At 62.3% G+C, this 47,967-nt stretch carries 49 protein-coding genes and 1 pseudogene; 35 read left to right on the top strand and 15 right to left on the bottom strand.

All coding sequences use genetic code 11. The annotated features are described in order from the left end of the window. The coding region (locus QZ329_RS05590; protein ID WP_295749367.1) for an OB-fold nucleic acid binding domain-containing protein at positions 1-1,568 on the top strand (1,568 nt) is incomplete at its 5' end. A gap of 82 nt (positions 1,569-1,650) precedes the next feature. On the opposite strand, the gene QZ329_RS05595 is transcribed toward QZ329_RS05590, so the two are convergent. The 3 genes from QZ329_RS05595 to QZ329_RS05605 all read right to left on the bottom strand — a co-directional run bounded on the left by QZ329_RS05595 (position 1,651) and on the right by QZ329_RS05605 (position 5,658). Further along, entirely contained in the window at positions 1,651-3,579 is a 1,929-nt protein-coding gene (locus QZ329_RS05595; RefSeq protein WP_365351515.1) for a methyl-accepting chemotaxis protein, read from the bottom strand. Between the two features lie 249 nt (positions 3,580-3,828). Then, positions 3,829-4,197 (bottom strand): RidA family protein, encoded by a 369-nt coding sequence (locus tag QZ329_RS05600; RefSeq protein ID WP_295749372.1) that lies wholly within the window; start codon positions 4,195-4,197, stop codon positions 3,829-3,831. A 99-nt stretch (positions 4,198-4,296) separates the two neighbouring features. Next, positions 4,297-5,658, bottom strand: coding sequence for a hypothetical protein (locus QZ329_RS05605; protein ID WP_295749374.1), 1,362 nt, complete (start codon positions 5,656-5,658; stop codon positions 4,297-4,299). A gap of 199 nt (positions 5,659-5,857) precedes the next feature. Between QZ329_RS05605 and polA the strand changes: the two genes are divergently transcribed. The 6 genes from polA to tsaD are packed head-to-tail and all read left to right on the top strand — an operon-like array spanning position 5,858 to position 12,689. Continuing rightward, the gene (gene polA, locus QZ329_RS05610) at positions 5,858-8,527 is read left to right on the top strand and encodes a DNA polymerase I (protein WP_295749377.1); all 2,670 of its coding nucleotides are present in this window, start codon (positions 5,858-5,860) and stop codon (positions 8,525-8,527) included. Continuing rightward, on the top strand, positions 8,524-9,372 hold the full coding sequence (locus tag QZ329_RS05615; protein WP_295749380.1) for a DMT family transporter: 849 nt from the start codon (positions 8,524-8,526) through the stop codon (positions 9,370-9,372). The genes polA and QZ329_RS05615 overlap by 4 nt, the downstream gene beginning before the upstream one ends. Positions 9,373-9,384: 12 nt before the next feature. Next, entirely contained in the window at positions 9,385-10,560 is a 1,176-nt protein-coding gene (locus QZ329_RS05620; protein ID WP_295749383.1) for an Imm51 family immunity protein, read from the top strand. A 24-nt stretch (positions 10,561-10,584) separates the two neighbouring features. After that, positions 10,585-11,064 carry a ribosomal protein S18-alanine N-acetyltransferase gene (rimI, locus tag QZ329_RS05625; protein WP_295749386.1) on the top strand — a complete coding sequence of 160 codons (480 nt, stop codon included), beginning with the start codon at positions 10,585-10,587 and terminating at the stop codon, positions 11,062-11,064. Beyond that, entirely contained in the window at positions 11,061-11,657 is a 597-nt protein-coding gene (locus tag QZ329_RS05630; RefSeq protein WP_295749388.1) for a hypothetical protein, read from the top strand. Before rimI ends, QZ329_RS05630 begins: the two co-directional genes overlap by 4 nt. A gap of 12 nt (positions 11,658-11,669) precedes the next feature. After that, a complete protein-coding gene (tsaD, locus tag QZ329_RS05635) occupies positions 11,670-12,689 on the top strand; it encodes a tRNA (adenosine(37)-N6)-threonylcarbamoyltransferase complex transferase subunit TsaD (protein ID WP_295749391.1) in 1,020 nt (339 codons plus the stop codon). A 23-nt stretch (positions 12,690-12,712) separates the two neighbouring features. On the opposite strand, the gene QZ329_RS05640 is transcribed toward tsaD, so the two are convergent. Both QZ329_RS05640 and QZ329_RS05645 read right to left on the bottom strand, forming a co-directional pair. Then, on the bottom strand, positions 12,713-13,030 hold the full coding sequence (locus QZ329_RS05640) for an MGMT family protein (RefSeq protein WP_295749394.1): 318 nt from the start codon (positions 13,028-13,030) through the stop codon (positions 12,713-12,715). Beyond that, entirely contained in the window at positions 13,027-13,842 is an 816-nt protein-coding gene (locus QZ329_RS05645; protein ID WP_295749397.1) for a carbon-nitrogen hydrolase family protein, read from the bottom strand. Before QZ329_RS05645 ends, QZ329_RS05640 begins: the two co-directional genes overlap by 4 nt. 89 nt (positions 13,843-13,931) lie before the next feature. Between QZ329_RS05645 and QZ329_RS05650 the strand changes: the two genes are divergently transcribed. Both QZ329_RS05650 and QZ329_RS05655 read left to right on the top strand, forming a co-directional pair. Then, entirely contained in the window at positions 13,932-14,384 is a 453-nt protein-coding gene (locus QZ329_RS05650) for a YjbQ family protein (RefSeq protein ID WP_295749399.1), read from the top strand. Between the two features lie 4 nt (positions 14,385-14,388). Beyond that, positions 14,389-14,595, top strand: coding sequence for a hypothetical protein (locus QZ329_RS05655; RefSeq protein WP_295749402.1), 207 nt, complete (start codon positions 14,389-14,391; stop codon positions 14,593-14,595). Between the two features lie 41 nt (positions 14,596-14,636). Here the strand turns inward: QZ329_RS05655 and QZ329_RS05660 are convergent, their stop codons facing one another. Together QZ329_RS05660 and QZ329_RS05665 are read right to left on the bottom strand one after the other, a co-directional pair. After that, positions 14,637-17,603 (bottom strand): M56 family metallopeptidase, encoded by a 2,967-nt coding sequence (locus tag QZ329_RS05660; RefSeq protein WP_295749405.1) that lies wholly within the window; start codon positions 17,601-17,603, stop codon positions 14,637-14,639. Then, positions 17,600-17,977, bottom strand: a complete 378-nt coding sequence (locus QZ329_RS05665; protein ID WP_295749408.1) for a BlaI/MecI/CopY family transcriptional regulator — start codon at positions 17,975-17,977, stop codon at positions 17,600-17,602. Before QZ329_RS05665 ends, QZ329_RS05660 begins: the two co-directional genes overlap by 4 nt. 303 nt (positions 17,978-18,280) lie before the next feature. On the opposite strand from QZ329_RS05665, the gene QZ329_RS05670 reads away from it, so the two are divergent. From QZ329_RS05670 to QZ329_RS05680, 3 genes are read left to right on the top strand one after another with little or no spacing between them, the layout of a single operon-like run. After that, on the top strand, positions 18,281-18,586 hold the full coding sequence (locus QZ329_RS05670; RefSeq protein ID WP_295749412.1) for an STAS domain-containing protein: 306 nt from the start codon (positions 18,281-18,283) through the stop codon (positions 18,584-18,586). A 13-nt stretch (positions 18,587-18,599) separates the two neighbouring features. After that, on the top strand, positions 18,600-19,043 hold the full coding sequence (gene spoIIAB / locus QZ329_RS05675) for an anti-sigma F factor (RefSeq protein WP_295749415.1): 444 nt from the start codon (positions 18,600-18,602) through the stop codon (positions 19,041-19,043). Further along, the gene (locus QZ329_RS05680) at positions 19,040-19,744 is read left to right on the top strand and encodes a sigma-70 family RNA polymerase sigma factor (protein WP_295749417.1); all 705 of its coding nucleotides are present in this window, start codon (positions 19,040-19,042) and stop codon (positions 19,742-19,744) included. The genes spoIIAB and QZ329_RS05680 overlap by 4 nt, the downstream gene beginning before the upstream one ends. Here the strand turns inward: QZ329_RS05680 and QZ329_RS05685 are convergent. From QZ329_RS05685 to QZ329_RS05695, 3 genes are read right to left on the bottom strand one after another with little or no spacing between them, the layout of a single operon-like run. After that, positions 19,632-20,486: a TIGR03915 family putative DNA repair protein gene (locus QZ329_RS05685; RefSeq protein ID WP_295749420.1), complete on the bottom strand. Its 855-nt coding sequence runs from the start codon at positions 20,484-20,486 to the stop codon at positions 19,632-19,634. The genes QZ329_RS05680 and QZ329_RS05685 overlap by 113 nt on opposite strands. Positions 20,487-20,508: 22 nt before the next feature. Further along, complete coding sequence (locus tag QZ329_RS05690) at positions 20,509-21,783, bottom strand: putative DNA modification/repair radical SAM protein (protein WP_295749423.1); 1,275 nt, start codon at positions 21,781-21,783, stop codon at positions 20,509-20,511. After that, complete coding sequence (locus QZ329_RS05695) at positions 21,762-21,965, bottom strand: hypothetical protein (protein ID WP_295749426.1); 204 nt, start codon at positions 21,963-21,965, stop codon at positions 21,762-21,764. The genes QZ329_RS05690 and QZ329_RS05695 overlap by 22 nt, the downstream gene beginning before the upstream one ends. Positions 21,966-22,159: 194 nt before the next feature. On the opposite strand from QZ329_RS05695, the gene QZ329_RS05700 reads away from it, so the two are divergent. Together QZ329_RS05700 and xdh are read left to right on the top strand one after the other, a co-directional pair. Then, on the top strand, positions 22,160-22,789 hold the full coding sequence (locus QZ329_RS05700; RefSeq protein WP_295749429.1) for a thiamine diphosphokinase: 630 nt from the start codon (positions 22,160-22,162) through the stop codon (positions 22,787-22,789). Positions 22,790-22,930: 141 nt separating this feature from the next. Then, positions 22,931-25,480, top strand: a complete 2,550-nt coding sequence (gene xdh, locus QZ329_RS05705; protein ID WP_295749432.1) for a selenium-dependent xanthine dehydrogenase — start codon at positions 22,931-22,933, stop codon at positions 25,478-25,480. A gap of 42 nt (positions 25,481-25,522) precedes the next feature. On the opposite strand, the gene QZ329_RS05710 is transcribed toward xdh, so the two are convergent. Beyond that, positions 25,523-26,095, bottom strand: coding sequence for a nucleotidyltransferase family protein (locus QZ329_RS05710; RefSeq protein WP_295749435.1), 573 nt, complete (start codon positions 26,093-26,095; stop codon positions 25,523-25,525). A gap of 124 nt (positions 26,096-26,219) precedes the next feature. Between QZ329_RS05710 and xdhA the strand changes: the two genes are divergently transcribed. From xdhA to xdhC, 3 genes are read left to right on the top strand one after another with little or no spacing between them, the layout of a single operon-like run. Further along, positions 26,220-28,514: a xanthine dehydrogenase subunit XdhA gene (xdhA, locus tag QZ329_RS05715; protein WP_295749437.1), complete on the top strand. Its 2,295-nt coding sequence runs from the start codon at positions 26,220-26,222 to the stop codon at positions 28,512-28,514. A gap of 14 nt (positions 28,515-28,528) precedes the next feature. Beyond that, on the top strand, positions 28,529-29,410 hold the full coding sequence (gene xdhB / locus QZ329_RS05720; RefSeq protein ID WP_295749440.1) for a xanthine dehydrogenase subunit XdhB: 882 nt from the start codon (positions 28,529-28,531) through the stop codon (positions 29,408-29,410). Then, entirely contained in the window at positions 29,410-29,919 is a 510-nt protein-coding gene (xdhC, locus tag QZ329_RS05725) for a xanthine dehydrogenase subunit XdhC (RefSeq protein WP_295749443.1), read from the top strand. Before xdhB ends, xdhC begins: the two co-directional genes overlap by 1 nt. A 49-nt stretch (positions 29,920-29,968) precedes the next feature. Here the strand turns inward: xdhC and QZ329_RS05730 are convergent, their stop codons facing one another. Beyond that, positions 29,969-30,562 (bottom strand): LysE family transporter, encoded by a 594-nt coding sequence (locus QZ329_RS05730; protein ID WP_295749446.1) that lies wholly within the window; start codon positions 30,560-30,562, stop codon positions 29,969-29,971. A gap of 112 nt (positions 30,563-30,674) precedes the next feature. Here QZ329_RS05730 and QZ329_RS05735 point away from each other — a divergent pair, with 112 nt between their 5' ends. After that, positions 30,675-31,622 (top strand): LysR family transcriptional regulator, encoded by a 948-nt coding sequence (locus tag QZ329_RS05735; protein ID WP_295749449.1) that lies wholly within the window; start codon positions 30,675-30,677, stop codon positions 31,620-31,622. Here QZ329_RS05735 and QZ329_RS05740 read toward each other — a convergent pair. Continuing rightward, positions 31,564-31,842 (bottom strand): YlmC/YmxH family sporulation protein, encoded by a 279-nt coding sequence (locus QZ329_RS05740; protein WP_295749452.1) that lies wholly within the window; start codon positions 31,840-31,842, stop codon positions 31,564-31,566. The two genes, QZ329_RS05735 and QZ329_RS05740, sit on opposite strands and share 59 nt — an antisense overlap. A 166-nt stretch (positions 31,843-32,008) precedes the next feature. Between QZ329_RS05740 and sigG the strand changes: the two genes are divergently transcribed. From sigG to QZ329_RS05825, 17 genes are all read left to right on the top strand, one after another. Continuing rightward, positions 32,009-32,779, top strand: a complete 771-nt coding sequence (gene sigG / locus QZ329_RS05745; RefSeq protein ID WP_295749456.1) for an RNA polymerase sporulation sigma factor SigG — start codon at positions 32,009-32,011, stop codon at positions 32,777-32,779. A 95-nt stretch (positions 32,780-32,874) separates the two neighbouring features. Beyond that, a complete protein-coding gene (locus QZ329_RS05750; RefSeq protein ID WP_295749459.1) occupies positions 32,875-33,534 on the top strand; it encodes a site-2 protease family protein in 660 nt (219 codons plus the stop codon). A gap of 36 nt (positions 33,535-33,570) precedes the next feature. Continuing rightward, positions 33,571-34,371, top strand: coding sequence for a segregation/condensation protein A (locus QZ329_RS05755; RefSeq protein ID WP_295749463.1), 801 nt, complete (start codon positions 33,571-33,573; stop codon positions 34,369-34,371). 10 nt (positions 34,372-34,381) lie between these two features. Beyond that, positions 34,382-35,008 (top strand): SMC-Scp complex subunit ScpB, encoded by a 627-nt coding sequence (scpB, locus tag QZ329_RS05760; RefSeq protein ID WP_295749467.1) that lies wholly within the window; start codon positions 34,382-34,384, stop codon positions 35,006-35,008. 18 nt (positions 35,009-35,026) lie between these two features. Continuing rightward, entirely contained in the window at positions 35,027-35,710 is a 684-nt protein-coding gene (locus QZ329_RS05765; RefSeq protein ID WP_295749470.1) for a hypothetical protein, read from the top strand. Positions 35,711-35,764: 54 nt separating this feature from the next. Next, the gene (locus QZ329_RS05770) at positions 35,765-36,172 is read left to right on the top strand and encodes a spore germination protein GerW family protein (RefSeq protein WP_295749473.1); all 408 of its coding nucleotides are present in this window, start codon (positions 35,765-35,767) and stop codon (positions 36,170-36,172) included. A gap of 45 nt (positions 36,173-36,217) precedes the next feature. Next, positions 36,218-37,303 carry a D-alanyl-D-alanine carboxypeptidase family protein gene (locus tag QZ329_RS05775; protein WP_295749476.1) on the top strand — a complete coding sequence of 362 codons (1,086 nt, stop codon included), beginning with the start codon at positions 36,218-36,220 and terminating at the stop codon, positions 37,301-37,303. A 4-nt stretch (positions 37,304-37,307) separates the two neighbouring features. Beyond that, positions 37,308-38,012, top strand: coding sequence for a pseudouridine synthase (locus tag QZ329_RS05780; protein WP_295749479.1), 705 nt, complete (start codon positions 37,308-37,310; stop codon positions 38,010-38,012). A 771-nt stretch (positions 38,013-38,783) separates the two neighbouring features. Beyond that, positions 38,784-39,332 carry a CNNM domain-containing protein gene (locus QZ329_RS05785; protein ID WP_295749481.1) on the top strand — a complete coding sequence of 183 codons (549 nt, stop codon included), beginning with the start codon at positions 38,784-38,786 and terminating at the stop codon, positions 39,330-39,332. Between the two features lie 19 nt (positions 39,333-39,351). Then, positions 39,352-41,199, top strand: coding sequence for a 1-deoxy-D-xylulose-5-phosphate synthase (gene dxs, locus QZ329_RS05790; RefSeq protein ID WP_295749484.1), 1,848 nt, complete (start codon positions 39,352-39,354; stop codon positions 41,197-41,199). Further along, positions 41,196-42,020 carry a TlyA family RNA methyltransferase gene (locus QZ329_RS05795; protein WP_295749487.1) on the top strand — a complete coding sequence of 275 codons (825 nt, stop codon included), beginning with the start codon at positions 41,196-41,198 and terminating at the stop codon, positions 42,018-42,020. The genes dxs and QZ329_RS05795 overlap by 4 nt, the downstream gene beginning before the upstream one ends. Continuing rightward, positions 42,017-42,895: an NAD(+)/NADH kinase gene (locus QZ329_RS05800; RefSeq protein ID WP_295749490.1), complete on the top strand. Its 879-nt coding sequence runs from the start codon at positions 42,017-42,019 to the stop codon at positions 42,893-42,895. Before QZ329_RS05795 ends, QZ329_RS05800 begins: the two co-directional genes overlap by 4 nt. Continuing rightward, complete coding sequence (argR, locus tag QZ329_RS05805) at positions 42,892-43,341, top strand: arginine repressor (protein WP_295749493.1); 450 nt, start codon at positions 42,892-42,894, stop codon at positions 43,339-43,341. Before QZ329_RS05800 ends, argR begins: the two co-directional genes overlap by 4 nt. Positions 43,342-43,355: 14 nt before the next feature. Next, a complete protein-coding gene (gene recN, locus QZ329_RS05810; protein ID WP_295749496.1) occupies positions 43,356-45,041 on the top strand; it encodes a DNA repair protein RecN in 1,686 nt (561 codons plus the stop codon). Between the two features lie 186 nt (positions 45,042-45,227). Next, a complete protein-coding gene (nth, locus tag QZ329_RS05815) occupies positions 45,228-45,866 on the top strand; it encodes an endonuclease III (protein ID WP_295749498.1) in 639 nt (212 codons plus the stop codon). An 87-nt stretch (positions 45,867-45,953) separates the two neighbouring features. After that, a complete protein-coding gene (locus tag QZ329_RS05820; RefSeq protein ID WP_295749502.1) occupies positions 45,954-46,211 on the top strand; it encodes a hypothetical protein in 258 nt (85 codons plus the stop codon). 21 nt (positions 46,212-46,232) lie between these two features. After that, positions 46,233-46,613, top strand: a complete 381-nt coding sequence (locus QZ329_RS05825) for a hypothetical protein (RefSeq protein WP_295749504.1) — start codon at positions 46,233-46,235, stop codon at positions 46,611-46,613. 124 nt (positions 46,614-46,737) lie between these two features. Here the strand turns inward: QZ329_RS05825 and QZ329_RS15595 are convergent. Next, positions 46,738-46,887: pseudogene (locus QZ329_RS15595) on the bottom strand (pentapeptide repeat-containing protein); the annotation flags it as partial. A gap of 286 nt (positions 46,888-47,173) precedes the next feature. After that, positions 47,174-47,967 (bottom strand): hypothetical protein (locus tag QZ329_RS05835; protein ID WP_295749511.1); only part of this gene is annotated, 794 nt, incomplete at its 5' end.

The raw sequence follows: 47,967 nt of genomic DNA on the forward strand, positions 1-47,967 counted from the left end.
AGCAGGACCCCGCGCTGATTCAATACCGGCACCCCTCGCTGGAGCCGATTCTCACGGTTACCTATGGCTGCATCGTCTATCAGGAGCAGGTCATTAAAATCTTCCAGGACCTGGCGGGCTATTCTCTGGGGCAGGCGGACATGGTCCGCCGGGCCATGAGCAAGAAGAAGGCCAAGGACATCGAAAAGGAGCGGGAGGCCTTTCTCCACGGCGACCCCGCCCGGAACATCTCCGGCTGCGTGGCGAACGGCATACCGGAAGCCACGGCGGAGGCCATTTACCAAGAGATCTACGACTTTGCCAACTACGCGTTCAACAAGGCCCATGCCGTCAGCTATGCCGTCGTGGCCTATCAGACGGCCTATTTCAAGTGCCATTATCCCAGAGAGTATATGGCGGCGCTGCTGACCAGCGTATTGGACAACTCCGACAAGGTGGCGGGCTATATCAACGAGTGCCGGGACTGCGGCATCGCGCTGCTGCCGCCGGACATCAACCGCTCGCTGGACCGTTTCACCGTGGAGGAGGAGGGCATCCGCTTTGGCCTGGTGGCCATCAAGAATATTGGCCGGGGCTTTATTCAAGCCGTCATGCGGGACCGGGAGGAACGCGGCATTTTTACCTCGCTCCATGATTTCTGCCGCCGGATGGCCGGCAGCGAAATGAACAAGCGGGCGCTGGAGAATCTGATTCGCGCCGGAGCTTTCGACTCCACCGGCGCCCGGAGGTCCCAGCTGATTCGGGTTTATGAGAAGGTGCTGGATGCCGCCGCCCAACGGCAGCGGCAGAATCTGGAGGGGCAGCTGGATTTCTTCGGCTTGTCCGCCTCTGCGGGACGCTCCCGGACGGCGGAGGAGATTTACCTGCCGGATATTCCGGAGTTCACCGCCCAGGAGCGGATGACTATGGAGAAGGAGACCACCGGCCTTTACCTCTCCGGACATCCCATGGACCAGTACCGCGACATGGTGCGGCGGCTGCGCCTGCCGAAAATCGGCGCCGTTACGGAGGATTTTACCCAGGAAAATGGGCCTACCCGGTTTGCCGACGGGCAGTATCTGACCCTGGCGGGAGTAGTGACCTCCAGCAAAACCAAGACCACCAAGAACAACAGCCTCATGGCCTATGTGGTGGTGGAGGATGAGACCGGGTCTATAGAGATGCTGTGCTTCAGCCGGACACTGGACCTGTGCGGGTCCTATCTTCGGGAGAATCAGGCCGTGGTGGTGAAGGGAAAGCTGTCCGTTCGGGACGAGAAGGCCCCCCAGCTCATGTGCGACTCCGCTTACCCTCTGGAAACGGCGGAGAGCGGGCTTCCCGACAAGCCTCCCGCCGCCAAAGCGGACAAGCTGGTGAAGGGGGAGACGCTGTATTTGAAATTCCCCTCCCTGGACCACCCGTCCCTCCGGCACATGAAGCTGGTGTTTTCCATGTTTCCCGGCACAGCTCAGGTGAAAATGGTCATGGCGGACACGCGCAAGGTCTACGGGACCCAGGTGCTGCTCCACAAGGCGCTTGTAGAGGAAGCGCAGGAGACCCTGGGCGCGGAAAACGTGGTTGTGAAGTAAAGAGCGCGGGTACGGAATAATCCGTACCCGCGTTTTTTGTGCTAAGAAGTCTGCCGGCCGAACCGACGGCGCTCTCCGCGTGTCAGTCCTTGGCCAAGGTGAAGCGGTCCACCAGCTGTTTCAGGCTGGCCGCCTCGGCGGAGAGCTCCTCGCTGGCGGCGGCGCTCTCCTGCGCGGTGGCGCTGTTGGTCTGCACCACGGAGGAAATTTGGTCAATGCCCTCGGTGACTTGGGCGATGGAAGTGGTCTGGTTTTCCACGGCCGACACCACCACCTCCATTTGGGTGGTCACATGCCCGGCGTAAATGCTGGTCTGCTCCAGGGATTCCGTGACTTTTTCCACGGCCAGACTGCCCTCGGTGACGGCGGCGATGGAACCCTCGATCAGTTCCTTGGTGGCCTTGGCGGCCTCGTCGGACCGCGAGGCCAGGTTCCGCACCTCGTCGGCCACCACGGCGAAGCCTTTGCCGGCGGACCCCGCCCGGGCGGCCTCCACAGCGGCGTTCAGGGCCAGAATGTTGGTCTGGAAAGCGATGTTTTCAATGGCGGCGATGATCTTGCTGATCTCCTCGGAAGATTTGGAAATTTTCTCCATAGCGGCGTTCAGCTCTTTGACGTGCTCCACGCTGATGTTCAGCTGTCCGCCGGCCTGATTGACGAACCGGCCCGCCTCTTCAGCGGCGGAAGAGGTCTTTTTGGCGCTGTCGGAGATATCGTTGATGGTGGCCGCCAGCTGTTCCACAGAGCTGGCCTGCATCATGGAGCCCTGGCTCAGGGTCTGGGCGCCGGTGGAGACCTGGCCGCTGGCGGCGGAGACTTGGGCGGCGGAGGCATTGATCTGGCGCATGGTGCCGCTCAGTTCCACTTTCAGCGTCCGCATGGATTGGAGGATGCTCTGGAAGTCGCCTACGTAGGCATCCCGGTGGGAGGAGCGGATATCCAGATTCTGCTTGGACATTTCGGTGAGCAGATAGCTGATGTCGTTGATAATGGTATTCAGTCCCGTCACCATTTCCGCCGTGGAGCGGGTCAGCTCCGCCGTTTCATCCTGCCCCCTGGTCTGGGGAACGGGGGAGTCCAGGTCGCCTTCCACCAGAAGCTTCATCCGCTCGGCGCAGGCCCGCATGGGCACGCTGATGTTGCTGGAGAGTTTCAGCGCCACCACAATGGAGGCCAGGATGGAAATCACGATGACCAGAATGTTGATGAACATGCCAAAGTATGTATCCGCCAGATAGTCCTTCTTCATGGCGGTGACAGCCACGCTCCACCCGTCGGTGCCGCCAACCGGGGCATAAGCGGCGAACCGGGGACCGTCGTCGTCGTGGAAGCTGCCGAAGCCCACATTGCCCTGGCGCATGTCCGCGTGAATCGCGGCCAGCTGCTTCAAAGAGGAATCGCTCTGCGCTTCCTGCTCGATGTTCTGCGTGGTAATGGTATCCAGAGTGATGTCGGCAATGGTGTCGCCGTTTTTATTAATCATATAGGCGCGGCTGTTTTTGCTGATCTGGATGGAGGACACAATGTCGTTCAAGAAGGTCTCCGGCGGCACGAAATAGACCACGCCGGAGATGAGACCCCGGCTGGAGTAGAGGGGGGCGGCTACCATGATGGACAGCTCTCCGGTAATCTTGCTGACCAGAGGCTGAGAGACATAGACATTTCCCTGCATGGCCTGCTGGACATACTCCCGGTCCGAATAGTCCTTTCCATCAAAAATGCTGATGCCGTCCAAACCGATGATGTTGCCCCGCTGGAACCCGTGAAGGCTGGCGCGCTCGTCAACAATGGCCCGTTTTTCGTCCACGGGCGTGAGATTGCTGGACAGCTGGGAAATGCGGCCCGTGTCCATGGCCACGTTTTTATAGGCGATCAGTTCCTCTTCAATGCGCTCCGCCGCCAGTACGGCGGTCTCGCTCATCATCTGTTCCACCGTGGCGAGGGTGCTCCGGTAGTTCAGGCCGATGCTGGAAACACCCACTGCGATCAGGGCAATCAGGATCGTTGTCATCAAACATACCGTAATTTTCTTGCGGATACTTTTCATCTCTCTGCACCTCAATTTTACATACTGAACCGGCCTCTCTTAGCTCAATGGCCCCTTCTATTATATGGGCAGGGGAGCTGGATTGTCAATCATTTCTCTCTCTTTCTTTGGCGTATTTTCCAGTCCTGCAAAACACCCCATTTGCCGGCAGCATTCCATACTGGCCGGCAAACGGGGTGAATTGAAAGAAGCGGGGCCGCCGGATGCGGGATTTTACTTCGCGGCGATGGCCTCAATCTCGCAGAGGACGCCCTTGGGCAGGTCCTTCACCGCCACGCAGGAGCGGGCGGGCTTGGAGGTGAAATATTTGGCGTAGACCTCGTTGAATGCGGCGAAGTCCCCCATATCGGCCAGGAAGCAGGTGGTCTTGAAGACCTTGTCAAAGCCGGCGCCGGCGCTCTCCAGAATGGCGCCCACGTTTTTGCAGCTCTGCTCCGCCTGGGCGGCGATGCCGGCGGGAACCTCGCCGGTGGCGGGGTCCACGGGAATCTGACCGGAGGTGTAAATGAAGCCGTTGACCTCATAACCCTGAGAGTAGGGGCCGATGGCGCCGGGGGCGTTCTTGGTTTCCAAAACGTTCATAGTGGGTAGTCTCCTTTTATATTTGATGGTTCTACTTTAATACAAAAGAAGAAGAAAAGCAAGGGGCGGCCAGGGAATATTTTGGATAGGTTCAACCTTTTAATTTGTGGGGACGTCCACGATTCCCGGCTGAGAGGCGGAACGAAGCGCGCCGGTATGTTGCTGAATGTAGGACTGCTCCTCTTCGGAGAATGCCTCCATGGCGGCGGAGAACGCGGCGGGGTCCGCCGCAGCCTGGGTTTGCAGGATGCCGTCCAGCGGCGTGCGGAAGTCCGCGAGGGAGTCCTTCGTCGCCAGGAGGCAGGAGAGAATCATGGAATCCCGCCACTGCTGGTCCTCGCCCACGGCGGCGTCCGCGAGGGCTTCCATCAGGGGATTGAACCAGTCGGAGCCATATTGGGCGCGGCCCAGAACGCCCCAGTTGTCCGCCGTAGCTTCCCCTGCGCAGGCCAGCAGGTCCCTGCCGTCCACTTCCTCCGGCCGGAAGTACAGGTCCAGCGTCATCTGCTGAAGCCGCTCGTTCCGTTCCATGTAGCCCTGGTCCACCTCCCGGACCTCCTCAAAGCTGCCCTCGGCGGTCTCGTGTCCGAAATAGTCCTTCACAAAGGCGTCCGCCGCCCCGATGGGGGTCAGCAGCTCGGGATGTTCCCCGGCGTCGCACCGCTCTTGCAGTTCCGCGTAGTGCTCGGCGGCGGGCTTTCCGCTGTCGGGGAAGTAGAGGTATTGACTGCCCCAGGTGTCCAGCCACCGGTCCACGGCCCAGATGCCGCCCTCCCCCTGCCGGGCGGGCTGGCGGAGAAGCAGCTGATCGTAAATACGGGTATCACCGTCCCGGATGGAATAGCGGTAGTACCGCACACAGACGAGACCTTCCGTATCCGCCGTGATTTGACTGGTGACATCCTGGACGCTGAAGGACTGGAGGTTGTTCCGGGTGAGGAAATCCTCCCGTACCAGAGGGCCGGTTTCGTTCAGCTTTTCCCAGAGTTTCCAGTCCTCGCTCTCCATGTCGATTTCTCCGCCGGAGCGGTAAAACTGCACATCGGTGGGATGGGTGTAAGCGTAATATCGCTCGCCGTCGGTGGCGAAGATCTCCATGCCGGAGCCGTCGGAGCTGATGTGCTGCTCGAAGGTCGCCTGGTCCATCACCAGAAAGCCGAAGAGGAAGCCGCCCCCGCCGCCGAAGTCCTGCCGCGCCGCCTCATAGGAGGCTTTTTCATAGACGGAGATCAGGGGCTTCCAGCTCTCCTCCGCATCGGGGAAGTCCGTATCCACATGGAGAACATCCAGGTATTCGTTGGGCAGAGCTGCTTGCAGGCCGCCGCAGTCATAGATGGTTACATCCTCGTCTCCCTCCTCCTGGGGCGGCTGGTCCGGACCGGCGTCCTGGACGTCGCTGCCGCAGGCGGATAAGGCAAGGAGACAGGCCAGCACCAGAGCGAAGGTATAGAATCGGCGCATAAATAGAGCTCCTTCCTTTATATCAAATGCTTATGGTTCAGTATAACAGCTTCCCATAGGGAAGAAACTACAAAATCAGAACAAAAAGTAACAAATCGGGAACGAAAAAATGGCGGGTTTCCGCTGTTGTGAATCAGCGGCGAACGTGGTATAATCAAAAAGCGATTGCAATTTTGCCTGGAACTGGAGGACTTTCCAAATGAAGCTCATGGTCATCGACGGAAACAGCATCATCAACCGGGCCTACTATGGCATCCGCCCCTTGACAACCCGGGACGGGCTCTATACCCACGCCGTTTTTGGTTTTTTGACAACGCTGCTCCGCCTGGAGGGAGAGGAGGCACCGGACGCCCTCTGCGTGACGTTCGACCTCCACGCTCCCACCTTCCGCCACAAGGCGTCGGCGGCCTATAAGGCCACCCGGAAGCCCATGCCGGAGGAGCTGCGGATGCAGGTCCCGGTTTTGAAGGAAGTGCTGGACGCGCTGAACATCCCCCGCTATGAGCTGGAGGGCTGGGAGGCCGACGACCTGTTGGGCACCATCTCCCGAAAGTGCGGCGCGGCGGGCTGGGAGTGCGTTGTCGTCACAGGCGACAAGGACAGCCTCCAGCTCATCAACGAGACAACCCGGGTGAAGCTGGTTTCCACCCGTATGGGCCAGACCACCACCAAGGATATGACGGAGGCGGCCTTCCGGGAAGCGTACGGGTTTGCCCCTATTCACATGATCGACCTCAAGGCTCTGATGGGGGACAGCTCCGACAACATTCCGGGCGTGAAAGGCGTGGGGGAGAAAACCGCCATGGGCTTGGTTCAAATGTACGGTTCCATAGATCATCTCTATGACCACATGCCGGAAATCGTGACCGCGCCGGAGACCCCGGCCAAGCCGGGAATCGTCAAAAAGCTGGCGGAGGGGGAGGCGGCCGCCAGGGAGTCCTATTGGCTGGCCACCATTGTAACCGACGCGCCTTTGAACTTCCGCCCGGAGGAGAACCTGCGCCGGTCCCCTGGGCCGGAAGCGTATCCGCTGTTTCTGAAATTGGAGTTTACCAAGCTTATCGAAAAGTTTGGCCTGAGTCCGAACGGCGCGCCCGCTCCCGAAGTCCGGAGGGAAGCGGCGGTTTCCGTGGAACAGGTGACGGACCCTGTCCGGGGGGCGGAGCTGCTGGCTCTTTGGAAAGTGGCGGATCACGTGTCCCTGCTGGCCCTGCCGGACTGCTCCGCCGTCGGGGTTTTCTGCGAGGCCGGCGAGGGCGGCGCCATCATGGCGGAGCTGTTTTTCGAGCGGTATCAGGGGGACTGGAACGGCCTGCTGGCCGGACTCTTCTCGGAGGAGGTCAAGAAGGTTTCCCACGGCGTCAAGGACCTGACGCGGACGCTGCTGGAAAACGGCCTCCCGGCGGAGGGTTTCGTGTTCGACACCGCGCTTGCCGCCTATCTGCTGGACGCCACGGCGGGGAGTTATGACCTCCAGCGTCTCTTTGTCTCTTACTTCAACGAGGAGCTGCCCAAGCCCCTTTATCTGGAGCCGGACGCTTTCTCCCTTCTGGGAGACGGAGCGTCCGCCGCCGCGTCCCTGGACAGCTATGTCACGGCGGTGGACGCTTTGTACGCCGTCCTGGTCCCCCGGCTTCGGGAGCGGGAGCAGTGGGGTCTGTTCAAGACTGCGGAGCTGCCCCTGTGCCGGGTGCTGGCGGAGATGGAGCGGACAGGCTGCGGAATGGACGCCAGAGCTCTGGTCGACTTTGGCGAGAGCCTGTCCGCCAAAATCGCCGGGCAGGAGGCCGCGATTTACGAGATGGCGGAAGGAGCGTTCAACATCCAGTCCCCCAAACAGCTTGGCGAGGTTCTCTTCGAGCGCCTGGGGCTCCCCCATGGGAAGAAGACGAAAACCGGCTGGTCCACCAACGCCGACGTGCTGGAAAAGCTCCGCTGGCAGCACCCCATTGTGGACGCCGTGCTGGAGTACCGGCAGTTTACCAAGCTGAAATCCACCTACGCCGACGGGCTTTTGAAGGCCATCAACCCCGACGGGCGGGTGCGGACGAACTTCCAGATGACCGTCACCGCCACTGGCCGCCTCAGCTCCACGGAGCCGAATTTACAGAATATTCCCACGAGGACGGACCTGGGCAGCGAGTTCCGCCGGATGTTCACGGCGGCGGAGGGCTGCGTCCTGGTGGACGCGGACTACTCTCAGATTGAGCTTCGCATTCTGGCCCATATCGCCGGGGACGAGGCCATGCGGGCGGCGTTCCTGGCCGGGGGCGATTTTCACGCGGAGACGGCGGCCAAGGTCTTCCATGTGGACCGGGAGCATGTCACCCACGAGATGCGCCGCCGGGCCAAGGCGGTGAACTTCGGCATTGTCTACGGCATCTCCGCCTTTTCCCTGAGCCAGGACCTGGGGGTCACCGTTGCCGAGGCCAAGGCGTATATGGAGGCGTACTTCGCCACCTTCCCCGGCGTGCGGCAGTATATGGACGAGGTGGTCCGCCGGGCCCGGGAGACGGGATTTGTGGAAACGCTATTCCACCGCCGCCGGGACCTGCCGGAGCTGGCCAGCTCCAAGAAGAACATGCAGTCCTTCGGCGAGCGCGTGGCGCTGAACATGCCCATCCAGGGCACGGCGGCGGATGTGATGAAGCTGGCCATGGCGGCGGTTTGGAAGCGCCTCCGGGCGGAGCAGCCAGAGGCCCGGCTGGTTCTCCAGGTCCATGACGAGCTGATTGTGGAGTGCCCCGAGCCGAAGGCGGAGGCTGTGGCCCGTCTGTTGGAGGAGGAGATGGAGAACGTGGTCCGACTCAGCGTTCCCCTGACGGCGGAGGCCCACTGGGGACGAAACTGGCTGGAGGCCAAGGGATGAAGCGCTTCATCGTCCTTCTGGGCGCGGCGGGGGTCTCCCTCTCCGCTATATTTGTCCGCTGGTCCACGGCTCCGTCGCTGGTCCTGGCCGTTTACCGTATGGTTTTTTCGGCGCTGCTGCTGCTTCCGGCGGCTGTGGCCCGGCGGGAGGAGTTTCGGGTTCTCCGGCGGCGGGAGCTGGGGCTGAGCCTCCTCAGCGGGGCCTTTCTGGGAGTTCATTTTGCCTGTTACTTCGAGTCCCTCCGCTGGACTTCCATCGCCGCGGCAGTGGTGCTGGTGGACACGGAGGTGCTGTTTGTGGCCCTGGCCTCGGTATTGGTTCTGCGGAAAAGGCTGGGGGGCCGGGCCTGGCTGGCGGTGCTGCTGGCCTTTGGAGGTAGCGTGACAGTGGCTCTGGCGGATGTGTCCGCCGGGTCTGACGCCCTCCGGGGGAACCTGTTCGCCCTGGCGGGGTCCGTGTGCATGGCGGTCTATACCATGCTGGGGGCGGTGTGCCGCCGGACGCTGTCCACCACGGCGTACACCTCTCTGGTGTATCTCTCGGCGGCGGGGACGGTGCTGGCCGCCGCTCTGGCGGGCGGAGAGACCCTTGTGGGCTGGGGGGCCGTGAATCTGCTGGCGGGCCTGGGCATGGCGGTGTTCTGCACGCTGCTGGGGCACAGCGTGTTCAGCTGGGGCCTCAAATTTCTGCCCCCGGCTTTCATCTCTACGGCAAACCTTCTGGAGCCGGTGCTTGCGTCGGTGTGGGGGCTGCTCCTCTTTGACGAGCGCCCGGGGCCGCTGGTGATCCTGGGCGGCGGAATCATTTTGCTGGGTATCGCCCTGTATGGCCGGGAGAAAGCATAGGAGGGAGGAACCATGGAAAGACGGTTTCCCTGGAAGCGGGCCTGCGTTGCCGCCGGCCTTGGTTTGGCGCTTTGTCTTCTGCTGGCGGAGTTCGGCGCGGCGGTACTGCTGATTGGAGGCGTATTCGGCCTGTCCACCGCCTGGGTATTGGGAAAGGCATGGTGGACGGCCCGCCGGGAACGTCTGGACCAGGAACGGAGGGAGGCTGCCCGGGAGGAGCGGCGGCGTGAGGAGCTGGAGGTCCGCCGGGAAGTCTGCCGGGAGGCCCGGTACCGCCCGGAGGAGCGGAACTGTTTGGAGGATTGCCTCCAACAGGAATTGGGGCCGATTGCGGCCTGGGACCCGGGGGAGGAGGGAGATGTGCTTCGCATTGGCGAAGCGCTGATTCCGCCTACGGAGGACCTGCCTTTTTGGAAGGCCGTCACCGTGGGGGCGGGCGCCTGCGCCGTTAAGACGGAAGGACGGGGCACTCTCCGGGCGGAGCTGATGATGGCGCTGCCGCCGGATTGGGACTCTGGAGACCGCCGGCCCTGCCGGATGCTCCGGGACGCGGCGCGGCGGTTTCTCATTGTGGAGGGATTTTTGCGCTGCGGCTCTATGTACCGGGGCGTGTCCGTCCTTGGCGGAGGCTTTGCCGGCGCCATTGTGGATCGCGCATTTCCGGGCCTGCCGGAAATTGCGCCCGTCTCTTTGCCGGGGGGCGGACAGCCGGTGCGCTTTTACTGGCTGATACCGCTTCTGAAGCCGGAACTGAACTATGTTCTCCGGCGCGGACGGGGAAATCTGCGGCGGCGTTTCCAGGCTTTCCGCCCCTGGGCGGACCCGGGACGGAAGCCCTTGGCGGACGCGCTGGCCTGGTTTCAGGAGGACATTGCCCCGTTTGCCTGGTCTGAGGACGGAGAGCGCGTTTGCCTGGGACTGGAGACGGGGGAGTTTCACCAGGACCTGTTTCTCCAGGCGGGTCTCAGCGGCACGGGCTGGGACTGGGAGCGGCTGGTCCGGGAGTATCTGCGGTGGTATCAGCCCAGCGATGGCCCCTTTGTGGAGTACGCCTGTGAGGAACGGGTGTTTTTCGCCGCCTCGGAGGACCGGGAGATCATGGAGCAGCTGGCTCTGGGGCTTTCGGACCTTCTGCGGGACAACCGGGCCGGGGCTTGGAGCCTTCTGGCCCCGGACAGAGGGCGGTGAGATGGGAGAGGAGTTTTTGCTTTGATGGAACATAAAAGGAAGGTTCGGATTGTCCCCATGACCGGAGACCACCTGGACGAGGTGGCGGCTCTGGAGCGGGTCTGCTTTACGGACCCCTGGTCCCGGAACATGCTGGCAGAGGAGCTGGGAAACGACCTGGCCGCATTCCTGGTGGCCCTGGACGGGCAGGGAGCCGTGGCGGGCTACGCGGGACTTCAGGTTGTGCTGGACGAGGGCTATATCCTGAATGTGGCCGTCCGGCCGGACTGCCGCCGCCAGGGTGTGGCGGGGCAGCTTCTACAGGTTTTCCTGGACTTTGCCAAGGGAAACAAGCTGGCTTTTTTGACTCTGGAGGTGCGGGCCTCCAACTATGCCGCCATCGCGCTTTACGGAAGCCGGGGCTTCCGGGGTGTGGGAAGGCGGAAGAATTATTACGAGCACCCCAAGGAGGACGCGGTTATTATGACCCTGGACCTGGGGGGAGAAGCGGAGGAGATGGAATGAAACTGAAACTGGCTTCGCCGGAGCAGGTGGCCCTGGTGTATGCGCGGGATTTGAAACCCTCCTTTCCCCCGGCGGAACTGAAGCCGCTTGCGAATATTCAGGCCATGTGCCGGGACGGCTGTTACCGGCCCTGGTGCCTTTTTGATGGGGAGGAAATCGCAGGGGAGTGCTTTTTGTGGCTGGGGCGCCCCGGCTGGGCCCTGTTGGACTATCTCTGCGTGGCGGAGAGCCGCCGGAACAGCGGCGCGGGGGCCCTGATGCTGTCCGAGATTCGCCGGGCGGAGCCGGATACGGTGATTCTGGTGGAGAGCGAGGCCCCGGTTCACGCCCCGGCTCCAGCGATGGCGGAGCGGAGGCTGGGCTTTTACGCCCGGAACGGCCTGCGGACCGCGGGATACGACACGGACGTTTTCGGCGCCCATTATAAGATGCTGTACCTGTGGCCGGAGTTCCTTCCGGACGAGAGGCTGATGGAGGAAAACCGGTGGATCTATCAGAACCGGTTCCCCAAGGAAAAGTACGAGCGCTACGTCCGCATTCCCCGGAATCCGGAGGAGGGCCCGATTGCCCAGGTGCCCTGGAATGAAGATTGAGGAAGTGAGCATATGAAAATTTTAGGCTTTGAGTCCTCCTGCGACGAGACGGCCGTCTCCCTGGTGGAGGATGGACGGACGGTCTTGGCCGACGCCGTCGCCTCCCAGGCGGAGATGCACGCGCTGTACGGCGGCGTGGTGCCGGAGATCGCCTCCCGCAAGCATGTGGAGGCCATCGCCGCCCTGACGGAGCAAGCGCTGAGGGACGCGGGATGCGCCCGCTCCGATGTGGACGCCGTGGCCGTGACCTGCGCGCCGGGGCTCATCGGCGCGGTGCTGGTGGGGCTGAGCTTTGCGAAATCCGTGGCGCTGGGGCTGGGGGTGCCCCTGATTCCCGTTCACCACATCCGGGGCCACATTGCCGCCAATTACCTGGCCTTTCCGGAGCTGGAGCCGCCTTTTCTGGCCCTGGCCATCTCCGGGGGGAACACGCTTTTGATCGACGTGGCGGGCTATACGGACATGAAAATCCTGGGCGGCACCCGGGACGACGCGGCGGGCGAGTGCTTCGATAAGGCGGCCCGCGTGCTGGGCCTGCCCTATCCCGGCGGAAAGCCCCTGGATGAGCTGGCCCGGAAGTCCCGGGGCGGCGTCTATAAGCTGCCCCATGCCCATGTGGATGGCGCGCCCTTGGATATGAGCTTTTCCGGTCTGAAGACCGCGGTGGTGAACCTGGCCCACCACGCGGAGCAGGTGGGGGAGACGCTGGACCGGGCGGCGCTGGCCCGCGACTTTGCCCAGGCGGTCAGCGATACTCTGGTTCCCCGGACCATGGAGGCGGCCCGCCTCGCGGGGCGGAAGACCATTGTGGCCGCCGGAGGCGTGGCGGCGAACTCCGTTATCCGCGGGGACCTGGAGCGGGCCTGTCAACAGGCGGGGCGCCGTCTCTACCTGCCGCCTTTGCGCTTGTGCGGGGACAACGGAGCCATGATTGCCGCTCAGGGCTATTACGAGTATCTGGCGGGCCGCACGGCGGGGATGGAGCTGAATGCCTATGCCACCCGGGATATCTCCGAGGAAATCAAAGCGTGAAGGGAAAACCCTTCACGCTTCTGCTATTCCAAATGGGGCCGCCATTGGCACTGCCGCAGGTCCACCCGGCCGCCGGCCTGAAAGATCACCCCTTCCGCCTCCAGCAAGGCTCTTTGGGCGCCGGGGGCATGCACGTCAAAGGCGGCTTTGGTGCCGCCCAGGCGGTCCACCACCCGGTGGCAGGGGACGCTGGGGTCCTGACAGCCCGCCATGGCGTAGCCCACCGTCCGGGCGCAGCGGGGCATCCCCGCCAGCCGGGCAATCTGACCATAGGTCGCCACCTTCCCGGCGGGAATCTGCCGGACAATGTTCCGAAAGGCGGCGAAGACCTCCCCGCTCATCTCTCCCGCACCTCGTACAGGTCCGTCCTCCGCGCGGAGAGGATGGGGAGCTGCCGCCGGACGGCCTCTGCGCGGCTGAGGTCCAGATCGGCGTACAGCGTGGCTGCCTCTCCGCCGGCCCGGCAGAGGACGGTTCCCCAGGGGTCTGCGGCGATGGAGTTCCCATAGGCCACATAGGAGGCGGTCTCGTCTCTGGCGGGGGAGACCCCCACGGTGAAGCATTGGTTGTCCACCGCCCGCTGGCGGAACAACAGCTCCCAGTGGGCGGGGCCGGTGGTCATGTTGAACGCGGCGGGCACGAATATGCAGCTGGCTCCCCGCAGGCACATGCAGCGGGCCAGCTCTTCAAACCGGAGGTCAAAGCAGATGCAGAGTCCCATGGTTCCAAACTCTGTTTCAAAGGTGGTGACGGCATTTCCCGGGGAAAGGGTGTCGGACTCCCGGAAGCGCTGGCCCCCGGCAACGTCGATATCGAAGAGATGGACCTTGCGGTGCCTGACAAGCAGTTCTCCTTGTCTCCCATAGACATAGCTGGTGTTATAGACATTCCCATCCGCCAGTTCCGGGATGGAGCCGCCTACGACGTAGATTCCCAGCTCCGCCGCCACGGCGGACAGGGCGGTCTGCGCCTCGCCGCCCGGTCCCTCTCCGTAGGCGCGAAAGCAGGCGTTGTCATAGGGGCAGCAGAACATCTCCGGCAGGACGGCGATGTCCGTGCCCTGGGCTTTGGCCTCCCGGAGGCGGAGACAGGCGGTCTCGATGTCGTTCCGCTTGTTCCCGGTTACCAGCATTTGAATCAGGGCAGTGCGCATGGAAGGTTCCTCCTTTTTTGCGGATACACGGATTGTATCACAGTCCAAACCGTGTTACAATACAGGAAACAGACGAAGGAGGCCGGATGATGGCAGTTTATACGGAGAAAAAAACCTACCAGACCAAGGCCCACATGGGTATGATCGACGTGACGGAGGACTTTCAGCGCGCGGTGACGGCGGCGTGCCGGGAACACGGCATCTCCGCCGGGACGGTGACGGGGTTCACCACCGGCGGCGTGGCGGGACTGACCACCCTGGAGTTTGAGCCCGGGATGGTAAATCACGACCTGAAGGCGGCGCTGGATGTGTTCTCTCCCTATCTGGACGAACAGGGCCGCGTGGTGCCCTACTGGCATCATGAGACCTGGCATGACGACAACGGCTCGTCCCACATCAAGGCGGCGCTGCTGTCCCCCTTTATCACCGTGCCCTTCGTGGACGGAAAGATCACCGTGGGGCCATGGCAGAACCTGACCTTGGTGGAGTGCGACACAAGAAACCGGGTCCGGGACATTGTGTTTCAGGTGATGGGAGAGTGAGGCCGTGGGACTGGGCTTGGGACTGGGCCTGATGGCCGCTCTGGGAGGCGGCGCGGCGGCCTGCGTCTGTCTGGGCGAGGCCCGGCGCCTTTGGGAGCGGGGCTACAAGGTTCCGGCAGGCTGTTTTGCGGCGGGAGGCGTCTTGTGCGGAGCCCTGGCCGCCGGCGGGGCCTGGCTGGCCTGGGGTATTGCCGATGCTTTTTTACTGTAGGCTCGCAGCAAGGCGGCGGGGATATCCCCGCCGCCGTTTTTTTACGCTTCGCCGTACCAGGCCAGCATGAGCGCGTAGATGCTTTCTCCCTCCCTGGGCTCTGCCTGGAGCCAGGTGGAATCCCGGTAGGTATTGAGCAGGACCAGCTGGCTGTCCGGCCAGAAGCGGAGACTCAGGTCTCCGATGACCGCCAGCAGGGAACCGGCGGGCATGTCGCCGGGGTTCTCGGCGATACTCCAGTCATACCCGGCGGTGAAGCGCTCTGCCAGGGCGGGCCCGTTTCCCTCCCGGAGGTTCACATCCCGCCGCTGGCCTCCCTCCGGGGACAGCAGCGTCAGGTTGACGGTATCCGCCTCCAGCAGCTGGTCCAGAGCCGCCTGGGCAAGGGCCGCGGCGGAGATGTCGACGGTATGCCGGAGGGTGACGGTTCCCAGGGGAACATGGATGAGCCGCTTGGGAAGCTGGTCCGCCGTGGGCCACAGGTCCTGCCGGATGGAGAACTGGTAATGGAACCTGGTGCTGTATGGGTCCGAGGCGTCCTCCCAGAAGACGAGATAGAGGCCCTCCGGGAAACAGGGGTCCACCCAGCGGTCCGTACTGTCCAGGGCCGGGGAGTACTGGGGTTCCGGGGTGTGGAGTTCATAGCGGACGCGGTAGACCGGGAAGGACTCCCCCATCAGCTCCAGGTTATGGGGGCCCTCGAGATTGACGACGCGCCAATCGTCGTAGGGTTCTCCGGCAGCCTCAAAGGCCCGCTGAACCTCCTCCTGGGCGGCGGTTATGACGGGGCCGGGAAGGTCCGGCCAGTCCAGAATGTGATAGGCAAACCGCCGTTGGTCGTTGTAGACCAGCAGGTTTTCCCCGTCGAAGTACAGCGTCCGGTATACGTCGGACTGGAGGGCGGCGTAATCCGGTGTGAAGGACAGGACGTGGGCTCGGAAGGGCATGGAGCGGGTGGCGGGGTCCCAGCCGTCGAACCGGAATTGGGCCCCACCCCCCCAGAGACCCCATACCAGCAGAGATTCCAAGTCCGCCCGGTAGTACTTCCCATCCCGGCGGAAATAGAGACAGCCGTCAAAGACCAGCTCGTTTTCCCCGTCGCCGTCCAGGTCGATGTGCCGGGGATAGGGGGCCTCCACCCGGGCCAGGAGAACGGGCCAGCCCGCTTCATTGAGATAGTAGTACTCATGGGTGAGGGTCCGGGGGCCGTCGTTGGCGTTGTAGGTGATGCGGAAGCCGTCGTGGCCCAGGAGATTGCGAAAGAGGGAGGCGCTGTACTTCCCGCCGGCTCCGGGGCGGAAGGACCAGAAGGGTTGGGGCCAGGAGCTCAGCACGGTGCGCTGCACCCCGGCGAAGACCTCGTCCCCGCCGGAGAAGAACATCAGGCCATACTCTCCCAGGACATGTTCCGGGTCCTCCAGGCTCCCCAGCATCTGCTGGGAGCCGTAGGGGAAGGGAAGCTCCGGCGCTTCCTGGGGCTCATAGGGCTCCAGGTGGTCCAGGGGGATGGCGGAAACGGGCTCCCAGTCCGGCGGTTCCGGATGCTTCAAGCTTTCGCAGGAGAGAACCGTCTCCCGGATGCGCTCTACTACTGTGTTCATCAGCGACATGCCTTCGGTCCGGCCCTCCTTCAGCTCCGGGGCCCAGGCGACCCGGGCCAGACCGTATTGGTACTGGCCGTCGCTGCCCAGAATTTCCATGTTTTTGGGCAGGTAGTACGGTTCCAAATCCAGGCGGTAGAGGGAGCAGAGCCGGCCCAGGGGATTCGACAGATTGGAGGACAGGCTGACCTGCATGCCCCAGTAGACCCGAAGCAGCTCGCCTTCATCCAGGTCGAAAAACTCCGGCGGGTTCTCCGGGGTGTAGACCACCAGCTTAGACAGGATGTCGTCCTCCGGTTCGCCATAGCTTCCCAGCTCCTCCGCCAGAGCGGTCACAGCCTCGTCCACTGTGCCGAAGGAGGCTGGTTCCTCCGGCTTCTTCGCGCCGGTGAAGGTGACGGCGCACACCAGCGCTGCCAGGGAAATGACCGCGAAGAGGGCGGCGCCCAGGTGCCTCCGGTTCTCCGCGATGCGGGTGACACGGTCCATCAGCCGCCGTTTGTCCGAGGTCATGGTGGTGGCGGAGAGAAGGGGATTCGCTGGGGCCGCCCGCACGGGGATGAGGGACAGCAGGGTCCGGCCATAGGGTACCCGTTCCGCCTCGCCTAACTGCCGGAGGACCCCCTCGTCACAGGCAAGCTCACAGTCCGTCCGGGAGGCCAGCGCCGCCCACCAGACCAGAGGATTGAACCAGTAGATCACCAGGCACAGCCCCCGGAGCAGGGACCAGAGGGGGTCGAGATGCCGGGCGTGGGTCTCCTCGTGGGCCAGCACGTGGCGGAGACTGTCCGGTGAAGTCAGGGCGGCGGGAGTCAGATAGATGGCGGGCCGGAACAGCCCAAACAGGCAGGGAGAGGGCAGACCCTGTTCCACCATATAAACCCGATACTTAGAATCGCAATTATTGTAAGGCGTTCTGGCTTTACGGAGACTTCGCCAGAACAGCAGGTTGGACAGGATCAGCCAGCAGGCCATGACCGCGCATCCGGCGTACCAGATGGGGGGCAGGAGGTCCGAGAGGAGAATTTGCCGCTGGTATTCCTCCGTAATTTTCACCTGGTTTCCCTTAAGATCCTGGTCGAGGAAGGTTCGGGAGTTGTCCGGCGTGGCGGGGCCGACGGCTACTTGGGGCGTGCGGGGTATCCCCCAGACGTAGCCTCCATCCGTCCGCCTAATGGTCATCCGATACGGGGCGGCGTACAGGGATTCCACCTGGTCCGCCACCGGTTCCGCCGCCGTCAGCAGGCTGAACTCCGCCGCCGGGAGGCTGACGGGAACCAGCAGCCGCAGCAGAACCAGCCCCCAGAGGGCGTACTGCACCCGCCGGGAGAGGGTCCTCCGGAACAGCCGCCGGAGAACCAGCAGAGCCAGAATCAGCGCGGAGGAGGTCAGCAGAATTTCCTTCATGTTCCCTCACCTCCCGCCTTGTCCAGGATGGCAGACAGCTCCGCGATGTCGGATTCCGTGAGCTGGCGGCTCTCCACCATGGCGCTCATCATAAGACCCAGGCTACCGCCGTAGACCTTGGAGAGGAAGCTCTCCGTTTCGTCCCGGGCGGCGTCCTCCCGTCGGAGGATGGGAAAATAGCGCTTGGCCCGTCCGCACTCCTCGTGGCGAACGGCCCCCTTGGCCTCCAGACGGGAGAGCATGGTGATGACGGTGTTTTTGCTCCAGCCGGTCTCCTCCCGGAGAGCTGCTGTCAGCTCCGTAATTGTTCTGGGGGAGTGGTCCCACAGGCGGCGCATCAGCTTCCACTCGCTGTTGGACAGATCGATTTTCATAGCTCCACCTCCTAATCAGGTACACGACTGTCTACCTAAAGGATAGCAGAAAGGTAGACGTTTGTCAACCTGCAAATGGCCTACAAAACAGAAACGCCCTCCGTTGGACAGCGAAGGGCACTTTGCCGACTGGAACCGGCGAGCGGTTTTCCACTTTTTGCCGAAATTTCCATGTCCTTCTTATTGATTTCGACAGAAAGCCATGGCGGGACGTGCTATCATCAGATACAAAGGCCCGTTCCGTGCGGGACTGTGACAAAAAAAGGCGAACCAGGTATATTTTTGACGGAAAAGGGGAAAGATATGGAAATCCAGGTGAAAAGCGCGGACCGGAATCTGCTGCTGGAGATCAGCGGGGAACTGGATCACCACGGGGCCCGGAGCGCCCTCCGGGAGCTGGAGGAGGCCCTGGACGCAGCCCTGCCCCGCAAGCTGGTGCTGGACCTGTCGGGCATCACCTTTATGGACAGCTCCGGTATTGCGCTGATTCTGCGGGCCCAGCAGAAAATGCGGCTGCTGGACGGCAGTCTGCTGGTGCGGGGAACGCCGCCCCAGGCCCGCAGGGTACTGGATGCCGCCGGCGTCAGCCGGCTTGTGACGATCAAATAAGGAGGTTTACATAATGAGGACCAAGGCAGTCAACGAGGTCGCGCTGGAATTTCCCAGCCACAGCTGCAACGAGAGCTTCGCCCGGGCTTCGGCGGCCTGCTTCGCCGCCCAGATGGACCCGACGCTCAACGAGCTGGAGGATATCAAAACCGCTGTCAGCGAGGCGGTGACCAACGCCATTGTTCATGGCTACCCGGATGCCATCGGCTCCGTTACGCTGAAGCTCCGCTGTCTGCCGGGGAACATTCTGGAGTTGATTGTGAAGGACCGGGGCCGGGGCATTCCCGATGTAAACAAGGCCCGGCAGCCCATGTTCACCACCGGTGGGGAGGAGCGCAGCGGCATGGGGTTTACGATTATGGAGAGCTTTATGGACAAGGTGACGGTGCGGTCTGCCGTGAACAGGGGGACCACGGTGGTGATGAAGAAAAAACTGGCGCCCCGGCTGAAGAAATGAGCGCCGCGCTGGAGCTGCTCCGGGCGGCGCAGCAGGGGGATCGGGATGCCTGCGAACAGGCCGTTATTGAAAACAACGGGTTGATTTGGAGTGTGGTCCGGCGCTATTATGGCCGGGGAGTGGAACCGGACGATCTCTATCAGCTGGGCTGTCTGGGCTTTTTAAAGGCGGTTCAGGGTTTTGATTTCGACTATGGAACCTGCTTTTCCACCTATGCCGTGCCCAAGATTGCCGGGGAAATCCGGCGGTTCCTCCGGGATGACGGGGCTGTGAAGGTCGGGCGCAGCATACGGGAACAGGCGCAGACCCTCTATACCGCCCGGGAACGCCTCCGCCATGAGCTGGGCCGGGAACCGGCCCTATCCGAGCTGTCGGAGGCCACGGGCCTGACGCCGGAGGAGATCGCCCGGACGGACCTGGCCACCGACACGCCGGAGTCCCTCCAGCAGGAGACGGCGGACGGCCTGACCCTGGAGGGAGCCCTGGGCACGGAGGCCCCGGAGGAGGGAATGGTGGAGCGGATAGCCCTCCGGGAGGCCATCGACCATCTGCCGGAGAAGGAGCGGATGACGATTCTGCTCCGCTATTTCAAGGGTCTGACGCAGGAGCAGACGTCCCGGGTGGTGGGGGTGTCCCAGGTGCAGATATCCCGGCTGGAGCGCCGGGGGCTGAAACGCCTGCGGGAGAGCTTTGAGGCCTGAACCAATCCTCCCCCTGGAACTCCGTCATGGTATTCCAATAGCGCTTGGGCATATGAGTCATCCGAAGACGGGGATTTTCCCGTTCCTTGATGGCGATGGTATCGTAAAACCGTTTCCAAAGAAGGCGGTAATGGGCTTCCGTCTCATCCGGCGGGGCCATTTGAAAGGAGTCCAGAGGCTGGATGCTCCACCGGCCGGGGACGTGGAACAGCGCCTCCTTATGGGTTCGGTCGTAAAGGAAGAACCGCTCGTTGTGAAAGCGGGCACAGAAATGCCCGGCCAGCATAGGAAGGACCCGGTTCTTTGGCTCAATTTCGCCGCCCAGTACGCCGCCCAAATCAGAAAAGCGGACGAAGCCCTTCAGCAGGTGGACCTCGCCGCCCAGATGCTGAACGGCCTTGATGACCGGATAGAACGTTTCGTCGGAGCGGTTTCGAAGGAAGCCGGGCCCCTCCCGCAGCAGCTTGGCGGTCAGGCGAAAAAGATGGAGCTCTTTTTCCGGGAGACAGGTCCAAAACCCGCGCCGCAGCAGAAGCGCCGCCTCCTGGGACAGCGCCGTCACCTTCCGCAGGACCCGGTCCGCGTGCCCCGGGTCCGTGGGAACGGTTCTGGAATCAAACAGGGTAAAAACAGCGTCCTCGCCGGAGTAAAATCCGGCGGGGCTTTCTTTATAGGCATAGCTGTCGAACACGCAGGAGAGAAACCCTTCAAAGCTGCCGTCGTAATAGTAGATAACATCCATCAGAACATCCTCAAGCCGGCCGTCAGGCCGGTTCGCTTTGGTCGAACAGGGATAGCTGCACCATTTCCTGCTGCGGCAAAAGGGGCCGCTCCGCGGCGATGAGCCCCCGGAGAAGGCTGTCCGGTGTGAAGCGCAGACCCTCCGCCATTTTGCCGGAGGCCGTGAGAAAATATTGGGCCCGCTTCATAACGACGCCCAGCTTTCTCAGGTTGTCGATGTGGAGGGGACCCGTTCTGCGGGCGGAGAGGATGCGCCGGGCGGAGGTGACGCCCACACCCGGAATCCGCAGCAGCGTTTCATAGGCGGCGGTGTTGACCTCCACCGGGAAAAAATCCAGGTGGGCCAGGGCCCAGCTGCATTTGGGGTCTACGCGGGTGTCAAAATCCTGGTTTCCCTCGTCCAGTAGTTCCTCTGCCCGGAAGCCGTAAAACCGCAGCAGCCAGTCCGCCTGATAGAGCCGGTGCTCCCGCAGAAGGGGCGGCTTTACATCCTTAGCGGGAAGAAGGGCGTGCTCCACCACTGGGACATAAGCGGAGTAGAACACACGTTTTAGACCGTATTGGTCGTAAAGCCCCTGCGTCAGGCGGAGGATATGGAAGTCCGTGTCCTGCGTGGCTCCGACGATGAGCTGGGTGCTCTGTCCGGCGGGGGCGAAGCGGGGAGCGTGGCGGTATTTCACCAGCTCCTCCCGGCTCTGCCGGTTCCGGGTCTGAATCTGGCGCATAGGCGTCAGAATGGCGCCCTTTGTCTTGTCCGGGGCCAGGGTTTTCAGTCCTGCTTCCGAGGGCAGCTCAATGTTCACGCTGAGCCGGTCCGCCAAAAAGCCCAGCCGCTCCACCAGTTCCGGCGCTGTGCCGGGAATCGCCTTGGCGTGAATGTAGCCGTTAAAACGGTAACGCTCCCGCAGAAGGGCCAGACAGCGGATCATCAGCTCTGTGGTATAGTCCGGACTTCGAAAGACGCCCGAGGAGAGGAACAGCCCCTCAATGTAGTTCCGGCGGTAAAAGTGGAGGGTGAGGTCCGCCAGCTCCTCCGGGGTAAAGGCCGCCCGCTTCGTCTCGTTGCTCCGGCGGTTGACGCAGTATTTGCAGTCGTATGCACAGCGGTTGGTCAAAAGGACCTTCAGCAGGGTGACGCAGCGCCCGTCGGCGGAGAAGGTATGGCAGCAGCCCGCCGTGGAGGTGGAGGTGTTGCCGATGTATCCCTTTTTCGCGGTGCGGTTCCCGCCGCTGGAGGTGCAGGCGGCGTCATATTTGGCGGCGTCGGTGAGAATGGTCAGCTTTTCCAGAACGTCCATTGCTTCTCCCCCAGAGTCCGCCAGAAAAATACGGCCCAAGCGTCCGGAAGTGTTTTCCGGCAGACCGCCGACCCGGCGCGGGCATGCCGGGTTGGCCGCTCGATAAGGTCAATCACGCGGAAGAGCTGGGCGGTGAGCATTACCACGCCCAAAATGGTGAAAAAGAGAGTCCAGCCGGTCATAGGAAAACCTCCCGTTCCGTATTAGAAAATTTGTTCGATTCATATTGTAACTCGAACAACCGTTCCTGTCAAGAGAAAAAACAAAAACGGCGGAAAGGAAACCGTCTGCTGTCCTGAAATTTCCAGGAATCTCTGGTCTTTTCGTCCGTTTTGTGGTATCATCAGACAATTACATAAATAAGGAGACGCGCTTCATGAAACGCTGCTTTATTTTCGCCGCCGGAAGCTATTACGGTCTGCGGGAGCGCCCCGCCTCCGGCGATGTTGTCATCGCTGCCGACGCGGGCTATCGGATCTGCCTGGAAGAGGGCATTGTACCGGACCTTCTCCTGGGGGACTTTGACTCTATGGAGCCTCCGGCGGACGCCGCCCCCATCTTCCGCCTGCCTGTGGAGAAGGACGACACGGATACCATGGCCGCCCTTCGAGCGGGACTGGAACGAATGTGCGATACCTTCTATATTTACGGAGGGACCGGCGGAAAGCGACTGGACCACACGCTGGCAAATCTCCAATCCCTTCTCTTTCTCCGCCGGAGGGGAGCCAGAGGATTTCTGTACGACGATGACTTCCTCTGGACCGTTCTGGAGAATGAGGCGCTGGATATTCCAAAGACGGTGGAGTGGGGCCTGTTTTCCGTTTTCTGCCTGGGGGACCGGGCGGAGGGCGTGGATGAGAAGGGCTTTCAGTACCCTCTGCAAGACGCCGTGCTGACTCCGGATTTTCCCCTTGGAGTCAGCAACCATATCCTGGAGCCCCGGGCGCGGATCGCCGTTCGGAACGGGACGCTGGCCGTGGGTTGGGAGCTGCCGCCGTTAGACTGAAGATAGAATAACGAAACGACAAAAGTGTGGTTGCGTATTTAAAAAACTTCATGTATAATGAACAACAACGGAAAGGTCGACCTTTCTGGAATATGATATGACCGTGGGACCGAGGACGGGCACGGGGGCAAGGAGTTTTTTATGGCGGCGTTTACCGTAAATGGCAAATCTGTTACCGTGGAGAAAAACCAAAAGCTGATTCGTTTCCTGCGGGATGAGCTGGGCCTGACCTCGGTGAAGGATGGGTGCAGCGAGGGCGCCTGCGGCACCTGCACAGTGCTGATTGACGGCAAACCCACCCGGGCCTGCATTCCTCAGACGGACAAGCTGGATGGAAAGAGCGTCCTCACGGCGGAGGGACTGACGGACTTTGAAAAGCGGGTTTACACCTATGCCTTCGGCCAGGCGGGGGCGGTCCAGTGCGGGTTCTGCATCCCGGGCATGGTCATGTGCGCCAAGGCCCTGCTGGACGGGAACCAAAGTCCCACCCGGGAAGAGGCGGCGTTCGCCATCCGGAACAACATCTGCCGGTGCACCGGGTATGTAAAGATCATTGACGCCATTTTGCTGGCGGCGGAGCTGTTCCGCTCCGGCGAGGTGCCGGAAGTTCCCTCCGACTGGTCCCTGGGGGCCAGGGTGCCCCGGGTGGACGTGGAGGAAAAGGTCACAGGCACGGGCATCTATCCCGACGATGTGTACATGGAAGGCATGATCTACGCCAGCGCCGTCCGCTCTCAGTATCCCAGGGCGAGGGTTCTGGCCATCCATACGGAGGAGGCCGCGGCCCTGCCCGGTGTGGCGGGGATTTTCACCGCCGCCGACATTCCCGGCAGCAACAAGGTGGGCCACCTGAAAAAGGACTGGGACACCATGATCGCCGTGGGAGAGATCACGCACTATCTGGGCGACGCGGTCTGCATCGTCGCCGCCGAGGATCAGGAGACGCTGGCGAAGGCCAAAGCCCTGGTAAAGGTGGATTACGAAGAACTTCCCATGGTGCGGAATCCCCAGGAGGCTATGGCCGAGGGCGCGCCCCTGGTCCACCGGGAGGGGAACCTTCTGGCGCACAAGCACATCCAGCGGGGTGATCCGGCGGCGGCTATCGCAAAATCCAAGCATGTGCTGAAAGAGACGTTCTCCACTCCCTGGACGGAGCACGCCTTCCTGGAGCCGGAGTGCGCCGTGGCCTATCCCGACGGGGACGGGGTGATGGTCCTCTCCACGGACCAGGGAACCTATGACACCCAGCACGAGACTATGGGGATGCTGGGCCTCCCGGCGGAGAAGGTGAAGGTCCGCAACTGTCTGGTGGGCGGCGGCTTCGGCGGCAAGGAGGACGTGACGGTCCAGCACCACGCCGCCCTGGTGGCATACCTGACCAAGCGCCCGGTGAAGGTGAAGCTCAGCCGGGCGGAGAGCCTTCTGATTCACCCGAAGCGCCATCCCATGGAGATGGAATTCACCCTGGGCTGCGACGAAAACGGCATCATCCAGGGCGTGAAGGCCAGCGTGGTGGCGGACACCGGGGCTTACGCCTCCTTGGGCGGCCCGGTTTTGGAGCGGGCCTGCACCCACGCCGCCGGGCCTTATAACTACCAGAACTTTGAGATTGACGGCTGGGCGTGGTACACCAACAATCCCCCCGCCGGGGCGTTCCGGGGCTTCGGCGTCACCCAGACCTGTTTCTGCATTGAGAGTCTGCTGAATCAGATTGCGGACGTGGTGGGAATCAGTCCCTGGGAAATTCGCTACCGCAACGCCATCCGCCCTGGCCAGGAGCTGCCCAACGGCCAGATTGTGGACGAGTCCACCGGATTGGTGGAGACTCTGGAGGCGGTGAAGCCTTACTATGAAAAGGCCAAGTACGCCGGATTGGCCTGCGCCATGAAGAACGCCGGCGTGGGCGTGGGTATCCCGGATACTGGCCGGGTTCGGCTGACGGTGGAGGACGGCAAGGTTCACATCTTCGCCGGCGCCTCCTGCATCGGCCAGGGCCTGGGCACGGTGCTGACCCAGATGGTCTGCGACCAGACGGGCCTGTGCTATGAGGACGTGGTTTACGAGCGCTCCAATACCTATTTCGCGCCGGATTCCGGCACCACCTCCGGCTCCCGGCAGACGCTGTTCACCGGCGAGGCCTGCCGCCGGGCCTGCGAGGGGCTGCGGGCGGCTCTGGAGGAGGGCGGACTGTCCTCCCTGAATGGCCGGGAGTTCCGGGGCGAGTACCTGGGCAAGACGGACCCCTTGGGAGCCGACGTGCCGAATCCCGTCAGCCATATCGCCTACGGCTACGCCACGCAGGTCTGCATCTTGGACGAGGACGGGAAGATAAAGCAGCTGGTGGCCGCCCACGATGTGGGCAAGGCGGTGAACCCCCTGTCGGTGGAGGGACAGATTGAGGGCGGCGTGGTCATGTCCATGGGATACGCCCTGACGGAGCGTTATCCGCTGACGGACTGCAAGCCCAACGTGAAGTTCGGCACTCTGGGTCTGTTCCGGGCCAACCAGATTCCCGAGATCGTCCCCATTATCGTGGAAAAGGAGGGGCTGAACGTGGCCTGCGGAGCCATCGGCATCGGGGAGATTACCTCCATTCCCACGGCCCCCGCCATTGCCGGCGCCTACTTCCGCTACGACGGCAAGCGCCGCACAGCCCTGCCGCTGGAGGGAACTCCCTACGCCAAGAAGTAAACGCGAATCAGCCGGGGCGGAAAGCCCGCCCCGGCTGGAAGTCTATTGATTCAATTCCTCCACGGCCTTCGGCGTATCCGCGTCGGCCAGCTCTTCCTGCGGAACCTCCAGCAGAATCAAATCCTCCTCATGCCGCCGGATGACGGTGTTTCCTCCGCAGTCCTCCCGCAGCTCCCGCAGCTCTGGGAAGAAGCGGGAGGGGAACAGACAAGGGTTTCCCCGGACGCCGCCGTGGGCCAGGGCGGCGATCCGGTCCGGCTGGCCGTGCCAGAGTTCCGCCAGCGCCTTGACGCTTTCCCGCCGCAGAAGAGGTTGGTCGCTGACCAGAAACATGACCCCGTCACAGTCCCCAAGAGCGTCCAATCCAAGCCGGATGGTGTGGCTGATGCCCCAGTCCGGATGCGCGTTGTGAATGGCCGTGAAGCGAAAGCGCTCCGCCAGCTCCATGATCTCCGGGTACTGGGTTACCACCGCCGTCTTTTTGAATTCCTCCGCAGGCGCCGCTTCCAGCGCCCGCAGAATCAGACTCCGGCCCTGAACCTCAGCGGCCAGCTTGTTTGTTCCGAACCGGCGGGAGTTCCCCGCCGCCATGATGACACAGCCCAAGTTCAACATAACACATGATCTCCTATTTCTTTCGTTTCCATTAGTATATCCGCTTTTCTCCCCCTCAGTCAACCGGTCTTTTTGGGGGGAGCGGAGCTGCAATATAGAAGTAGTACAAAAAGGAGGGCACCCTATGAGCAAAAGCGTCGGCAAGAGCGTAATTCGGGTAGACGCCTATGAGAAAGCCACGGGCCGGGCCAAATACATGGACGACCTTTGTGACCGCAGCGCACTGATTGCGAAAATCTGCCATTCCACCATTGCCCACGGATTCGTAAAATCCGTGGATACGGCTGCGGCGGAGGCCGTCCCCGGCGTCGTAAAGGTTCTGACCTGCTTTGACGCGCCGGACATTGAATTCCCGACGGCGGGCCACCCCTGGTCCACGGACCCCCACCACCAGGACGTGGCGGACCGGAAGCTGCTGAACCGTCATGTCCGCTATTACGGCGACGACGTGGCGGTGGTCATCGCCGAGGACGAGGTGGCCGCTTCCCAAGCTGTCCGGGCCATCCGGGTTGAATACGAAGAGCTGCCCTTTGTCCTGGATGTCCAGGAGGCCATGAAGGACGGTGCGCCGCAGGTTCAGGAGCGGTACAAAAACAACATTCTGGCCCACTCTGACGTCCGCCTGGGGGATTACGAGACCGCCCGGCAGGAGCCCGGCCTCATCAAGGTCGAGGGCTGGTACGACACGCCCACCGTGCAGCACTGCCACATTGAGAACCATGGCTGCTTCGCCTATGAAGAGGCGGGCCGGGTGGTGGTGGTCAGCTCCACGCAGATTCCCCACATTGTCCGCCGGGTGGTGGGGCAGGCCCTGGGGATTCCCTGGGGCAAGGTCCGTATCATCAAGCCCTATATCGGCGGCGGTTTTGGCAACAAGCAGGATGCCCTCTACGAGCCTCTTTGCGCCTGGTGCTCCACGCAGGTGGGGGGCCGCCTGGTGAAGCTGGAGTGCAGCCGGGAGGAGACTTTTGTCTCCAACCGGGTCCGCCACGCCATCCGTACCCATATTATCTCCTACGTCCGGCCCGACGGGACCCTGGTTGCCCGGAAGCTGGAGGCGTTTTCCAACCAGGGCGCCTACGCCTCCCATGGACACGGCATTGTGGCCAAGGGCATGAACGCCTTCCCCCAGCTGTATCCCTGCCCCAATGTGGAGTGCGACAGCTGGACGGTGTTCACGAACCGGCCCTCCGCCGGGGCCATGCGGGGCTACGGCATTCCCCAGGCCATGTTCGCCGGAGAGAGCCACATTGATGACATCTGCAAGGCCGTCGGCATGTCCCCCTTGGAGTTCCGGCGGAAGAATCTGATGCCCATGGGGTATGTGGACGGCTTCTCCAAGAATGAACTCTATACCGACACCTTCAACCAGTGTATGGACAAGGCCCTGGAGATGCTGGACTATAAGAAGAAGTTCCAGGAGTACCAGAATCAGACCGGTTCCCTCCGCCGGGGCGTGGGTCTGGCGGTGTTCTGGTACAACACCGCCGTGTGGCCCATCTCCCTGGAGTCCTCCTCCTGCCGCATGGTGCTGAATCAGGACGGCTCTCTCCAGTTCCAGACCGGCGAGACGGAGATCGGCCAGGGCTGCGACACGGCCTATTCCCAGATGGTGGCGGACGCTGTGGGGATTCCCCTCAGCGACGTGCACGTGGTCTCCACCCAGGACACTGACGTCACCCCCTTCGGAACGGGGGCCTACGCCTCCCGGCAGACTTACATAGGCGGCTTTTCCATCATGCAGACGGCCCTGGCCCTCCGGGAGCGCATTTTGAACGTGGCCCACGAGCAGACCCGGATGCCGGTTTCAAACCTGGATCTGGTGGATGGGCAGATCGTCCGCAAGAGCGACGGCAGAATCCTGAAATCCCTGGGCGACCTGGCGCTGGAGAGCCTCTACTCTCTGGAGAGCAGCCAGCACATCACCGCCGAGACCACCGCGCAGATTAAGAGCAACGCCTATTCCTTTGGCTGTTCCTTCGCGGAGGTGGAAGTCGATATTCCCATGTGCAAGGCGAGGCTTCTGCGGCTGGTGAACGTTCACGACTGCGGAACCCTGATCAATCCCGCCCTGGCGGAGGCACAGGTCCACGGCGGCATGTCCATGGCCATCGGCTACGGCCTCTCCGAGGAGCTGAAGTTTGACGAGAAGACCGGCAAGCCCCTGAACAACAACCTTCTGGACTACAAGCTCTCCACCTTTATGGACCACCCTGTTCTGGAAACCGGCTTTGTGGAGAATCCGGAGCCCACGTCTCCTTACGGCACTAAGGCCCTTGGCGAGCCCCCGGCCTGTTCCGGCGCGCCGGCCATCCGCAACGCGATTCTGAACGCCACCGGCGTGGCGATTGACTGCTGTCCCATCACGCCCCATGTCCTCTACCGGAAGTTCAAAGAGGCTGGGCTTATCAACGACTAAAGGAGGGCCAACGTATGTATGACATGAAAGCCCTGTATCAGGCCCAGAGCGTGGAGGACGCCGTGGCCCTCCGCCTGGCCCATCCCGAGGCCCAGATCATCGCCGGAGGTTCCGACGTGCTGGTTCAGATGCGGGAGGGCAAGCGGGCCGGGGCGGAGCTCATCTCCATCCAGACTCTGGACGAAATCCGGGGCGTGTCCCTGGATGAGGACGGAACCCTTCGCATCGGTTCCCTCACCAGCTTTTCCCACATCACGCGGGACCCTCTGATTCAAAAGTATATCAACGTCCTGGGCGAGGCGGTGGATCAGGTGGGCGGACCGCAGATTCGAAACATTGGAACCATCGGCGGAAATACCTGCAACGGCGTGACCTCCGCCGACTCCTCCTCGACCCTCCACGCCTGGGACGCGGTCATCGAGCTGACGGGTCCCGGCGGCGTCCGCCGCCAGCCCATTCAGGAGTTCTATATCCGGGCGGGGAAGGTGGACATCCGGGAGGGGGAGATTCAAACCGCCATCCTCATTCCCAAGGAGAGCTACGAGAACTGCTTCGGCCACTATATCAAGTACGCCATGCGCAATGCCATGGATATCGCCACCCTGGGCACCTCCGTCAATGTCCGCCTCTCCGCCGATAAGAAAACGGTGGAGCGGGCCCGCGTGGCCTTTGGCGTGGCGGGACCGGTGCCCCTGCGGGCGGCCCATGCCGAGGAGCTGGCCGCCGGACAGCCCGTCAGCCTGGAGCTGGCGGAGAAATTCGCGCAGGCGGTGAAGGCGGACATCAATCCCCGGGACTCCTGGCGCGCGGCCAAGGACTTCCGTCTGCACATCGCCGTGGAGAGCGCCAAGCGGGCCTTTGTGGAATCCGTAAGACTGGCGGGAGGTGAACTGTAATGGAGAAGCACATCATCCAATACCAAACGGTCCATTTTAACCTCAACGGCAAAGACGTGGAGCGGACGGTGGACGTCCGGGCCAGCCTTACCGATATGCTGCGGAACGACTTCCGGATGACCAGCGTCAAAAAGGGCTGCGAGGTTGGCGAGTGCGGAGCTTGCAACGTGCTGATCGACGGCGAGGCGTTTAACTCCTGCATCTATCTGGCTGTCTGGGCGGAGGGTAAGAAGGTCCGCACGCTGGAGGGTCTTCTGGGCCCCAACGGAGAGCTCAGCGATATCCAGCAGGCCTTTGTGGACGAGGCCGCCATCCAGTGCGGCTTCTGCTCCCCGGGTTTCATCCTGACGGCGGTGGAGATTCTGGAGAGCGGAAAGGAATACACGGACGGCGAACTGCGGAAGCTCCTGTCCGGGCACCTGTGCCGCTGCACCGGCTACGAGAACATTCTCCGGGCGGTGAAAAAGACCATGTACCGCCGCTTGGGAAAAGAAATGCCGCAAGGCTGAACAACAGCCCCGCCTGGAGTACTCCAGGCGGGGCTTTCTGATTTCCCTTTCAGTGGGGCAGGACCAGACTGACCGCGCACAGAGCCAGGGCGGCGGCGCAGCCGTAGTCCACGGCCTTGCGGTGATTGACAAAGAGCTTTTGCAGCGCCGCCCCAGCAAAGAGCCAGACAAGGTTGGCGACGGGTCCCGTAAAGGGCAGGAACAGCCCCGCCGCCAGCAGAGACCAGAAGGAACCGGAGTAGGGAAGAACGTAGGACGCCAGCGCCATCAGACAAAAGACCATGATCTTCACATTGGTCAGCTGTACAAACAGTCCTGTGAGGAACCCAGGGGCCTCCGGGGCGCTGCCCTCCGGTCCGGAGGAAGAGCGAAGGGTATGAAACGCCATCCAAAGCATATAGGCAGCCCCCACCCAGGAGAGGAGGCCCACGTACTGGTTCAGAACCGTCCCCAGGAAATAGATGACCAGCACAGAGGCCATGGACACCAGGAAGAAGCCGGTGAACAGCCCCCGCCACTGCCGCAGGGCCGGCCCTTTTCCGTACCGCAGGGCGGTGGAGAGGCTGCAAAGGTTGGCGGGCCCCGGCGTGATGGCGCCCACGTAACAGTAGAGCAGGAAAGAGGGAAGCAGAGACATGGGCATGACAGGCACCGTCCTTTAATGTGATGAGCCCATCATAGCAAAAAAATATTGATTTGAAAAGCGAAAGATTTTCAAGTAAACTATGAAAAAATTAATGAAAGAGGGCGGACAGATGGAGCTGAGAAATTTGCGGACGTTTCAAACCGTGGTGGACCAAGGGAGCTACCAGCGGGCGGCGGAGCGGCTGGGCTATACCCAGTCCACCATTACCGTGCAGATTCAGCAGCTGGAGGGAGAGATGGGAGTGCCCCTCTTTGAGCGGGTGGGGCGGCGGATGGTGCTGACCGAGGCGGGAGAGCGGATATTACCCCGGGCCAGGGAGCTGCTGGAGGCGGCGGACCAGCTGATGGAGTGCGGGCGAAAAAGCAGCGCCCCCTCCGGGACGCTTCGGGTGGACATGGCGGAGACGCTGCTGTGCTACCGGATGCAGCCGGTGATTCGGGCCTTTCGGGAGCGGGCGCCACAGGTCCGGCTGGTAATCCGGAGCTGCAACTGCATGCGGATTGCCGCCAATGTGCGGACCGGAGCCTGTGACCTGGGCGTGGGATATGACATGGACTGGAACCGGGAGGCCCTGGAGGTGGAGTCTCTGGGAAGCTATGACATCGTGCTTCTGGCCTCCCCGGATTTTTCCGAGCCGGATTTCACCACGCCGGGACAGCGCAAGGCGGTGTCTCTCGTTACGGATGAGCCGGACAGCATTTTTCGCCGCTGGCTGGAGGAGTATCTGCGCCAGCGGGAGATTGAGCTGGACGTAACGCTGGAGCTGTGGAGTATTGAGACCATCAAGCGCTGTGTCATGAGCAACCTGGGCTTTACCTATCTGCCCCGCTTTGTCGCGCGGGAGGAACTGGAGGCAGGGCGGCTGAAGGAGCTGCGGGCCCCCATCTCCGGCGTTCCCGCCCCGGCCCTGTGCGCGTGGAGAAAAGGGCGGTGGATTACTCCGGCCATGGAGCTGTTTCTGGAGCTTCTGCGGGAGGCGCTGGCGGAGGGCGGTCCCGTCACCGCCGGTGTTTCCGCTCCAGATGGGGGTCCCGCCTTTGGAAGGGCTTGTCGATAAGAATGATGTCGTCCCCGATCCGCTGGATACAGTCCCAGGGGATGTAGAATTCCTCCCCGCGCCCGAAGAGCCCGAAGAACCGGGCGGGACCGTAGACCACAATGGCGATTACCTGCCCCTCCGGAGCCCGCAGGTCTACGTCTGCCACCAGCCCAAGGCGGCAGCCGTCGTTGATGTTGATGACCTCCTTCCGCCGGAGATCCCGAAACCGGAACTGCATCGCCGTCACTCCTTTCAAGGAAGCCTATGCGGCGGCCGGGCCGTCCTATTCTGACAAAAGGTCCCAGTATAGGAAAAAACGCCTCTGGAGATACTGACCTTGCGGCGCTGAGAGGGGAGAACCCCGCCGCCGCACGGCCAGTATACACACAAGGGGGGCGGCTTTCATGCAGGGAAAAGTCGAGATCGCGGGGGTCAATACCGCCAAACTGAAGGTTTTGAAGAACGAGGAGACCATGGCGCTTCTCCGCCGGACGAAGGAAGGGGATCAGGAGGCCCGCCGCCAGCTGATTGAAGGGAATCTGCGGCTGGTGCTGTCGGTGATTCAGCGCTTTTCCAGCCGGGGAGAGAATGTGGACGACTTGTTCCAGGTGGGCTGCGTGGGCCTCATCAAAGCCATCGACAACTTCGACATCAACCAGCCGGTGAAGTTTTCCACTTACGGCGTGCCCATGATAATCGGCGAAATTCGCCGCTACCTCCGGGACAACAGCGCCATCCGGGTTTCCCGAAGCATGCGGGACACGGCCTACCGGGTTCTCCAGGTTCGGGAGCGCCTGATCTCCGAGACCCAGCGGGAGCCCACGGTGGAGCAGATTGCCAAAGAGCTGGATATCCCCCGGGAGGACGTGGTCTTCGCCATGGACGCCATCGTGGACCCGGTGTCTCTCTACGAGCCGGTGTACTCTGACAGCGGGGATGCCCTCTGCGTCATGGATCAGGTGCGGGATACGCAGAACACCGACGAGCATTGGACGGACCGCATTGCCCTGAAAGACGCCCTGAAGCGCCTGGACGACCGGGAGCGGCGCATCCTGTCTCTGCGGTTCTATGAAGGCAAGACCCAGATGGAGGTCTCCGCCGAGGTGGGCATTTCCCAGGCCCAGGTTTCCCGGCTGGAGAAGGGGGCCATCAACACCATCAAGAAAAATATCTGACGAAAGGCCCGCCAAGCGCGGGCCTTTTTCACGGTTTCCCTTGTATTTCCCCCCAGGAACTGCTATAATGGTGCAACTACGAAAGGGGGAGGACCATGGATTTCGGCGGTCTCATCCGCTCCATTGACTGGAATTGGCTGGAAGTCACGATGATGCGGGTTCTCGCCGTCCTCCTCTGCCTGACGGTCCACGAGACCTGTCACGGTCTGGCGGCCTATGCCCTGGGGGACCCCACCGCCCGGGAGCGCCGCCGACTGAGCCTGAATCCCCTGCGGCATATCGACTGGCTGGGCCTCGCCATGATGCTGGCCGTGGGTTTCGGCTGGGCCAAGCCCGTGCCGGTGGATCCCCGGTATTTTAAAAAGCCCAAGCAGGGCATGGCCCTCACCGCCCTGGCGGGGCCGGTTTCCAATTTTGTACTGGCGTTTCTGGCGATGCTCTTTTGCAGCAGGGTGCTGGCCGGCTTCATCACGTCCGATGCCTGTTTGGCCTATAAGCTGTATGTTTGCCTTCAGCTGCACCTGGCCCCGCTGTCGATCGGCCTGGGCCTTTTCAATCTGCTGCCCATTCCGCCTCTGGACGGGGCCAAGGTGCTGGGAGCCTTTTTGCCGGAGCGGACTTACTTTGGACTGATGCGCTACGAGCGGTACGGCATGTTTTTGCTGCTGGCTCTGAGCTGGTTCGGCGTTGTTGGGAATTTGCTCAATGAAGCCGTCCGGGGGATTTACTGGTTTTTCTTGGAGCTGTGTGTCTGAGGAATCCGGCAGCGTTCGATAAAAGGAGGGGACTTTTTGGATAGTCCCGTATTCAAACTGGAAAAGGTGGTCCACTCCCGGGCGGAAGAGCTCCAGGATTTCGAGGGGCCCCTGGATCTGATTCTCTTCCTGCTTGGGAAGAACAAGATGGAGATTCAGGACATTTCCATTTCCATGATCTGCGACCAATATCTGAGCTGGCTGGACCGCCGCCAGCAGCTGGATTTGGAAATTGCCAGCGAGTTTGCGGCCATGGCCTCTCACTTGGTTTACCTCAAGACCCGGATGCTTCTCTCCATAGAGGACGAGGAGGCCAAGAGCGAGATGGAGGCCCTGATCCAGTCCCTGGAGGAGCGCCGCCGGGGGGAGAACTACGCTTATGTCAAGGCCATGGGAGAGCAGCTGGCTTCCCTGGGGGAATTTGGGCGGAGCATCTGCGTCCGGGGGCCGGAGCCGCTGGAGCCGGGGGAGATTCACTACGACCACTGCCCCCAGGACCTGCTTTGGGCCATGGCGGAGCTCCAGAGCCGGGCCGAGCGGAGACTCCCGCCCCCCAGGGCGGCTTTCCAGGACATCGCCCGGCACGAGCCCTATCCCGTGGAGAAGAAGGCGCTGGACATTCTGCGGCGGCTGAAAGAGGGGGGCGTGACCCGTTTCCTCCAGCTGTTCCGGGGCAGCCGGAGCCGCAGCGAGGTGGTGGCCACCTTCCTGGCGGTGCTGGAGCTGTGCCGCTCCCACGTTTTGCAGCTGGCGGGTTCGGAGTCAGAGTGTACCGTCCGCCAGATCGGAGAACCGCCGGAGAGTCTTGCCGTCGGGGCGGAGGAAACGTCAAACTAAGGAGAACCCAATGGAGAGAAAGGAAATCGAGTCCGCCGTGGAGGCGATTCTGTTTGCCTCCGGGGAGGCTGTGCAGCTCAAGCGCCTCTGCGCCGCACTGCAGCTGGCCCGTCCCGCTGTGGAGCGGGCGCTGAAGGACCTGGGGGACCACTACGCCTTTGAACGGCGGGGCATCCGGCTGGTTCAGATGGAGGACAGCTGGCAGCTCTGCTCCGCCCCAGAGTTCGGGGACGCGGTGCACCGGGCGCTGGAGGTACGGAAGCCCGCCAAGCTGAGCCAGCCCGCTTTGGAGGCGCTGACCATCATTGCCTATTACCAGCCCACAACGAGGGCGTATGTGGACCAGATTCGGGGGGTGGACAGCTCCTACACCATGAGTCTGCTGTTAAACCGGGACCTGATTGAGGAGTGCGGCCGTCTCCAGGTGCCGGGGCGGCCCCGCCTGTACCGGACCACCAAGCAGTTTCTCCGGGCCTTCCACTTGAACAGTCTGGAGGATTTGCCGGAGCTGGCGGAGCCTTCGGAGGCGGAGGACCCCTTGGAAACGGAGGTCCCCCTGGAGCCGGAGACCGGCGGCCAGATGCGGCTGGGGGAAAACGGAGAGATTATGGATTCCAAGGAGGAAGAGACGGAGTAAGAGAGAGGGGGAGCGCCTGTGCTGTGGCTTTGGATACTGCTTGCGCTGGTTTTTCTGGCCGTTTTGCTGTGCGCGACGCGGGTGGGCGTCTGGGCGGCCTATGACGGGGAGACCCTTCGTCTGGACGCGCGAATTGGCCTTTTGCGGATACATATTCTGCCCGCCAAGCCCAAGAAGGCGGAGAGGCCCCCGGAGAAACGAAAGCCCCGAAAGGAACCGGCGGAGAAGAAAAAGGGCGGCCTCTCCTTTGCCATGGAGGATGCCGGCGACGCGCTGCATACCATGCTTCCGCCGCTGAAGCGGGCTCTGTCCCGCACCCGCCGGGGGATACAGATCAAGCCTCTGCGGCTTTCCGTCGTCCTGGGTGGACGGGAGGACCCGGCCGCCGCCGCCGGACTGTACGGCAAGCTCCAGGCCGCCGTCTGGACGGGGATGCCGGCAGCCGAGAAATTCCTGGATATCCGGGACCCATATATTCATACCGGCGTGGACTTCGAGACGGCGGACACGGCGGCGGCGGGGGAGGCCGGAGTTACCTTCCGCATAGGAACCCTGCTGGCCGTCGGCTTTGGATTGGCCCTTCCAGCTCTGCGGTGGTTCCTCCGCTGGAGGAAACGGTGCAAGACCCGCCCGCCGGAGCCGGAGCAGGAAAACCGCCGCGAAGTCCCGCCCAGCCAGCCGGAGACCCCTCCTGCCGCGTGAGACGCCCCAGAGATTGACATACCGCACCGATCAACGTGAGAAAGGATGTATAAGATGGATAGCACGATGGACAAGAAGCAGCCGGTCAGCGAACTGATGCGCTCCACCATAGATAAGATTCACGAGCTGGTGGACACCAACGCGATTGTGGGCCAGCCCATCACCACGCCGGACGGCGTGACCTTGATTCCCATTTCCCGGGTCAATTTCGCCTTCGGAAGCGGCGGCGGGGACTATGGCAAGGTACAGCCCAAAGGCTTCGGCGGCGGCGGCGGTGCGGGGGTGAAGATCGACCCGGTGGCGTTCCTGATTATCAAGGACGGTGTGACCCGGGTGCTGCCGGTGGCGGCGCCTCCGGCGTCCACCATGGACCGCATTGTGGAGATGGTGCCGGACCTGATGGACAAGGCGGAAAAATATTTTGATAAGAAACAGGCGGAAAAGGAGAAGGAAACCCTCTGATTGGGGTATACTATCTTCACTCTTGACGAATCGGAGTGATGATGTTTGTCGAAACGATTCCGGCGGGCCGGCGCGCTTTTGCTGGCGCTGGCCTGTTTGCTGACCGGCCGGGCCAAGGCGGTGGATACCTCCGCCTCTTCCGCCATTTTGATGGATATGGACAGCGGCCGGGTGCTGTATGAGCGGAACGCCGGGGCCCGGATGCTGATTGCCAGCACCACGAAGATCATGACGGCGCTGGTGGCGATCCGGGACGGGACCTTGTCGGATACTGTGAAGGTGAGCCGGGAGGCCGCCTATACGGAGGGCTCCTCCATGTACCTCAAGGAGGGGGAGGAGCTGACCCTGGAGACGCTGCTCTACGGCCTGCTTCTCTGTTCCGGAAACGACGCCGCCGTAGCCGTGGCGGAGCATGTGGCCGGAAGCGTGGGGCGCTTTGTGGAGCGGATGAACGAGACGGCCCTGGCCCTTGGAATGGAGGATACCTCCTTTGCCAACCCCAACGGCCTGGACGACGAGAACCACTACTCCACCGCCAGGGATATGGCGCTGCTGGCCTGCGCGGCGATGAGAAACGAGACCCTGGTCCGCATTGCCTCCACCCGGACCGTGAGCATCGGCGGGCGGACCATGACCAACCACAATAAGCTGCTGAGCCTGATGGACGGATGCGTGGGGCTGAAGACCGGCTATACCAGGGCGGCGGGCCGGACCCTGGTCAGCTGCGCGGAGCGGAACGGCCAGCGTCTGGTGGCGGTGACGCTGCAGGACGGCAACGATTGGGCGGACCACCAGAGTCTCTATGAGTACGGCTTCGCCGCCTATCCCGCCCGCCGGGCGGCACAGCTTGGGCATGAGCTGGCTCAGGCGGCGGTAAAGGGCGGAATCCGAACCCGGGTCCCCCTGATCGCGGCGGACAGCTTTGCCTGGCCCCTGGCCCAGGGAGAGGCGCTGAAGACGGACATCCGGCTGGACCGGGAGCTTGCCGCCCCCCTGCGGGCAGGAACTTCGGTGGGGGAAGCGGTGTTCACCCTGAACGGCAAAGAGGTTGGCCGGATTGGCCTTCTTTGCGGTGAAACGGTTTTGCCGGGGGCGGAGTCCGCTATGGCCGCGCTGCGAAATTACAGGTGAACGTATGGAAGAACGACTGCAAAAGCTCCTCTCCGCCTCCGCCGGCTGTTCCCGGCGGGCGGCGGAGGGATACATAACGGCGGGACGCGTGACCGTGAACGGCGAGATTGCCGTTTTGGGGGCCAAGGCCGACCCGGACCGGGACGATGTCCGGTTGGATGGAAAATCCTTGGCGGCCAGGGCGGAAACGGTCTGCCTGCTCTTGAACAAGCCCCGGGGATATGTCACCACCCTTTCCGACGAGAAGGGAAGAAAGACGGTGGCGGACCTGGTGCAAAGCTGCGGCGTCCGGGTGTATCCTGTCGGCCGTCTGGATCTGGACTCCGAGGGCCTGCTGCTCATGACTAACGACGGCGCGCTTGCCCAGCGTCTGACCCATCCCAGCCACGAGGCGGAAAAGACCTACCACGTCTGGGTCCGGGGACCGGCGGAGGGGGCGGCGGAACGCCTGGCCAGCGTGCGGGACCTGGAGGGGGAACCGATTCGCCCCGCGCAGGTGGAAATCCTCCGGCAGGGGGAGAACGCCGCGAAGCTGGCCGTTACCATTCACGAGGGGAAAAACCGCCAGGTGCGCCGGATGTGCGCCGCCTGCGGCCTGACGGTGACCCGTCTTCGCCGGGTGCGGGAGCACACGCTGGAATTGGGAGCGCTGCCCCCGGGAAAGTGGCGGTATCTGACGGCGGCGGAGCTGGCGGCTCTGCGGGAGTGAGCGGCAGAAAAATTCATATCCGGTATATCTTGCATATTTATAAGAAATGTGCTATACTATTTTCCGCTAAGCGGCGGCGCAGTATTCTAGTCAGATCTGCCGTTTCCTAAGGAGGGCCTAAAAATCCTCTAAAGGGCACATCGATGAAACCCGTGGTGCCTGCTTGATACGCCCAGTTTTGGGTGGGTGCTGGGGGGAAGCGCGCGCGGCGCGCTTGCGGACTCAGGGCGTTTTCCAATGGCATGGTTTATCCGACCCTGTTTTCGTGGAGACCTGTTCTTGTGCGCGGACGTACTCCCATTGTGGTAATTCCGGCCCGCGTACGAAACAGATTGTGAACCTGCAATGCGGTGCATCGGTCCTGCTGGGCCGTAACGCTGTGTGCAGCTGTAGCCTGCCTTGCGTGAGGCGGGTGGATCAGGGAACTACAGGAAACGGCCCCGGCCAGGGCGGTTTCCTGATCGCCCTTTGAAACCCGTTTTGCAAAAGAGGCTAAAGAAACGGACGGACTGTGGTGGAAATCACCTAGGCTGTCCTGACGGGGCAGAAAAAGGATTGCAGTGCGGACTAAGTGGCAATCGGGTAGCGCGGACAGGCAACGCCGCGCCGGAGGGCTGAAAGGGAAACCGCCTCTATCGGCAACGAGGGGTGTGCTCCGGGGAAATCCAACCCGTACCTAAGCCGTAAGATTTACTTTTTTTGCCGCCGCCGGCTTAGCGAGGAAACACATGGCAGAGGAGAGCCCCAGGGGCGCTCCTCGTGGAGGTTTTTTTGAAAAAAACAAAGAAGGGAAAGGCGAAGGCCTCTTCCCCTTATCGTTGGGCCCTTACGGTCTTTCTGATGGCGGTGGTCCTCTCCGCCGTGCTGAGTCTTGCGTCGGAGTCGATGCTGGAGGGCGCGGGCGTGACCGCCGCTCTTTTGATGTTGGTGCTGTTCATCAGCTTGGGCATTCTCTTCGACATTGTCGGCGTGGCGGTGACGGCGGCGGATCCAAAGCCCTTTCACGCCATGGCCGCGCATAAGGAGAAGGGGGCGAAGCAGTCGTTGATGCTGCTGCGGAATGCCGGACGGGTCTCCAGCGTCTGCAACGATGTGGTGGGAGATATCTGCGGCATTGTCAGCGGCGCCACCGGCGCGGTGATTGTCACCCAGCTTCAGCAGGCGCTGAATCTGCGGACGGTGCTGATTTCCGTGACGGTTACCGCCCTGGTCTCCGGCCTGACCATCGGCGGAAAAGCCCTGGGCAAGACGGTTGCCATTAAGAAAAGCACGCAGGTGGTTTACTGGTCCGGCCGGTTTTTGTATCTCTTCCACCGATGAGGCTTGAAAAGGAGGCCCTATGCTGCTGGAATCCATCCATTCTCCAGCCGACGTCAGAGCGCTGCCAGCTGGACAGCTCCCCCAGCTCTGTCAGGAGCTGAGGGAGTTTCTTGTACAAAGCGTCTCGGAGACCGGGGGACACCTGGCCTCCAATTTGGGGACGGTGGAGCTGACGGTGGCGATTCACCGGGTCTTTGACACGGAGCGGGACCGTCTGGTCTTCGATGTGGGACACCAGTGCTACATTCACAAAATGCTGACAGGCCGGTGGGAGAGATTTTCAACCCTCCGCCAGCTGGATGGACTCTCCGGCTTCCCAAAGCCCCGGGAGAGCGTGCATGACGCCTTCATCGCCGGACACGCCTCCAACTCCGTTTCCGTGGCGCTGGGCATGGCCCGCGCGCGGACGCTGCGGAAGGAGGATTACAGTGTTCTGGCCCTGATCGGAGACGGAGCCCTGACCGGCGGTTTGGCCTATGAGGGTCTGAACAACGCCGGGGCCTCCGGCGAGCCGCTGATTGTGATTTTGAATGACAACGGCATGTCCATCAACCCCAATGTAGGGGCGATCCCGTCGCATCTGGCGCGGCTACGCTCCAAGCCTGTCTACTACCATTTCAAAAAGTGGTATCGGAGCCTTTTCGGGTCCCGGCCCATGGGAAACCCTCTATACCGGTTCAACCACCGGGTGAAGACCTCGCTGAAAAAGACCCTCTGGCCAGGCAGCACCCTGTTCGAGGACATGGGTTTCACCTATCTGGGGCCCATTGACGGCCATGATCTGCCCCGGTTGTGCGATGTGCTGGGCTGGGCCAGGGAACTGAACCGCCCCGTGGTGGTTCATGTGAACACGGTCAAGGGCAAAGGGGTTCCCTTTGCGGAGCGGAATCCGGACATGTATCACGGCGTGGGCCCCTTCGATCCCGCCGCCGGCCTTTTGAAAAAGACAGGGGAGGAGAGCTTTTCCTCCGTCTTCGGCAGGGCCATGACAGACTTTGCCCGGGAGGATGGGCGGGTCTGCGCCGTCACCGCCGCCATGGCCGACGGGACCGGCCTCTCCGGATTTGCGAAGACTTTTCCGAACCGTTTTTTCGACGTGGGCATTGCCGAGGGGCACGGCGTCTCCATGGCGGCCGGCATGGCGGCCCAGGGCCTGCTGCCGGTGTTTGCCGTGTATTCCACCTTTCTCCAGCGGAGCTATGATATGCTGATCCATGACGTGGCCCTGGAGGGGCTCCACGTGGTGCTGGGCGTAGACCGGGCGGGGCTGGTGGGGGCCGACGGAGAGACCCACCACGGCTGCTTTGACGCGCTGTTCCTCTCGGAGCTGCCGGGCTTTACCGTGCTTTGCCCCTCCAACTTTTCAGAACTGCGGCAGATGCTGCGCAGGGCCCTTTTCACGCTGGACGGCCCGGCGGCGGTCCGTTACCCCAGAGGCGGAGAGGGTGCGTTTCGGGACGACACGTCGGACCGGCCGCTGGTCCGTCTCCGGGCCGGGGGGGACGTTGCGCTGCTGTCCTATGGCATATTGATCAACGAGGTGCTGGCGGCGGCGGAACTGCTGGAGCGGGAGGGAATTCAGGCGGAGGTATGGAAACTGAATCAGATTGCCCCGCTGGACCAGGTGGCCGGCTGTTTTGAAAAAACGGACATACTGTTGGTGCTGGAGGACTGCTTCGGCGCGGGCTGCGTGGGCCAGCGGGTTGCCGCCATTCTGGCGAAAGAAGGAAAGGCCCCGCAAAAGCTGATTTTAAAAAATCTGGGCGGAACCTTTGCCCCGGAGGGCAGCGTTCCTCAGCTGGAGGCACGGTTTGGCCTGGATGCCGCCGCCGTTGCCGGGGCGGTACGGGAGGCGGTAAACGTATGAGCGGGAAAACAAGGCTGGATGTGCTGCTGGTGGACCAGGGGCTGGAGGAGAGCCGCCAGCGGGCCCAGGCGGTGATTATGAGCGGGCAGGTTTTCGTGGACGGCCGCCGGGTGGACAAGCCCGGCACGGCTGTGGCGGAGGACGCGCGGATCGAAATCCGCGGGGACAAGCTGCCCTATGTCAGCCGGGGCGGGCTGAAGCTGGAGAAGGCCATGCGGACATACCCCATCTGCCTGAAGAACGCGATCTGCGGCGATGTCGGCGCATCCACCGGCGGGTTTACAGATTGCATGCTCCAAAACGGCGCATCGAAGGTCTACGCCGTGGACGTAGGACGGGGCCAGCTGGCCTGGAAGCTGCGGAACGACCCCAGAGTCGTCTGTCTGGAGCGCACCAACGCCCGGTATCTCAGCCGGGAGCAGATTCCGGAGGCGCTGCGCTTTGCCTCCGTGGACGTCAGCTTCATCTCGCTTGCCTTGATTCTGCCGCCGCTTTCGGCGCTGCTGGAGGAGGGCGGACAGGTGGTTTCCCTGGTGAAGCCCCAGTTTGAGGCGGGACGGGAGAAGGTGGGAAAGAAGGGCGTGGTCCGGGACCCCGCCGTCCATCTGGAAGTGCTGGAGCGCTTTCTGGTCCACGCGAAGGCGGCGGGACTTTCCGTTCAGGGACTGACGTATTCCCCCATCCGGGGACCGGAGGGGAATATCGAGTACCTGGGCTGGCTGCAAAAGGGCGGCGGAGCGGATGCGGATTTTGATTTGAGGGCCCTGGTAGAGGAGTCCCACCAGATTTTGCGGGAGCACGGAGAGGGGGAGAGCCTGTGAATCCCAAGAAAATCATTCTCTGCCCAAACCCAAACCGGGACCAGGGCATGAAAACCACCCGGGCTGCGGAGGCGATTCTGCGGGACCTCGGCTTTCAGACGGTGGTCTGTTCTCCCTTCCGGGACCGGAAGGAGGGGGCCTTTGCCGACTATGATGTAAAGCCTCTGCCCCAGGAGCTTCGGGGGGCGGACCTGTTGATCACCTTCGGGGGCGACGGCACCATTCTCCACCTTGCCAAGCTGGCGGCTTTGCATAAAATGCCGGTGCTGGGCGTGAATATGGGGGGATTGGGCTTTGTCGCCGAGCTGGAGGCCGGGGAGCTGGAGCTTCTGCGGAAGCTGAAGGACTGGCAGTTCGAGATGGAGCAGCGGATGATGCTGGATGTCTCCGTCTTCCGGGACGGACGGCAGATTTACACAAATCTGGGCTTGAACGAGGCCGTCATCCGGGAGGGCCCCATCTCCCACGTCATCCACCTGAAGATTTCCTCCGACGGCCGGCACCTGGCGGACATCGCCGGAGACGGCGTCATTGTCGCCACGCCTACGGGGTCCACGGCCTACTCGCTCTCCGCCGGGGGGCCAGTGGTGGAGCCGGTGGCCCAGACGATGGTGGTCTGTCCCATCTGCATTCACAACATGCGTTTTTCCTCCTACGTTCTCAGCCCCGAGCACACGCTGACGGTGGAACTGGAGCGCAACGGCAGAAAGCCGGTTTACCTGTTTGTGGATGAGAGCCGGGCCTTTGCCCTGCGGGCCGACGACAAGGTGCTGGTTCGCCGCTCCCGGTATGTGACCAGGCTGGTGCGGCTGACGGAGCGGAGTTTTTGTGAGATTTTCGCGCAGAAGATGCTGCCGGGAGGGCTGGAAGGATGAAGAATAGCCGTCAGGCCATGATTTTGGAGATCATTTCCCAGGAAAACATCGAGACGCAGGAGCAGCTGCTGAGCCGCCTCCGGGACCGGGACATCCAATGTACCCAGGCTACTATTTCCAGGGACATTAAACAGATGCACCTCATCAAGGAGCCGGTGGGCCAGGGCGTGTACAAATACGCGGTCTCCGGCAACCGGACAAAGCTGAATCTGGCGGAAAAGCTGCGGACCATTTTCCGGGAGTGCATCGTCAGCATTGACTATGCCCAGAACATCGTCGTGGTGAAGACCATGCCGGGCCTTGCCAACGGAGCTTGTTCCGCCCTGGACAATATGGATATGGCGGATATCGTGGGGTCCCTGGCGGGGGACGATACGGCGTTTCTGGTCATGCGGAGCACGGAGTCGGCGGAGCTTCTCTGCCAGGAGATCAAAGATATGCTGTAAAAAGGGAGGCTGCCATGCTGGAGCTTCTGCACATTGAAAATATCGCGGTCATCGAGGAGGCGGACATCCAGTTTCGCCCCGGATTCAACGCCCTCACCGGTGAAACCGGAGCGGGCAAATCCATTGTGATTGACGCCATGGGGGCCGTTCTGGGCGGGCGGACTTCCCGGGACCTGATCCGCACCGGGGCCGCCAAGGCCTTTGTCAGCGCGGAGTTCTCGGAGGTGCCGCCGGACCTGCCGGGGCTGCTGGAGAATGGATTTTCCCCTGACGAGGATGGAAATCTGCTGCTGCAAAGAGAGATTTCCAGCGAGGGCAAGAATGCCTGCCGGGTGAACGGGCGGCCCATCACCGTGGCACAGCTCCGGCAGATCGGCGGGGAGCTTTTGAATATTCATGGCCAGCACGACGGCGCACAGCTTCTGGACGAAGAGCTGCACGGGGCCTATCTGGACCGTTTCGGCCAGACGGAAGGGCCTTTGGAGGCGTACAAAACCGCCTACGCCGTCCTTGCGAACCTGCGGGACCAGATTCGCGCCCTGCAAATGGACGAGGCGGAGAAGGCCCGCCGGATAGACAGCCTCCGTTTTCAGATCGAAGAGCTGGAACGGGCGGAGCTTCGCTCCGGCGAGGAGGAGGAGCTGGAGCAGAAAAGAAACCTGCTGCGGAATGGGGAGAAATATCTCTCCGCCCTCTCCGGCGCGGATTACAGCCTTTCCGGCGACGATGAGAGCGCCGGGGCGGTGAATCAGCTCCGGGACGCGGAGGAGGCTCTTTCCGGTGTCCGGAATCTGGACGGAGAGCTCAGCGAGGTGTACAGGCGTCTGGGCGCCTTACGCAGCGAGGCCTATGATTTGGCGGAGACCGTCCGGGACCTGCGGGAGGCCTTTGATTTCTCGCCGGAGGAGCTGGACGCGGCGGAGAGCCGGGCGGATCAGCTCTACCGCCTGAAAAAGAAGTATGGCGCCACAGTGGAGGATATGATCGCCTATCTGGAACAGCGTCGGGCGGAGCTGGACGCCATCGAGACGGCGGACGACACGCTGATTCTGCTGGAACAAAAGCGGAAGAAAGCGGAGCAGGCGGTCCAGACGGCGGGAGGAGCGCTGACGGCGGCCCGGAAACAAGCGGCGGCAGAGCTGGAAACCCGGATTCAGAAGGAGCTGCGGGACCTGGATATGAACCGGGTGCGGTTTTCCATCGCTTTTGAAGAAAAAGAGCCGTCCCCCGACGGCTGCGATATGGTTCGCTTCCTCATGTCCGCCAACGCCGGGGAGGATTTGAAGCCCATCGCGAAAATAGCCTCCGGCGGCGAGCTGGCTCGGATCATGCTGGCGCTGAAAAACGTGCTGGCGGAGCAGGAGGCCATCGGCACCCTGGTTTTTGACGAGGTGGACACCGGCGTCTCCGGACGGGCGGCGCAGAAGGTGGCGGAAAAGCTGGCCCAGGTCAGCCGGAGAAAGCAGGTTCTCTGCGTCACCCATCTGCCCCAGCTGGCGGCCATGGCGGATACGCATTTCTCCGTGGAAAAAGGCGAACACAAGGGGAGAACCTTTACACAGGTTGTGCTGCTGGACCGGGAACGCCGGAAGGCGGAGCTGGCCCGGATTACCGGCGGCGCGAAGGTCACGGACGCGCTTTTAGCCAGCGCTGGAGAACTGCTGGACGCGGCGGAGACATACCGGAGGACGTTATCCTGACCCTGCGGACGTACCGGCGGCAAATCCGCCGGTGCGTTTTGCTGGAGAGGGCGGTTTGTTCTGCGGGGGACTCCAAGCACAGCGGGCAGGAAAGCGGCACGCCGTCCCTTGGGCACAAGGTTCTTGCCCCAGGCCGGTTTTTATGATATACTGAACAGGTATTCATTCAGGAACGGAGGGACCGCCATGAAATCCAAAGCCGCGGTGAAGCGCATCATTGAGACTTTAAAGGGCATTTACCCGGAAGGGCTCTGCTCTTTGCAGTATAAGAAGGACTACGAGCTTCTTTTTGCCGTGCGGCTCTCCGCCCAGTGTACGGACCAGCGGGTGAACCAGGTGACGCCGGCTCTCTACGCCCGCTTTCCCACGCTCCGGAGCTTCGCGGAGGCGGACCCGAAGGAGGTGGGGGAGTACATACATTCCTGCGGCTTCTATAACGGCAAGGCCAGGGACATCGTTCTCTGCGCCCAGCGGCTGCTGTCGGATTTCGGCGGCAAGGTTCCCGGCACCATGGAGGAGTTGACCAGCCTTCCGGGAGTAGGCCGGAAGACGGCCAACCTGATTCTGGGAGACGTTTATCAGCAGCCCGCTTATGTCTGCGACACCCACTGCATCCGCATTACCGGCCGTTTGGGGCTGACGGACGGGTCCAAGGACCCGATTCAAGTGGAGCGGCAGCTGCGGGAGGTTCTCCCTCCAAAGGAGTCCTCTGATTTCTGCCACCGGATGGTGCTCTTTGGTCGGGATACCTGTACCGCCCGGAGTCCAAAGTGCCAGGACTGCCCCTTGGTGAAGGACTGCGCCGCCGCGAAGGCAGCAAAATAGAAAATCCGGTGCCTGTGCATGCCGCACAGGCACTTTTTTGCTCCTGGCCTCATATACTGGCCTGAAGACCGCAAAGGAGGAAGCGATATGGACGAGAAAACGGCCCAGATGGCCGAACAGCTCCGAAAGAATCCGGCGATGCTGAAATCGCTGATGCAGTCCCGGGATGGACAGACGCTGATGCAGATGCTGACCCAGGGCGACCGGGGAGCCGGTTTGCAGCGGGCGGTTCAGTCCGCCGCCAAGGGCGATACCACGGCCATGGTTCAGATGGTAAACCAGATCATGCAGAGCCAGGAGGGCGCCGAGCTGGTGGAGCGCATCAACAAAGCCGTTCAGAGGTAATGGGGAAGGGGGTTGGTCCGTATGGCGGAATTTGATGAGAAACTGAACAGCATACTGTCCAACCCGGACGCCATGTCTCAGATCATGCAGCTGGCCCAGTCCTTGGGGGGAGGAGGACCACAACAGAGTGAAAGTCCTCCGCCTCCCGCCCCGCCTCCGCCTTCCGGAGGCGGGGGAGACCTGCTGTCTTCTCTGGCCGGAGGGCTGGACCCCAAGCTGATTTCCCGGTTTCTGCCCTTGATTCAGGAGCTGGGGGGGCAGAGGGATTCCAATGCCCGCAACCTGCTTTACGCGCTGCGGCCCTATTTAAAAAGCGACCGGCAGGAGAAAATTGAGCGGGCCCTTCAGCTGGCGAGGCTGTTCCACCTGGGGAAGAAATTCCTGTCGGGATGGGAGGGCTGAGGCATGTATAACCGCTACATCCGCAATGACAATGGTTCTTACACCCGTATTCCGGAAGAAACGTTCTCCGGCGGCCCGTCCCCTGGAGGGCCGCCCCCCGGAGGACCACCTCCTGGAGGACCACCTTCTGGAGGACCACCTCCTGGAGGACCGCCTTCTGGAGAACCGCCCCCCGGAGGACCATCTCCTGGAGGACCGCCCCCCGAAGGACCATCTTCTGGAGGACCGCCCCCTGGAGGGCCGCCTCCCGGTGGGCCGTTTCATGGAGGATCATCTGCTGGAGGGCCGCCTCCCGGAAATCACACGCACGGCGGCCAGCGATACAATGGTCCGGCCTCCGGCGGGCGGGCGCAGGATGGGCTTACCGGCTTCCTGCGGCACCTGTTGGATCAGCTCCACATGGATCATGTGGACACGGGGGACCTTCTTTTGCTGGTGCTGCTGTTCTTTCTTTTTCGAGAGGACGCGGATGAGGAGCTGCTGGTGGCCTTGGGACTGCTGTTGATTTTGTAAGACAGGAACAAAAAAAGGACGGGAGTTCTCCCGTCCTTTTACTCCGCTTACTCCACGGGTTCCGCTGCCTCTTCGTCCAGAAGCACCGTGCCGTCCGGCAGGGTGAAGCGGGAGGCGTCATACTCTGTCTGGTCCACATAGAGGGATGTCATCCGATAGACGGTCTCCTCTCCCAGCAGCCGCTCCGCCTGGACAAGCAGGCCGTTTTCTACGCTGACCCAGTAGCGGGAGACGTAGCCCGCCGGGTCTGTCCCCGTTTCCACGTAGATGCAGGTGAGGGCGTCCAAGGACCGGTAGTCCGCCAGAAGAATCTCCTCCGCCGGAAGGGCCAAAATGTCCTCATACGTGGGGATGGACTGCTCCACATCGGCGGAGAATTCTCCCGCCGGGACGGCGGCGACTTCGGCGCCGCTCTCATAGCCGTACCAGATATAGGTTTTTTCACCATTGGTGATGCTGATGCGGGTCTGCCCGTCCGGCAGGCTCCGGTCCACCCGGGTCCAGGGGGCCCGGACGATGGTATAGAGCTCCTGCGTTCCGCTGCCGCCGCTCCAGAAGTATTCAATGGTTACGCTGCGTCCATAGCACTCCGGCCTGGACAGGCTGGAGATGGCGGCCTGGACGGTTTTCGGAGTGATCTCCACGACGGTCAGCGCGCTGGAGCCGGGGCCGCCGTCCTCCGCAGAGGGATCCCTGGGGAGATCGGAGGAAGGCAGGGTGATGTGAGCGGTACGGCTGCTGAGGCTGCCGCCCAGCATCAGCGCCAGAATCAATATGGAGAGAGCCAGCACGGCCCAGGTGATCCAGTTCAGCTTCCGTTTGTCCATAGGCGGCGGTTCAG

The sequence above is a fragment of the uncultured Oscillibacter sp. genome (assembly GCF_910579365.1).
Lineage (GTDB): Bacteria > Bacillota > Clostridia > Oscillospirales > Oscillospiraceae > Oscillibacter.

What these genes read in the sequence shown, in the direction of transcription:
- QZ329_RS05730 (WP_295749446.1), bottom strand. Translation starts at nt 30,562, where the DNA reads ATGCCCATGTCTCTGCTTCCCTCTTTCCTGCTCTACTGTTACGTGGGC.
- scpB (WP_295749467.1), top strand. Translation starts at nt 34,382, where the DNA reads ATGGAGAGAAAGGAAATCGAGTCCGCCGTGGAGGCGATTCTGTTTGCC.
- recN (WP_295749496.1), top strand. Translation starts at nt 43,356, where the DNA reads ATGCTGGAGCTTCTGCACATTGAAAATATCGCGGTCATCGAGGAGGCG.
- QZ329_RS05685 (WP_295749420.1), bottom strand. Translation starts at nt 20,486, where the DNA reads ATGGATGTTATCTACTATTACGACGGCAGCTTTGAAGGGTTTCTCTCC.
- QZ329_RS05670 (WP_295749412.1), top strand. Translation starts at nt 18,281, where the DNA reads ATGGAAATCCAGGTGAAAAGCGCGGACCGGAATCTGCTGCTGGAGATC.
- xdhC (WP_295749443.1), top strand. Translation starts at nt 29,410, where the DNA reads ATGGAGAAGCACATCATCCAATACCAAACGGTCCATTTTAACCTCAAC.
- tsaD (WP_295749391.1), top strand. Translation starts at nt 11,670, where the DNA reads ATGAAAATTTTAGGCTTTGAGTCCTCCTGCGACGAGACGGCCGTCTCC.
- QZ329_RS05825 (WP_295749504.1), top strand. Translation starts at nt 46,233, where the DNA reads ATGGCGGAATTTGATGAGAAACTGAACAGCATACTGTCCAACCCGGAC.
- QZ329_RS05695 (WP_295749426.1), bottom strand. Translation starts at nt 21,965, where the DNA reads ATGACCGGCTGGACTCTCTTTTTCACCATTTTGGGCGTGGTAATGCTC.
- xdhA (WP_295749437.1), top strand. Translation starts at nt 26,220, where the DNA reads ATGAGCAAAAGCGTCGGCAAGAGCGTAATTCGGGTAGACGCCTATGAG.
- QZ329_RS05640 (WP_295749394.1), bottom strand. Translation starts at nt 13,030, where the DNA reads ATGAGCGGGGAGGTCTTCGCCGCCTTTCGGAACATTGTCCGGCAGATT.
- QZ329_RS05740 (WP_295749452.1), bottom strand. Translation starts at nt 31,842, where the DNA reads ATGCAGTTCCGGTTTCGGGATCTCCGGCGGAAGGAGGTCATCAACATC.
- QZ329_RS05680 (WP_295749417.1), top strand. Translation starts at nt 19,040, where the DNA reads ATGAGCGCCGCGCTGGAGCTGCTCCGGGCGGCGCAGCAGGGGGATCGG.
- argR (WP_295749493.1), top strand. Translation starts at nt 42,892, where the DNA reads ATGAAGAATAGCCGTCAGGCCATGATTTTGGAGATCATTTCCCAGGAA.
- xdhB (WP_295749440.1), top strand. Translation starts at nt 28,529, where the DNA reads ATGTATGACATGAAAGCCCTGTATCAGGCCCAGAGCGTGGAGGACGCC.
- QZ329_RS05780 (WP_295749479.1), top strand. Translation starts at nt 37,308, where the DNA reads ATGGAAGAACGACTGCAAAAGCTCCTCTCCGCCTCCGCCGGCTGTTCC.
- QZ329_RS05700 (WP_295749429.1), top strand. Translation starts at nt 22,160, where the DNA reads ATGAAACGCTGCTTTATTTTCGCCGCCGGAAGCTATTACGGTCTGCGG.
- QZ329_RS05665 (WP_295749408.1), bottom strand. Translation starts at nt 17,977, where the DNA reads ATGAAAATCGATCTGTCCAACAGCGAGTGGAAGCTGATGCGCCGCCTG.
- QZ329_RS05710 (WP_295749435.1), bottom strand. Translation starts at nt 26,095, where the DNA reads ATGTTGAACTTGGGCTGTGTCATCATGGCGGCGGGGAACTCCCGCCGG.
- QZ329_RS05605 (WP_295749374.1), bottom strand. Translation starts at nt 5,658, where the DNA reads ATGCGCCGATTCTATACCTTCGCTCTGGTGCTGGCCTGTCTCCTTGCC.
- QZ329_RS05690 (WP_295749423.1), bottom strand. Translation starts at nt 21,783, where the DNA reads ATGGACGTTCTGGAAAAGCTGACCATTCTCACCGACGCCGCCAAATAT.
- nth (WP_295749498.1), top strand. Translation starts at nt 45,228, where the DNA reads ATGAAATCCAAAGCCGCGGTGAAGCGCATCATTGAGACTTTAAAGGGC.
- QZ329_RS05735 (WP_295749449.1), top strand. Translation starts at nt 30,675, where the DNA reads ATGGAGCTGAGAAATTTGCGGACGTTTCAAACCGTGGTGGACCAAGGG.
- dxs (WP_295749484.1), top strand. Translation starts at nt 39,352, where the DNA reads ATGCTGCTGGAATCCATCCATTCTCCAGCCGACGTCAGAGCGCTGCCA.
- polA (WP_295749377.1), top strand. Translation starts at nt 5,858, where the DNA reads ATGAAGCTCATGGTCATCGACGGAAACAGCATCATCAACCGGGCCTAC.
- QZ329_RS05820 (WP_295749502.1), top strand. Translation starts at nt 45,954, where the DNA reads ATGGACGAGAAAACGGCCCAGATGGCCGAACAGCTCCGAAAGAATCCG.
- QZ329_RS05645 (WP_295749397.1), bottom strand. Translation starts at nt 13,842, where the DNA reads ATGCGCACTGCCCTGATTCAAATGCTGGTAACCGGGAACAAGCGGAAC.
- QZ329_RS05770 (WP_295749473.1), top strand. Translation starts at nt 35,765, where the DNA reads ATGGATAGCACGATGGACAAGAAGCAGCCGGTCAGCGAACTGATGCGC.
- rimI (WP_295749386.1), top strand. Translation starts at nt 10,585, where the DNA reads ATGGAACATAAAAGGAAGGTTCGGATTGTCCCCATGACCGGAGACCAC.
- QZ329_RS05650 (WP_295749399.1), top strand. Translation starts at nt 13,932, where the DNA reads ATGGCAGTTTATACGGAGAAAAAAACCTACCAGACCAAGGCCCACATG.
- QZ329_RS05595 (WP_365351515.1), bottom strand. Translation starts at nt 3,579, where the DNA reads ATGACAACGATCCTGATTGCCCTGATCGCAGTGGGTGTTTCCAGCATC.
- sigG (WP_295749456.1), top strand. Translation starts at nt 32,009, where the DNA reads ATGCAGGGAAAAGTCGAGATCGCGGGGGTCAATACCGCCAAACTGAAG.
- spoIIAB (WP_295749415.1), top strand. Translation starts at nt 18,600, where the DNA reads ATGAGGACCAAGGCAGTCAACGAGGTCGCGCTGGAATTTCCCAGCCAC.
- QZ329_RS05660 (WP_295749405.1), bottom strand. Translation starts at nt 17,603, where the DNA reads ATGAAGGAAATTCTGCTGACCTCCTCCGCGCTGATTCTGGCTCTGCTG.
- QZ329_RS05600 (WP_295749372.1), bottom strand. Translation starts at nt 4,197, where the DNA reads ATGAACGTTTTGGAAACCAAGAACGCCCCCGGCGCCATCGGCCCCTAC.
- QZ329_RS05615 (WP_295749380.1), top strand. Translation starts at nt 8,524, where the DNA reads ATGAAGCGCTTCATCGTCCTTCTGGGCGCGGCGGGGGTCTCCCTCTCC.
- QZ329_RS05620 (WP_295749383.1), top strand. Translation starts at nt 9,385, where the DNA reads ATGGAAAGACGGTTTCCCTGGAAGCGGGCCTGCGTTGCCGCCGGCCTT.
- QZ329_RS05630 (WP_295749388.1), top strand. Translation starts at nt 11,061, where the DNA reads ATGAAACTGAAACTGGCTTCGCCGGAGCAGGTGGCCCTGGTGTATGCG.
- QZ329_RS05750 (WP_295749459.1), top strand. Translation starts at nt 32,875, where the DNA reads ATGGATTTCGGCGGTCTCATCCGCTCCATTGACTGGAATTGGCTGGAA.
- QZ329_RS05795 (WP_295749487.1), top strand. Translation starts at nt 41,196, where the DNA reads ATGAGCGGGAAAACAAGGCTGGATGTGCTGCTGGTGGACCAGGGGCTG.
- xdh (WP_295749432.1), top strand. Translation starts at nt 22,931, where the DNA reads ATGGCGGCGTTTACCGTAAATGGCAAATCTGTTACCGTGGAGAAAAAC.